This window comes from Kitasatospora sp. NPDC098652 (genome assembly GCF_044760155.1).
Lineage (GTDB): Bacteria > Actinomycetota > Actinomycetes > Streptomycetales > Streptomycetaceae > Kitasatospora.
Genome location: NZ_JBIWAQ010000015.1, coordinates 1 through 57,671, shown reverse-complemented (window position 1 = coordinate 57,671; position 57,671 = coordinate 1). Strand labels below are relative to the sequence as shown.

The 57,671-nt window shown below is 73.1% G+C and carries 42 protein-coding genes and 1 tRNA gene (1 of these 43 running past the window's edge); 29 read left to right on the top strand and 14 right to left on the bottom strand.

The window, feature by feature from the left end:
* Both hrpA and ACIQWA_RS27900 read left to right on the top strand, forming a co-directional pair.
* Positions 1 to 3,391: the 3' portion of an ATP-dependent RNA helicase HrpA gene (gene hrpA / locus ACIQWA_RS27905; protein WP_402487199.1), read on the top strand. The gene continues 590 nt to the left of window position 1, outside the view; only the last 3,391 of its 3,981 coding nucleotides appear in the window; its start codon lies beyond the left edge, outside the window; the stop codon is at positions 3,389 to 3,391.
* A gap of 132 nt (positions 3,392 to 3,523) precedes the next feature.
* A tRNA-Asp gene (locus ACIQWA_RS27900) sits at positions 3,524 to 3,597 on the top strand.
* Positions 3,598 to 3,945: 348 nt separating this feature from the next.
* On the opposite strand, the gene bldC is transcribed toward ACIQWA_RS27900, so the two are convergent.
* Positions 3,946 to 4,152, bottom strand: coding sequence for a developmental transcriptional regulator BldC (bldC, locus tag ACIQWA_RS27895; protein WP_014137253.1), 207 nt, complete (start codon positions 4,150 to 4,152; stop codon positions 3,946 to 3,948).
* Between the two features lie 487 nt (positions 4,153 to 4,639).
* On the bottom strand, positions 4,640 to 5,545 hold the full coding sequence (locus tag ACIQWA_RS27890; RefSeq protein ID WP_402487198.1) for a hypothetical protein: 906 nt from the start codon (positions 5,543 to 5,545) through the stop codon (positions 4,640 to 4,642).
* A gap of 199 nt (positions 5,546 to 5,744) precedes the next feature.
* On the opposite strand from ACIQWA_RS27890, the gene ACIQWA_RS27885 reads away from it, so the two are divergent.
* Positions 5,745 to 6,902, top strand: coding sequence for a Glu/Leu/Phe/Val dehydrogenase dimerization domain-containing protein (locus ACIQWA_RS27885; protein ID WP_360242444.1), 1,158 nt, complete (start codon positions 5,745 to 5,747; stop codon positions 6,900 to 6,902).
* A gap of 431 nt (positions 6,903 to 7,333) precedes the next feature.
* Positions 7,334 to 7,591: a DUF3073 domain-containing protein gene (locus ACIQWA_RS27880; protein ID WP_049654080.1), complete on the top strand. Its 258-nt coding sequence runs from the start codon at positions 7,334 to 7,336 to the stop codon at positions 7,589 to 7,591.
* Between the two features lie 398 nt (positions 7,592 to 7,989).
* On the opposite strand, the gene purM is transcribed toward ACIQWA_RS27880, so the two are convergent.
* From purM to ACIQWA_RS27865, 3 genes are all read right to left on the bottom strand, one after another.
* Positions 7,990 to 9,078, bottom strand: a complete 1,089-nt coding sequence (purM, locus tag ACIQWA_RS27875; protein WP_360242447.1) for a phosphoribosylformylglycinamidine cyclo-ligase — start codon at positions 9,076 to 9,078, stop codon at positions 7,990 to 7,992.
* Positions 9,079 to 9,156: 78 nt separating this feature from the next.
* Positions 9,157 to 10,740 (bottom strand): amidophosphoribosyltransferase, encoded by a 1,584-nt coding sequence (gene purF / locus ACIQWA_RS27870; protein WP_402487195.1) that lies wholly within the window; start codon positions 10,738 to 10,740, stop codon positions 9,157 to 9,159.
* Between the two features lie 240 nt (positions 10,741 to 10,980).
* Positions 10,981 to 11,820 (bottom strand): diacylglycerol kinase, encoded by an 840-nt coding sequence (locus tag ACIQWA_RS27865; protein WP_402487193.1) that lies wholly within the window; start codon positions 11,818 to 11,820, stop codon positions 10,981 to 10,983.
* 126 nt (positions 11,821 to 11,946) lie between these two features.
* Here ACIQWA_RS27865 and ACIQWA_RS27860 point away from each other — a divergent pair, with 126 nt between their 5' ends.
* The 5 genes from ACIQWA_RS27860 (at position 11,947) to metG (ending at position 17,396) form a co-directional block, all read left to right on the top strand.
* Positions 11,947 to 13,230, top strand: coding sequence for an adenylosuccinate synthase (locus ACIQWA_RS27860; protein ID WP_360242456.1), 1,284 nt, complete (start codon positions 11,947 to 11,949; stop codon positions 13,228 to 13,230).
* A 128-nt stretch (positions 13,231 to 13,358) separates the two neighbouring features.
* On the top strand, positions 13,359 to 13,961 hold the full coding sequence (locus ACIQWA_RS27855) for a GNAT family N-acetyltransferase (protein ID WP_402487190.1): 603 nt from the start codon (positions 13,359 to 13,361) through the stop codon (positions 13,959 to 13,961).
* Positions 13,962 to 14,495: 534 nt separating this feature from the next.
* On the top strand, positions 14,496 to 15,344 hold the full coding sequence (locus ACIQWA_RS27850; protein ID WP_402487188.1) for a helix-turn-helix domain-containing protein: 849 nt from the start codon (positions 14,496 to 14,498) through the stop codon (positions 15,342 to 15,344).
* Positions 15,341 to 15,541 carry a DUF397 domain-containing protein gene (locus ACIQWA_RS27845; RefSeq protein ID WP_402487186.1) on the top strand — a complete coding sequence of 67 codons (201 nt, stop codon included), beginning with the start codon at positions 15,341 to 15,343 and terminating at the stop codon, positions 15,539 to 15,541. Before ACIQWA_RS27850 ends, ACIQWA_RS27845 begins: the two co-directional genes overlap by 4 nt.
* Positions 15,542 to 15,674: 133 nt before the next feature.
* Positions 15,675 to 17,396 carry a methionine--tRNA ligase gene (gene metG, locus ACIQWA_RS27840; RefSeq protein WP_402487184.1) on the top strand — a complete coding sequence of 574 codons (1,722 nt, stop codon included), beginning with the start codon at positions 15,675 to 15,677 and terminating at the stop codon, positions 17,394 to 17,396.
* A gap of 151 nt (positions 17,397 to 17,547) precedes the next feature.
* Here the strand turns inward: metG and sbnB are convergent, their stop codons facing one another.
* Positions 17,548 to 18,555, bottom strand: a complete 1,008-nt coding sequence (sbnB, locus tag ACIQWA_RS27835) for a 2,3-diaminopropionate biosynthesis protein SbnB (protein ID WP_360242470.1) — start codon at positions 18,553 to 18,555, stop codon at positions 17,548 to 17,550.
* 106 nt (positions 18,556 to 18,661) lie between these two features.
* A complete protein-coding gene (locus ACIQWA_RS27830) occupies positions 18,662 to 20,893 on the bottom strand; it encodes an MMPL family transporter (RefSeq protein ID WP_402487182.1) in 2,232 nt (743 codons plus the stop codon).
* 462 nt (positions 20,894 to 21,355) lie between these two features.
* Between ACIQWA_RS27830 and ACIQWA_RS27825 the strand changes: the two genes are divergently transcribed.
* Positions 21,356 to 22,498 (top strand): ATP-binding cassette domain-containing protein, encoded by a 1,143-nt coding sequence (locus ACIQWA_RS27825; protein ID WP_402487391.1) that lies wholly within the window; start codon positions 21,356 to 21,358, stop codon positions 22,496 to 22,498.
* Positions 22,495 to 23,313 (top strand): ABC transporter permease, encoded by an 819-nt coding sequence (locus tag ACIQWA_RS27820; RefSeq protein WP_402487181.1) that lies wholly within the window; start codon positions 22,495 to 22,497, stop codon positions 23,311 to 23,313. Before ACIQWA_RS27825 ends, ACIQWA_RS27820 begins: the two co-directional genes overlap by 4 nt.
* Before the next feature lie 92 nt (positions 23,314 to 23,405).
* On the opposite strand, the gene ACIQWA_RS27815 is transcribed toward ACIQWA_RS27820, so the two are convergent.
* On the bottom strand, positions 23,406 to 24,410 hold the full coding sequence (locus ACIQWA_RS27815; RefSeq protein ID WP_402487179.1) for a LuxR family transcriptional regulator: 1,005 nt from the start codon (positions 24,408 to 24,410) through the stop codon (positions 23,406 to 23,408).
* A gap of 161 nt (positions 24,411 to 24,571) precedes the next feature.
* Between ACIQWA_RS27815 and ACIQWA_RS27810 the strand changes: the two genes are divergently transcribed.
* The 12 genes from ACIQWA_RS27810 to ACIQWA_RS27755 all read left to right on the top strand — a co-directional run bounded on the left by ACIQWA_RS27810 (position 24,572) and on the right by ACIQWA_RS27755 (position 46,905).
* Positions 24,572 to 24,874 carry a hypothetical protein gene (locus ACIQWA_RS27810; protein ID WP_360242485.1) on the top strand — a complete coding sequence of 101 codons (303 nt, stop codon included), beginning with the start codon at positions 24,572 to 24,574 and terminating at the stop codon, positions 24,872 to 24,874.
* Between the two features lie 256 nt (positions 24,875 to 25,130).
* Positions 25,131 to 25,421 (top strand): hypothetical protein, encoded by a 291-nt coding sequence (locus ACIQWA_RS27805; protein WP_402487176.1) that lies wholly within the window; start codon positions 25,131 to 25,133, stop codon positions 25,419 to 25,421.
* A 248-nt stretch (positions 25,422 to 25,669) separates the two neighbouring features.
* On the top strand, positions 25,670 to 26,674 hold the full coding sequence (gene sbnA, locus ACIQWA_RS27800; RefSeq protein WP_402487174.1) for a 2,3-diaminopropionate biosynthesis protein SbnA: 1,005 nt from the start codon (positions 25,670 to 25,672) through the stop codon (positions 26,672 to 26,674).
* A gap of 2 nt (positions 26,675 to 26,676) precedes the next feature.
* A complete protein-coding gene (locus tag ACIQWA_RS27795; protein ID WP_402487172.1) occupies positions 26,677 to 34,569 on the top strand; it encodes an amino acid adenylation domain-containing protein in 7,893 nt (2,630 codons plus the stop codon).
* A complete protein-coding gene (locus tag ACIQWA_RS27790; RefSeq protein WP_402487170.1) occupies positions 34,566 to 41,753 on the top strand; it encodes an amino acid adenylation domain-containing protein in 7,188 nt (2,395 codons plus the stop codon). The genes ACIQWA_RS27795 and ACIQWA_RS27790 overlap by 4 nt, the downstream gene beginning before the upstream one ends.
* Positions 41,754 to 41,857: 104 nt before the next feature.
* Positions 41,858 to 42,064, top strand: coding sequence for an MbtH family protein (locus ACIQWA_RS27785; RefSeq protein WP_402487168.1), 207 nt, complete (start codon positions 41,858 to 41,860; stop codon positions 42,062 to 42,064).
* Between the two features lie 87 nt (positions 42,065 to 42,151).
* Complete coding sequence (locus tag ACIQWA_RS27780) at positions 42,152 to 42,400, top strand: acyl carrier protein (RefSeq protein ID WP_360242500.1); 249 nt, start codon at positions 42,152 to 42,154, stop codon at positions 42,398 to 42,400.
* The gene (locus ACIQWA_RS27775) at positions 42,397 to 43,629 is read left to right on the top strand and encodes a beta-ketoacyl-[acyl-carrier-protein] synthase family protein (RefSeq protein WP_402487166.1); all 1,233 of its coding nucleotides are present in this window, start codon (positions 42,397 to 42,399) and stop codon (positions 43,627 to 43,629) included. Before ACIQWA_RS27780 ends, ACIQWA_RS27775 begins: the two co-directional genes overlap by 4 nt.
* The gene (locus ACIQWA_RS27770) at positions 43,626 to 44,666 is read left to right on the top strand and encodes a beta-ketoacyl synthase N-terminal-like domain-containing protein (RefSeq protein WP_402487164.1); all 1,041 of its coding nucleotides are present in this window, start codon (positions 43,626 to 43,628) and stop codon (positions 44,664 to 44,666) included. The genes ACIQWA_RS27775 and ACIQWA_RS27770 overlap by 4 nt, the downstream gene beginning before the upstream one ends.
* On the top strand, positions 44,663 to 45,403 hold the full coding sequence (gene fabG / locus ACIQWA_RS27765; protein ID WP_360242509.1) for a 3-oxoacyl-ACP reductase FabG: 741 nt from the start codon (positions 44,663 to 44,665) through the stop codon (positions 45,401 to 45,403). Before ACIQWA_RS27770 ends, fabG begins: the two co-directional genes overlap by 4 nt.
* Positions 45,404 to 45,458: 55 nt before the next feature.
* On the top strand, positions 45,459 to 46,568 hold the full coding sequence (locus ACIQWA_RS27760; RefSeq protein ID WP_402487162.1) for a methyltransferase: 1,110 nt from the start codon (positions 45,459 to 45,461) through the stop codon (positions 46,566 to 46,568).
* Positions 46,569 to 46,641: 73 nt separating this feature from the next.
* Entirely contained in the window at positions 46,642 to 46,905 is a 264-nt protein-coding gene (locus tag ACIQWA_RS27755; protein WP_402487160.1) for a hypothetical protein, read from the top strand.
* Positions 46,906 to 47,054: 149 nt separating this feature from the next.
* Here ACIQWA_RS27755 and ACIQWA_RS27750 read toward each other — a convergent pair whose 3' ends face one another.
* Positions 47,055 to 49,100 (bottom strand): serine hydrolase domain-containing protein, encoded by a 2,046-nt coding sequence (locus tag ACIQWA_RS27750; RefSeq protein WP_402487158.1) that lies wholly within the window; start codon positions 49,098 to 49,100, stop codon positions 47,055 to 47,057.
* Positions 49,101 to 49,363: 263 nt separating this feature from the next.
* Between ACIQWA_RS27750 and ACIQWA_RS27745 the strand changes: the two genes are divergently transcribed.
* Positions 49,364 to 50,728: a sensor histidine kinase gene (locus ACIQWA_RS27745; protein WP_402487156.1), complete on the top strand. Its 1,365-nt coding sequence runs from the start codon at positions 49,364 to 49,366 to the stop codon at positions 50,726 to 50,728.
* Positions 50,692 to 51,342: a response regulator transcription factor gene (locus ACIQWA_RS27740; protein WP_360242524.1), complete on the top strand. Its 651-nt coding sequence runs from the start codon at positions 50,692 to 50,694 to the stop codon at positions 51,340 to 51,342. Before ACIQWA_RS27745 ends, ACIQWA_RS27740 begins: the two co-directional genes overlap by 37 nt.
* A gap of 37 nt (positions 51,343 to 51,379) precedes the next feature.
* Here the strand turns inward: ACIQWA_RS27740 and ACIQWA_RS27735 are convergent, their stop codons facing one another.
* Complete coding sequence (locus ACIQWA_RS27735; protein ID WP_402487154.1) at positions 51,380 to 52,261, bottom strand: class I SAM-dependent methyltransferase; 882 nt, start codon at positions 52,259 to 52,261, stop codon at positions 51,380 to 51,382.
* Positions 52,262 to 52,389: 128 nt separating this feature from the next.
* Entirely contained in the window at positions 52,390 to 53,340 is a 951-nt protein-coding gene (locus ACIQWA_RS27730; RefSeq protein ID WP_402487152.1) for a hypothetical protein, read from the bottom strand.
* A gap of 105 nt (positions 53,341 to 53,445) precedes the next feature.
* On the opposite strand from ACIQWA_RS27730, the gene ACIQWA_RS27725 reads away from it, so the two are divergent.
* Positions 53,446 to 53,721: a type II toxin-antitoxin system Phd/YefM family antitoxin gene (locus ACIQWA_RS27725; RefSeq protein WP_402487150.1), complete on the top strand. Its 276-nt coding sequence runs from the start codon at positions 53,446 to 53,448 to the stop codon at positions 53,719 to 53,721.
* The gene (locus ACIQWA_RS27720) at positions 53,718 to 53,942 is read left to right on the top strand and encodes a hypothetical protein (protein WP_402487148.1); all 225 of its coding nucleotides are present in this window, start codon (positions 53,718 to 53,720) and stop codon (positions 53,940 to 53,942) included. Before ACIQWA_RS27725 ends, ACIQWA_RS27720 begins: the two co-directional genes overlap by 4 nt.
* Positions 53,943 to 54,006: 64 nt before the next feature.
* Here the strand turns inward: ACIQWA_RS27720 and ACIQWA_RS27715 are convergent, their stop codons facing one another.
* The 3 genes from ACIQWA_RS27715 to ACIQWA_RS27705 form a co-directional block, all read right to left on the bottom strand.
* Complete coding sequence (locus ACIQWA_RS27715; protein WP_402487146.1) at positions 54,007 to 54,576, bottom strand: GNAT family N-acetyltransferase; 570 nt, start codon at positions 54,574 to 54,576, stop codon at positions 54,007 to 54,009.
* A gap of 23 nt (positions 54,577 to 54,599) precedes the next feature.
* The gene (locus ACIQWA_RS27710) at positions 54,600 to 55,490 is read right to left on the bottom strand and encodes an NAD(P)-dependent oxidoreductase (RefSeq protein ID WP_402487145.1); all 891 of its coding nucleotides are present in this window, start codon (positions 55,488 to 55,490) and stop codon (positions 54,600 to 54,602) included.
* 113 nt (positions 55,491 to 55,603) lie between these two features.
* Positions 55,604 to 56,092: an LURP-one-related family protein gene (locus tag ACIQWA_RS27705; protein ID WP_360242544.1), complete on the bottom strand. Its 489-nt coding sequence runs from the start codon at positions 56,090 to 56,092 to the stop codon at positions 55,604 to 55,606.
* 173 nt (positions 56,093 to 56,265) lie between these two features.
* Here ACIQWA_RS27705 and ACIQWA_RS27700 point away from each other — a divergent pair, with 173 nt between their 5' ends.
* Entirely contained in the window at positions 56,266 to 56,769 is a 504-nt protein-coding gene (locus ACIQWA_RS27700) for a GNAT family N-acetyltransferase (protein ID WP_402487142.1), read from the top strand.
* Between the two features lie 40 nt (positions 56,770 to 56,809).
* A complete protein-coding gene (locus ACIQWA_RS27695) occupies positions 56,810 to 57,553 on the top strand; it encodes a hypothetical protein (protein ID WP_402487140.1) in 744 nt (247 codons plus the stop codon).
* Positions 57,554 to 57,671 lie beyond the last annotated feature (118 nt).

Sequence of the window (57,671 nt, the reverse complement as noted above, 5' to 3'; positions counted from 1 at the left end):
CCGGGACCTGCGCCAGTACGACACCCTGATCATCGACGAGGCGCACGAACGCAGCCTCAACATCGACTTCCTGCTCGGCTACCTCAAGCAGCTGCTCCCCCGCCGCCCCGACCTCAAGGTCGTGATCACCTCCGCGACCATCGACCCGGAGCGCTTCGCCCGGCACTTCGGCGACGCCCCGGTGATCGAGGTCTCCGGCCGCACCTACCCGGTCGAGGTCCGCTACCGTCCGATCATCGACGACGCCGACGACGAGACCGACGAGGCGGACCGCGACCGCGACCAGATCCAGGCGATCTGCGAGGCCGCCCAGGAGCTGCAGGACGAGGGCCCGGGCGACATCCTGGTCTTCCTCTCCGGCGAGCGCGAGATCCGCGACACCGCCGACGCCCTCACCAAGCTGAAACTGCGCAACACCGAGGTCCTCCCGCTGTACGCCCGGCTCAGTTCGGCCGAGCAGCACCGGGTGTTCCAGCGCTCCAACAGCCGCCGGATCGTGCTGGCCACCAACGTGGCCGAGACCTCGCTGACCGTCCCCGGCATCAAGTACGTGATCGACCCGGGCACCGCCCGGATCTCCCGCTACAGCCACCGCACCAAGGTGCAGCGGCTGCCGATCGAGGCGATCAGCCAGGCCAGCGCCAACCAGCGCAAGGGCCGCTGCGGCCGCACCTCGGACGGCATCTGCATCCGGCTCTACTCGGAGGAGGACTTCCTCTCCCGCCCGGAGTTCACCGACGCCGAGATCCTGCGCACCAACCTGGCCTCGGTGATCCTGCAGATGACCGCCGCCGGCCTGGGCGACATCTCCGCCTTCCCGTTCCTGGACCCGCCGGACTCGCGCAACATCAAGGACGGCGTCCACCTGCTGCACGAACTGGGCGCGCTGGACCCGGAGGAGAAGGACCCGCGCAAGCGGCTGACCGCGCTCGGCCGCAAGCTGGCCCAGCTCCCGGTGGACCCGCGGATGGCCCGCATGGTGCTGGAGGCGGACCGGAACGGCTGTGTCCGGGACGTCATGGTGATCGCCGCCGCGCTGTCCATCCAGGACCCGCGCGAGCGCCCGGCCGAGAAGCGCCAGGCCGCCGACGAGCGGCACCGCCGGTTCAACTCGGAGACCTCCGACTTCCTGTCCTACCTGGCGATGTGGCGCTACGTCCGGGAGCAGCAGAAGGAGCTGTCCTCCTCGGCCTTCCGCCGGATGTGCAAGTCCGAGTTCCTCAACTACCTGCGGATACGGGAGTGGCAGGACGTCTACACCCAGCTGCGCACCGTCGCCAAGCAGTTGGGCGTGACGATCGAGGAGCCCCATCCCGACGCCGAGCCGGACGCGGACCGGATCCACCAGTCGCTGCTGGCCGGGCTGCTCTCCCACATCGGCCTGTTCGACGTGGAGAAGCGCGAGTACGCCGGTGCCCGCGGCGCCCGTTTCGCGGTCTTCCCGGGCTCCGGCCTGTTCAAGAAGCCGCCGCGCTGGCTGATGTCGGCCGAGCTGGTGGAGACCTCCCGGCTGTGGGCCCGGATCAACGCGAAGATCGAGCCCGAGTGGGTCGAGCCGCTGGCCGCGCACCTGACCAAGCGCAGCTACAGCGAGCCGCACTGGGAGAAGAAGTCCGGCGCCGTGCTGGCCTACGAGAAGGTGACCCTCTACGGGGTGCCGATCGTCGCCCAGCGCAAGATCAACTACGGCCGGATCGACCCGGAGCTCTGTCGCGAGCTGTTCATCCGCAACGCGCTGGTCGAGGGCGACTGGGAGACCCACCACAAGTTCTTCGCCGAGAACCGCAAGCTGCTCGGCGAGGTCGAGGAGCTGGAGAACCGGGCCCGCCGCCGGGACATCCTGGTGGACGACCAGACCCTGTTCGACTTCTACGACGCCCGGCTGCCCGAGGAGGTCGTCTCCACCCGGCACTTCGACTCCTGGTGGAAGAAGGCCCGGCACGAGCAGCCGGACCTGCTGAACTTCGAGAAGTCGATGCTGATCAACGACGCCGCGGACGGCGTCACCGAGGCCGACTACCCGGACCACTGGCAGCAGGGCAAGCTCCGCTTCAAGCTGACCTACCAGTTCGAGCCGGGCAGCGACGCGGACGGCGTCACCGTCCACATCCCGCTGCCGGTGCTCAACCAGGTCACCGCGGAGGGCTTCGACTGGCAGATCCCCGGTCTGCGGGAGGAGCTGGTCACCGCGTACATCAAGTCGCTGCCGAAGGCGATCCGGCGCAACTTCGTGCCGGCCCCGGACTTCGCCCGGGCGGCGCTGCGCGCGGTGAAGGACCGCCAGGAGCCGCTGCTGCCGTCCCTGGAGCACGCCCTCAAGCGTCTGACGGCCATCACGGTGCCCCCGGAGGCCTGGGACGACGAGCGGGTCCCGGACCACCTCAAGGTGACCTTCCGGGTGGTGGACGGGAAGCGCCGGCTCGCCGAGTCCAAGGACCTGGAGGAACTGCGGATCGGGCTCAAGCCCAAGTTGAAGGAGACGCTCTCCTCGGCGGCCTCCGGCCGGGGCATCGAGCAGAGCGGGCTGACCGCCTGGCCGGCCGGGCTGCCGGTGCTCCAGCGCACCTTCGAGCAGCGCTCCCGCGGCCACTCGCTGCGCGCCTACCCGGCGCTGGTGGACGAGGGCGAGACGGTCGGCGTGAAGCTGTTCGACACCCCGCAGGCGCAGGCGCAGGCGATGTGGGAAGGCACCCGCCGGCTGCTGATGCTGACCACCACCTCCCCGGCCAAGTCGATCCAGGGCCGGCTGGGCAACCAGGCGAAGCTGGCGCTCTCGCACAGCCCGCACGGCTCGATCGCGGCCCTGTTCGAGGACGTCGTCGCCGCCGCGACGGACCGGCTGATGACGCTGGCCGGCGGCCCGGCCTGGGACGAGGCGGCCTTCGGCAAGCTGCACGACAAGGTGCGGGCGGACCTGTACGACCTCTCCGCGGACACCACGCTCAAGACGGCGACCGCGCTGATCGCCTTCCACAAAGCCTCGACCCGGTTGAAGTCGGTGAGCAGCCCGGTGCTGCTGAACGCGGTGAACGACGTCCGGCTGCACCTGGCCTCGCTGGTGCACCCGGGCTTCGTGACGGCCACCGGCTGGCAGCGGCTGCCCGACCTCAAGCGCTACCTGCTGGCGGTGGACCGCCGGCTGGAGGCGCTGCCCAACCACCCGCAGCGGGACGCCCAGCAGCTGCTGAAGGTCCAGCAGGTGCAGCAGGCGTACGGGGAGCTGCTGGCCGCCGTACCGGCCGGGCAGCAGCCCTCCGAGGAGGTGCGGGCGATCCGCTGGATGATCGAGGAGCTGCGGGTCAGCTTCTTCGCCCAGGGGCTGGGCACGCCGAGCCCGGTCTCGGAGAAGCGGATCACCAAGGCGATGGAGGCGGCCCGGGCCACGCTGTGACCCGGGCGGCACCGCTGAGCTGCGGGTGCGCGCCGGGGCCCTCAGGAGCCAGTTCGACCTGGGGGCCCACCATGGGCTACAGTCTGTCTTGTTCGCAGCGCGGCAAGCGAGTGAACGAGATCAGAACACTCTGGTCCCGTGGAGCAGTTGGTTAGCTCGCCACCCTGTCAAGGTGGAGGTCGCGGGTTCAAGTCCCGTCGGGATCGCCGCAGTGCGAGAGGCCCGGAACCGTCAAGGTTCCGGGCCTCTCGCGTTTGGCCGTACGGTCCATACTCCGAACTAGGTCTAGACCACAAGAGGTCAGGCGCGTGACGGTCGTCACTCGCACCCCCCGGAAACCGTCCCCGAAACGACCCGTTCCGGACTCCACTAATTTAATATGTAAAATTGCACTGTTATTCACTGTAAATCCCCCCCGCATCATGCGCACCGAATCGTTATCCGGAGTTCAGCATTCCGACCACCGGGGGGCCGTCGCCGGGTACGACAAAGGGGCCGCTTACCGGACCCGGCGGAGTCCGGTAAGCGGCCCCTTCGAAAGAGCCTTTGGCCTATCAGGCCTCAGTGCGCTGAGCGGGAATCCCCGCCAGCAGAGCGCGCACCTCCGCCTCACGGTAGCGGCGGTGACCACCGAGCGTGCGGATCGACGTGAGCTTGCCGGCCTTGGCCCAGCGGGTGACCGTCTTCGGGTCCACGCGGAACATGGTGGCAACCTCTGCCGGCGTCAGCAGCGGCTCAGCATCAGGGGTACGAGCGGTCATGAGCGGCCTCCTCGGGAGAACCGAACCAGGGCGGTTCTATCCTTCAAATTCTGCACCTTGGCCCGCGATGCCCGAAATGGCATAGACGGGCCGAGTCGGTTATAGGACGAACGGCTTGTCCTGGTGTCTACAACTACACCATCCGTCCAGCCCTATCGACCAAACCGCCAAAATTGACCCCTCACGGGTTCAAGGCCGACGGATGGCGATGGACCACCCCATAACGGACAGTCACACGGCTGTGACGTCCGGTTACGAGGGGACCAGACCCTCCGTTTCCCCGCAAAGCACGCATCGACTCCAGAACCACCCAAAAGTGGGCACGCTCACGTGAAGTTGGGCTGGTTGTCCCATTTTTGCACATAGGGGTAAGTTCGCGTCAACGGTGAGTAGTGTCACGTTCGACAGCTATTGACCCGAACCGGGACCTTGGTCCGCGCCGTTGCGGACCAAAGACCTCTCACAGTCATACACGGGCGGTCGGACCTCAGTTCGCGTGCCGCAGCGCCAGCACCCGCTGCCACCGCCCCGTCAGCTCCCCGTACGCCCGCAGCGCCTCGGCGGTGTCCCCCGCCCGCAGCGCGCGCAGCCCGTCCTCCAGCTCCCCCGCCGAACGGTCCGCCAACAACCGCTCCGGCCCCAGCAGATGCACCAGCCCCCCGTAGTCCAGTTCCACCAGCGAGCGCGGGTGGAACTCCTCCAGCCACCGCCCGACCAGCTCCGCCCCGCGCACCAGCTCCCCGGCCGGCACCGCCTCGCGCAGCGCCCGGTAGGCCCGCGCCACCCGGCGCCGCGCCTGGGCCATCGGCACCAGGTAGAACAGCGCCGCCGGCCTCCCCCGCTCCCCCTCCTCCGTGCCCGCTCCCCCCGGAACGAAGCACCGGTCCTCGTCCCCGAACGGCAGGAACCAGCGCACCGGGACCTCCCACCGGCTGGTGAGGATCCACGGCCGGGCGTCCGGGTGCCCGGCCAGCCAGCGCTCCCGGTCCGCCTCGGCGGCCGCCCGGGTCACCGGCGGCACCGCGGTGTCCACCAGCGCCACCGGGGCCCCCGCCCGCAGCTCCTCCAGGGCCTGCCAACTGCGCAGCCTGGTCGCCCACGGGCACACGTACAGTACGCCGTCCACCGTCCTCAGGTACGCCCGACCGCTCTCCTGCTCCGGCAGCGCCCGGGGCGTGCGGGCGGCCAGCTCCACCAGGGCGGCCCGCTGCTCCTCCAGCACCGCCGCCGCGACCGACTGCTCCGCCGCGGCGGCGTCCGGCCCGTGCTCCGCGGCGTAGGCCTGCCAGTGCGCCCGCTCGGGCTCCGGATAGGCCGCCAGCGGCTCGTAGACCCGCAGGTGGGCCGCGTAGGGCGGCAGTACGGAGGTGCGTACGACGGTCACGTCCTGCATGGTCGCACGCGTCGCCCGGCCCGGGGAGGGCGCGACCCCGAACCGTTCGCGCCCGCACCGCGGCACCCCTTCTGTCTCACTCCTCGGACAATGGGCACAAGCTCGGACAAGAGGGCTGATCGGCCCCGCGCGCGCGACTACGCTTTCGCCCCAGACGCCCGCACCACAGCAGCGGGCCCTCGATACTGGAGTCACCACAGTGACCGACGTACAGACCCCGGCCACGCACCCCGCACCCGGTGTGCTCAGCAGGATCTTCCGGACCGAGCAGGACGGCGCCCCCGGCGACGGCCACGAGCAGGTCGTCCTCTGCCACGACCGCAGCTCCGGCCTCAAGGCGATCATCGCCATCCACTCCACCGCGCTCGGCCCCGCCCTCGGCGGCACCCGCTTCTTCCCGTACGCCTCCGAGGAGGCGGCCCTGGAGGACGCGCTGAACCTGTCCCGCGGCATGTCCTACAAGAACGCGCTGGCCGGGCTCGACCTCGGCGGCGGCAAGGCCGTCATCATCGGCGACCCGAACAAGGACAAGAACGAGGCGATGCTCCGGGCCTACGGCCGCTTCGTCGAGTCGCTGCGCGGCCGCTACATCACCGCCTGCGACGTGGGCACCTACGTCCAGGACATGGACGTCATCGCGCGCGAGACCGAGTTCGTGACCGGCCGCTCGCCCGAGCACGGCGGCGCCGGCGACTCCTCCATCCTCACCGCCTTCGGCGTCTTCCAGGGCATGCGCGCCAGCGCCCAGGCCCGCTGGGGCCAGCCGACCCTGCGCGGCAAGCGGGTCGGTGTCGCGGGCGTCGGCAAGGTCGGCCACTACCTGGTCGGCCACCTGGTCGCGGACGGCGCCACCGTCGTCGTCACCGACCCCTTCGAGGCCGCCGTCAACCGGGTGCGCGCCGCCCACCCGGAGGTGGAGGTGGTCGCCGACACCACCGCCCTGCTCCAGGCCAAGCTGGACGTCTACGCCCCGTGCGCCCTCGGCGGTGCGCTGACCGACGCCTCGGTCGCCGCGCTCGGCGAGTTCGGCACCTCGATCGTCTGCGGCGCGGCCAACAACCAGCTGTCCCACCCGGGCGTCGAGAAGGACCTGGCCGACCGCGGCATCCTCTACGCCCCCGACTACCTGGTGAACTCCGGCGGCGTGATCCAGGTCGCCGACGAGATCGACGGCTTCAACTTCGAGCGGGCCAAGAACAAGGCCACCAAGATCTTCGACACCACCCTGGAGATCTTCACCCGGGCCGCCTCCGACGGCATCCCGCCGGCCGTCGCCGCGGACCGCCTGGCCGAGAAGCGGATGCGCGAGATCAGCGCACTGCGCACGGTCCTGCTGCCCGGCTCGCGCCGCAGCTGATCCGGCGGTCTGATCCGGCAGCCTGATCCGCCGACCTGATCCGGCTCCGCCCGGACCCTCCGGGCGCCGGACGCGCGGGGGGCCGACACCTTCGGCCCCCCGCGCATCACGATGTGGAACCGGATTCTCACTTCTCCGCCCGAACGGGTGATCCGAGGTCCCCCTAGGGGGGATAATCGGTCCTGGAACGACGGACCTCGAACACCTCCGGACAGCGCGCAAAACGCCGCAAAACCTCCCCTGACCTGGGAAGACCCGGTCGCGGGTGCAGCCGGTACGCGCCACGTCACAACCACGACGTACCGTCCAGCGGCGGAAACAGGTACCGTTAATGCTCCAAGGGACGGTCCTCCCATTCGGGCAGGCCGGTCCTGATCATGAACACGTGTCAGACTCGGGGCCGTGAGCCCCATCGTTGAGGGGGTCGACCCATGGGGCGCGGCCGGGCCAAGGCCAAGCAGACGAAGGTCGCCCGCGAGCTGAAGTACAACAGCGGCGGGTTCGACGCTAATCGTCTGTCCAACGAGCTGGGCGTATCGCCGTCCACCGCTTCGATCGAGCCGGAGCCGATCGAGGAGGAGGAGGACGACGACCCGTACGCGGAGTACGCCGCCCGCTACGCCGACCTCGACGACGACGGCGACACCGAGCCGGGCACCGGGCCGTCGCAGGCCTCCCGCCGCTCGTAACCGCAGCTTCGCCTGACCGGTCCTGACGCCCCTGGGCGCCGGACCGGTCTTCGGCGTTCTGTGTATTCGCCCGCTCGCCTCCGGGGCGCTCTGACCCGGTGCCGACGGTCGGCGCTCCGGCGCTCGTGCCTCGCTTGTCGCTTCTCCCTTTCGGCACCGGCGCGCCCCTTCGGCTCGGGGCGGGTTTGGCTCAGCGGGGCGGGTCTGGCTCAGCGCGGATCGGGTCGGGGCGGGTCTGGCTCAGCGCGGATCGGGTCGGGGCGGGTTTGGCTCAGCGCGGATCGGGTCGGGGCGGGTTTGGCTCAGCGCGGATCGGCTCGGGGCGGGCAGGGGGGCCGCCGGGACGTGGAGAGGGCCCCTCCGGTGCACCGGAGGGGCCCTCTTCGCGTCCGACGGGGTCAGCCCGTCGTGAAGCCCTCGTAGGCGTTGTACAGGGCCGCGCCGGCCCCGTGCTCGTCGGTGCGCTCGACCACGTCACCGAGCAGCCAGGCCTCGACGCCGCGGTCCTCCAGGATGGACAGCACCACGTCCACCGAGTGCGGCGGGACGACGGCGACCATGCCGACGCCCATGTTGAGCGTCTTCTCGATCTCCAGGGTGGCCACCTTGCCGACCTCGGCGACGGTCCGGAAGACCGGCAGCGGGGTCCAGGTGCCGCGGTCCAGGCGGGCGTGCAGGCCGTCCGGGATCACCCGGGCCAGGTTGGCCGCCAGGCCGCCGCCGGTGACGTGCGAGAAGGCGTGCACCTCGGTGGCGCGGGTGAGCGCCAGGCAGTCCAGCGAGTAGATCCGGGTCGGCTCCAGCAGCTCCTCGCCGAGGGTGCGGCCGAACTCCTCGACCTTGCGGTCCAGCTTCCAGCCGGCCTCGTTCAGCAGCACGTGGCGGACCAGCGAGTAGCCGTTGGAGTGCAGGCCGGAGGCGGCCATCGCGATCACCACGTCGCCGGCCCGGACCCGCTCCGGGCCCAGCAGCGCGTCGGCCTCGACCACGCCGGTGCCGGCGCCCGCGACGTCGTACTCGTCCGGGCCGAGCAGGCCCGGGTGCTCGGCGGTCTCGCCGCCCACCAGGGCGCAGCCGGCCAGCGCGCAGCCCTCGGCGATGCCCTTGACGATCGAGGCGACCCGCTCCGGGACGACCTTGCCGACGCAGATGTAGTCGGTCATGAACAGCGGCTCGGCGCCGCACACCACGATGTCGTCCACCACCATGCCGACCAGGTCGTGGCCGATGGTGTCGTGCTTGTCCATGGCGGCCGCGATGGCCACCTTGGTCCCCACGCCGTCGGTGGCCGAGGCCAGCAGCGGCCGCTCGTAGTCCTTGAAGGCGGACACGTCGAAGAGCCCGGCGAAGCCGCCGAGACCGCCGACCACCTCGGGGCGGTTGGCCTTCTTCACCCACTGCTTCATGAGCTCGACGGCGCGGTCGCCCGCCTCGATGTCGACACCGGCGGCGGCGTAGGTGGCGCCGTTCTGGTTGGAGCTGGTCACTGCGGCCCTCTCGGGTCAGGTGGGGGTGGTTCGGAAACAGCGGTGGGGCCCCGGTTCGCGGGACCCCACCGTGGGTCGTTACGGGCGGCGCAGCGCGTCGGCCGCGCCCGCCCCGCCGAGCAGCGACTGGACGCCGTCCAGGTCGCTGCCGCTGGTCGGCTTGCCGCGGACGGCCGGCTGCTGCTGGCCGCCCTTGATCTCGGCCTCCAGCAGGAGCTTGCCGAGCAGCGCCGGGTCGGGCAGCTCCATCGGGTACTCGCCGTCGAAGCAGGCCCGGCAGAGCTTGTCCTTGGGCTGCTTGGTGGCCTCGATCATGCCGTCGATCGAGATGTACGCGAGCGAGTCGGCGCCGAGCGTGCGGCCGATCTCCTCGATGGTCATGCCGTTGGCGATCAGCTCCGCGCGGGTGGCGAAGTCGATGCCGAAGAAGCAGGGCCACTTCACCGGCGGCGAGGAGATCCGGATGTGCACCTCGGCGGCGCCCGCCTCGCGCAGCATCTTCACCAGCGCGCGCTGGGTGTTGCCGCGGACGATCGAGTCGTCCACGACCACCAGGCGCTTGCCGGCGATGACCTCGCGCAGCGGGTTCAGCTTGAGCCGGATGCCGAGCTGGCGGATCGTCTGGCTGGGCTGGATGAAGGTGCGGCCCACGTAGGCGTTCTTCACCAGGCCGGAGCCGTACGGGATGCCGCTGGCCTCGGCGTAGCCGATCGCGGCGGGGGTGCCGGACTCGGGCGTCGCTATCACCAGGTCGGCCTCGACCGGGGCCTCCGCGGCCAGCCGACGGCCCATCTCCACCCGGGAGAGGTGCACGTTGCGGCCGGCGATGGAGGTGTCGGGGCGGGCCAGGTAGACGTACTCGAAGACGCAGCCCTTGGGCTTGGCCTCGGCGAAGCGCGAGGTGCGCATGCCGTTCTCGTCGATGGCGATGAGCTCGCCGGGCTCGACCTCGCGGATGAAGGAGGCGCCGCAGATGTCCAGCGCCGCCGTCTCGGAGGCGACCACCCAGCCGCGCTCCAGCCGGCCGAGCACCAGCGGGCGGATGCCCTGCGGGTCGCGGGCGGCGTAGAGGGTGTGCTCGTCCATGAAGACGAGCGAGAAGGCGCCCTTGACCTTCGGCAGCACGACCTTGGCCGTCTCCTCGATGGAGAGGTCCGGGTGGCCGGCCAGCAGGGCGGTCACCAGGTCGGTGTCGTTGGTCGCGGCGGTCCGGCCGGAGCGCGAGATGTGCTCCTCGCCGGGCAGTTCGGCGACCATCGCCGCCAGTTCGGCGGTGTTCACCAGGTTTCCGTTGTGCCCGAGGGCCAGCGAACCGTGGACGGTCGCGCGGAAGGTCGGCTGGGCGTTCTCCCAGACCGAGGACCCGGTGGTCGAGTAGCGGGCGTGTCCGACGGCGATATGCCCGTGCAACGACCCCAGCGAGGCCTCGTCGAAGACCTGGGAGACGAGTCCCATGTCCTTGAAGACGAGAATCTGGGAGCCGTTGCTCACTGCGATGCCCGCGGATTCCTGACCGCGGTGCTGCAGGGCGTAAAGGCCGAAGAACGTGAGCTTGGCGACCTCCTCGCCGGGAGCCCAGACACCGAAGACGCCACAAGCGTCCTGGGGGCCTTTCTCGCCGGGAAGAAGATCGTGGTTGAGTCTTCCGTCACCACGTGGCACGCCTTCGAGTCTAGGGCAGTTGACCAGGGCTTCCGGTACCCGGGACGTCCGCTCCGGGCGGCGATCGCGGAGTAACGCGCGTAGACAAAACCCCTTACGGAGCCGGGAATTCGGGTGGGGGAATTCCGGCGAGCGGCGGTTGGCCTTGCGGTTCGCGCCTGTTGGGGCTTTCCGTGTGCGCAGCGTCGGCCGCCGGGCGGCTCCGAACGTGAGCCTGCTCACCCGGGGTTCACCCGGAGGTCACGCCGCGGGCAGCAACAGGCCCCAGGCGCCCGGGTGCACCGTCCAGGTCCGGGCCCGGACCGGGCCGACCGGATGGCCGTCCGCCTCGTAGCCGAAGCCGCGCCCGACCACCGAGACGCTGGCCGCCCGCACCCGCACCAGCGCGCCGGGCGCGCGGACCACCACCTCCAGCACGCCGACGCCGTCCGCGCCGGTGAGGGTCAGCTCCACCAGCCGGACCGGGCGGTGCACGTCGGCCAGCAGCCGGCCGTCCGCCTCGACCCGGACCCGGGGGCTGTGGTCGACCGCGTCGGAGGTGAGTGCGTTCGCCTGCTCGGCCGCAGCCAGTTTCGCCCATAGCGAACGCCAACCACCCGGACGGCCCCCGGAGCGGCGCGCACCGACCCCGGTGATCCGCACCCCGCCGAGCGCCACCCCGCCGCCGTCGTCCACCAGCAGGTCGAAGGTGCGCGGCGACCCCGACAGCACCGCCCGCGCGGCCCGCACCGGCTCCTCCGGCACGCCCAGCGCGCGGGCCGCCGCCAGCTCCTCCGTCCGGCCCACCGGAACCATGCCCACCGGATCCGCGCCCAGCTCACGCTGGCGGTGCAGGGCCTGGAGCACCCGCTGCAGGGCGAGGTCGGAACCGATCACCACCGGTCGCCGCCGACCCCGGTGCGAAAGCATCCGGTCGAGCTCGGTCGGGTTGTCCGGATAGGCCACCTTGACGTCCGCACCCCCGCAGAGCACGTCCTTCGCGATCCGCACCGACTCCCCGTCGGTCTGCCGGGCCACCGGGTCGAGCAGCAGCAGAAGGGGCTCGGGACCGCCGGTTCCAGGCGTGGACAGGGACGACACGACCGGTCCTTCCTCAGGTAATCTCTCGGTGCAAGAGCCCCTTGCGCCATTGCGCCAGGGGCTTCGTCTATCTCGGGGCAGACTGCGGCCTACGCAGGATGCCCCAACCGGAAGGGGTGTACGCCTGTGCCGGCACTCGTGCTCGTTGGCGCTCAGTGGGGGGACGAGGGCAAGGGGAAGGCCACCGACCTCCTCGGCGGCTCCGTCGACTACGTCGTCCGCTACCAGGGCGGCAACAACGCCGGTCACACGGTGGTCATCGGCGACCAGAAGTACGCCCTGCACCTGCTCCCCTCCGGCATCCTCAGCCCGAACGTGACCCCGGTCATCGGCAACGGGGTCGTCATCGACCCGGGCGTGCTGCTCTCCGAGCTGGCCGGCCTGAACGAGCGCGGCATCGACACCTCCAAGCTGCTGATCTCGGGCAACGCCCACCTGATCACCCCGTACCACCGGACCATCGACAAGGTCGCCGAGCGCTTCCTCGGCAAGCGCCGGATCGGCACCACCGGCCGCGGCATCGGCCCGACCTACGCGGACAAGATCAACCGCGTCGGCATCCGCGTCCAGGACCTGTTCGACGAGTCGATCCTGCGCCAGAAGATCGAGGCGGCGCTGCACGACAAGAACCAGATCCTGGTCAAGCTCTACAACCGCCGCGCCATCCCGGCCGACCTGGTGGTCGAGGAGTACCTGGGCTACGCGGAGAAGATCCGGCCCTTCCTCGCCGACACCACCCTCGTGCTGGACGAGGCCCTCAAGGCCGACAAGGTCGTCCTGCTGGAGGGCGGCCAGGGCACCCTGCTCGACGTCGACCACGGCACGTACCCCTTCGTGACCTCGTCGAACCCGACCGCGGGCGGCGCCTGCACCGGCGCCGGCATCGGCCCCACCAAGATCGACCGGGTCATCGGCATCCTCAAGGCCTACACCACCCGCGTCGGCTCCGGCCCGTTCCCGACCGAGCTGCTCGACGAGGACGGCGAGGCGCTGCGCCGGATCGGCGGCGAGCGCGGTGTCACCACCGGCCGCGACCGCCGCTGCGGCTGGTTCGACGCCGTCATCGCGCGCTACGCGACCCGGGTCAACGGGCTCACCGACTTCTTCCTCACCAAGCTGGACGTGCTGACCGGCTGGGAGCAGATCCCGGTCTGCGTCGCGTACGAGATCGACGGCCGTCGGGTCGAGGAACTCCCCTACAACCAGTCGGACTTCCACCACGCCAAGCCGATCTACGAGACGCTGCCGGGCTGGACCGAGGACATCAGCAAGGCGAAGACCTTCGCCGAGCTGCCGAAGAACGCCCAGGCCTACGTGAAGGCGCTGGAGGAGATGTCCGGCGCGCCGATCTCCGCCATCGGCGTCGGCCCGGGCCGGGACGAGACGATCCAGATCAACTCGTTCATCTGAGCCTGCTGCTCCGGGAGGGCCCCGCGGGACGGTTTCCGTCCCGCGGGGCCCTTCCCTTTGCCCTCAAGCCATTGCACTAGTACATATGACCATTGCCTCTAGTGCAGAGGCACGCTACGTTCGGGGGCATGACCGCGAAGCCGCCCACCGCCACCACCCTCACCGGCCGCCACATCCGCCTGGAGCCGCTGGGGCGCCACCACCTCGCCGACCTCTGGGCCGCCGTCGGCTCCGACCCCGAGGTCTGGCGCTGGACCATGGACCTCCCGCCGGCCTCCGAGGAGGAGCTCGGCCGCATCCTCGACACCCGCATCGCCGGGGCCGAGCGGGGCGACTCGGTGTGGTTCGCCGCCGTCGACCTCGCGACCGGCACCGCCGTCGGCATCACCGGCTACCACGACATCAACCCCGTGGACGAGTCCGTCGAGATCGGCGGCACCCTGTACGCCCGCTCCGTCTGGCGCACCGCGGTCAACACCGAGGCCAAGCTGCTGCTGCTCACCCACGCCTTCGAGGACCTCGGCACCGGCCGCGTCTACTGGAAGACCGACGCCCTCAACGAGCGCTCCCGCAACGCCATCCTGCGCCTCGGCGCCCAGTTCGAGGGCGTCCTGCGCCGCCACCGCCTGCGCCCCACCGGCACCTGGCGCGACAGCGCCTACTTCTCGATGCTCGCCGACGAGTGGCCCCCCGCCAAGGCCCGCCTGACCGACCGCCTCGCCCGCGGCTGACGGCGGGCCCCGGCCCGGGTGTTATTCGTGCTCGGCGGGAGCGGAATGGCGGGGGATCAACTCCCTTTTCGTCGCGCGGAGTTCCCGGGGTTGCATGTTGACCAGCCAGACCAGCCAGCCGACGAAAAGGACGGCGAGGAGGAGGGCGGACAATCCGGCGACCAGAAGGGCATTCACCGGGGTGCGGAAATGCGCTGGGGAAGGTGGGGGCGGTGGGGGCGCAGGTGCGGGGGGCCGGGAGGGGGAGGAAGGGGCACGGCTGTCTCCGGTCGGTGATGCCGAACGCCCTGACCGTGCATCTGGGTGTATTTACGGCTGATTGGCAGGGCCGATAGGCGACTTGGCGACTGTTTAGGCGACAACAAGTCAGCGAGTGACACGGATGACCATAGGGTCAGGGTGCCAGAGTTGCTACCGAGGGACTGGACGTTCACTCCATCGTGGGGTATCCCCCAATTCGCTGGCTAGGGCCCGGTGTCCACGTCACACTTCACCGGAAGCATCGACCGAAGCCGCGATCCGGAGAAGAGAGTCATGCCACCCCGCTTGTCGCCGACCGTCCGCCAGCAGCGCCTGGGGATCGAGCTGCGCAAGATGCGCGAACGCGTGGGCGTGACGCCCAAGAGCCTGGCCGCCACGCTCGGCACCGACCTGCCGAAGATCTCCCAGATGGAGAACGGGAAGTCGGGGATCAGCGCCGACCGGCTCCGGACCTGGGCGCGCACCTGCGGCTGCCCCGACGGCCCGTACCTGGACGCGCTGCTCGCCATGACGCAGGACCGCCGGAAGTACTGGTGGGACGGCTACCGGGGGCGGATGCCCAGCGGCATCGTCGACATCGCGGAGATGGAGCACCACGCCGAGTCGCTCTCCATCCTCAACAGCACCTTCATCCCCGGACTGCTGCAGACCCCGGACTACGCGGCCGCGGTGTTCGAGCGGCTCCCCGCGCAGCACCGCCAGGAGGCGGAGGTCCGGAAGGCATTCCGGATCCGGCGCCAGCAGATCTTCGTCGACCGCCCGAAGCCGTACAGCGCGATCCTGCACGAGTCCGCGCTGCGGATGCAGTTCGGCGGCCCGGCCGTGCTGCGCGACCAGCTGCGGAGCCTGCTGGTGAATTCCGAGCGCCCGGGGCTGGAGATCAGGGTGATCCCGTTCAGCGTGCCCACCTACACCGGCTCCGGGGAGAGCCTGTATCTCGCCCGCGGGCCCGTCCCGGCGCTCGACACCGTCCAGATCGACCTGACGCACGGGCCGAAGTTCGTGCACTCCGAAGTGGAATTGGCCTCCTACCGACAGATCAAGGAGAAGACCGCGGCGATCGCGCTCGGGGTGGCCGACTCCCGGGACTTCATCCGGGTCATACTGAAAGATTTCGCATGAACGTGTGGCGCAAGGCGTCGGCCAGCGGCGAGAGCACCGACTGCGTGGAGGTCAGGGCGTCGGGCGGCATGGTGGAGATCCGCGAGTCGGACCTTCCCGAGGTGGTCGTGCGGACGACGCCGCGCAAGTGGGCGGCCTTCGTCCGCGGGGTCAAGGCCGGGGAGTTCGACCGGTTCGCCGACTTCACCCGTCCGTGAGGCCGCGCTGCCCCCGTCGCGGGCCCGGCGGCAGGACGGGCGGCGGTAGGCTTGGCAGCCCACAATGGACCCCTGCGCCTGGCACCGCACTCCGGGTGGGGTGCGCGTGCCGGAGAATTCGGAGCATCCGAGGATGGCTCGGCACCTGATCACCAGCGCCCTTCCGTACATCAACGGGATCAAGCACCTGGGCAACATGGTCGGGTCGATGCTCCCGGCGGACGTCCACGCCCGCTACCTGCGCCAACGCGGCCACGAGGTGCTGTACATCTGCGCCACCGACGAGCACGGCACGCCCGCCGAACTGGCCGCCCAGGAGGCCGGGTTGCCGGTCGCCGAGTTCTGCGCCCGGGCGCACGACGCCCAGAGGGCGGTGTACGACGGCTTCGGACTGTCCTTCGACCACTTCGGCCGCAGCTCCTCGCCGCAGAACCGGGAGATCACCCAGGAGATCGCCCGCGAGCTGCACCGCAACGGCTTCATCGAGGAGCGCTCGATCCGCCAGGTGTACTCCAACGCCGACGGCCGCTTCCTGCCGGACCGCTACATCGTCGGCACCTGCCCGCACTGCGGCTACGACAAGGCGCGCGGCGACCAGTGCGAGAACTGCACCCGGGTGCTGGACCCGACCGACCTGCTGGAGCCGCGCTCGGCGATCAGCGGCAGCGCCGACCTCGAGGTCCGGGAGACCAGGCACCTGTTCCTACTCCAGTCCAAGCTGACCGAGGAGGTCGAGGCCTGGATCGCCGCGCACGGCGACGACTGGCCGGTGCTGGCCTCCTCGATCGCCCGCAAGTGGCTGACCGAGGGCCTCCAGGACCGTTCGATCACCCGCGACCTGGAGTGGGGCGTCCCGGTGCCGGCCGACGTGTGGCCCGAACTGGCCGCCGAGGGCAAGGTGTTCTACGTCTGGTTCGACGCCCCGATCGAGTACATCGGCGCCACCAAGGAGTGGGCGGACGCCGCCCCGGCCGGGCAGCCACGGGACTGGAAGTCCTGGTGGTACGAGGCCGACGACACCGTCCGCTACACCGAGTTCATGGCCAAGGACAACGTCCCGTTCCACACCGTGATGTTCCCGGCGACGATCCTCGGCTCGCGCCGCCCGTGGAAGAAGGTCGACTACGTCAAGGCCTTCAACTGGCTGACGTACTACGGCGGGAAGTTCTCCACCAGCCAGAGGCGCGGCATCTTCACCGACGTCGCGCTGGAGCTGCTGCCCGCCGACTACTGGCGCTACTTCCTGATGGCGCACGCCCCCGAGTCGGACGACTCCAGCTTCACCTGGGACCTCTTCGCCTCGGTGGTCAACAAGGACCTCGCCGACACCCTCGGCAACTTCGTGAACCGGGTGCTCTCGTTCAGCCGCAAGCGCTTCGGCGACGAAGTCCCGGCCGGGGCCGCGCCGGGCGGGGCCGAGGAGCGGCTCGGCGAGCAGACCGCCGGCCTGCTGGCCGAGTACGAGGCCCAGCTGGAGGCGCTCAACTTCCGCAAGGCGGCGCAGGCGCTGCGCGCACTGTGGAGCGCTGGGAACGCCTACCTGGACGAGAAGGCGCCCTGGCTCCAGGTGAAGACCGACCCGGAGGCGGCGGCGCTGACCCTGCGGACGGCGATGAACCTGATCCACCTGTACGCGGTGGTGTCCGAGCCGTTCATCCCGACCGCGGCGGCCGCGATGCGCGGTGCCTTCGCGCTGGACGGGGACACCCGGACCTGGATCGACGGGGACGAGGCCCGGGCGCTGGACCTCGTCCCGGCCGGGACGCCGTTCACCGTGCCGCCGGTGCTGTTCGCGAAGATCACCGAGGAGGACCTGGCGGCCTGGACGGCGCGCTTCGGCGGCTCCGAGGGCTGAGGCCCGGCGCGGACGGAACACCGCGAGGGCCCCGACCGCCGTTGCGGCGGTCGGGGCCCTCGTCGGTGGTGCCGGGCCCTTCGTGGGGGGCGGGCCCGGGGTCTGCGGGTCCGGGGTCGGCGGGCCCGGTGGGGCGGGCCCGGGGCGGGGGTTACCAGCGGGTGGTCTCCGCGAAGAAGCCGGGGATCTCGGTCGCCCGGCCCGCGGCCACCGCCTCGTCGTGCACCAGCGCGCCGACCGCCAGGTCGAGCACGCCGAGGCCGAAGGGCGAGAAGACCACCGGGCGGTCGGTGCCGACGGCGACCTCGCCCTCGATCACCTGGGCCAGCGTGCCGGTGACGAACTCCCGGTTGCCGTAGAGCTGTTCGGCCAGGTGCGGAGAGGTGTTCGCCTTCATGCAGTGCTCCACGTCGTCGAGCACGTTGTACGCGCCGCCGATGATCTCCGGCGCGAGGTCGCGCAGCGAGATGTTGAGCACCAGCTGCCCGGGGGCGAAGGTCTCCGGGTCGAGGATGTACGGCTCGCCCGCGGTGGTGGCCAGCACCACCACGTCGGCGCCCTTGAGCGCCTCGTCCAGGCTCTCCACCACCCTGGCCGGGTAGCCGAGTTCGGCGTCGGCGTGGTCGACCAGCGCCCGGGCGTACTCGGCCTTGCGGTCGTGCACCACCAGCTCGTCGATCTCCCACTGCTGGGCGCCGAAGAACTCCAGGATGTTGCGGGCGATGATGCCGGCGCCCACCACCGCCAGCCGGCCCGCCGTACGGCCGCCGCTGAGCACCTCGGCGGCGAGCACGGCGGAGGCCGCGGTACGGGCCGCGCTGATCTGCGAGGCCTCCAGGACGGCGAACGGGTAGCCGGTCTCGTAGTCGTTCAGCAGCAGGGCGGCCGAGGCGCGCGGGAAGCCCCGCTCGATGTTGGCCGGGAAGCTGCTGATCCACTTGATCCCGGCCACTCCGACGCCGCCGCCGAGGTAGGCCGGCAGGGCGATGATCCGGGCGTCCGGCTTGGCCGGGAACCGCAGGAAGTAGCTGTCGGGGTTCACGGACTCGCCGGCGCCGTGGGTCAGGTAGGTCTCCCGGACCTCCTGGACGATCCGCGGGCGGGCTCCCGCGATGAGCTCGCGGGCGGTGGTGCCGTCGATGACTCTGAACTCGAACACGGTGGTGGCTCCAGTCGGGTCCGCCCGGTGCGGGCGGGGATCGGGCGGGACGGAGGGTCGGGCGGAGGGGCGGGCGGGGCGGAGGGGCGGGGCGGGCGCGGCCTGGTCAGCCGACGTAGGCGCTGTCGGCCGGCTCGGGCCGGCCGGCGGCGGGGTTCGCCCCGGCGGCGTGCGCGGCGCGGGTGGTGCGGCCGCCGCCCAGCCAGCGCGGCAGGTACCAGTTGCCGTCGCCGAGCAGGGCCATCACCGCCGGCAGCAGCACCGCGCGGACCAGGGTGGCGTCCAGCAGGACCGCGACCGCCAGGCCGATGCCGAGCTGCTTGAAGTCCTGCATGCCCAGGGTGCCGAAGACCGCGAACACCGCGACCATGATCAGACCGGCGCTGGTGACCACCCCGGCGGTGTTGCGGATGCCGAGGCCGACCGCCTCCCGGCTGGACTTGCCCGAGAGGTACGCCTCGCGGATCCGGGAGACCACGAACACGTGGTAGTCCATCGAGAGGCCGAAGAGCACCACGAAGACGAACAGCGGCATCCAGGACTCGATCGCCCCCGGCGCCTTGGTGCCCACCAGCGAGGCGCCCCAGCCGTGCTGGAACACCGCGGTCATCACGCCGTAGGCGGCCGCCACCGAGAGCAGGTTGAGCAGGATCGAGGTGATCGAGATGGTCAGCGAGCGGAAGGAGAACAGCATCAGCAGGAAGGTGACGCCCATGACGAAGGCGAACACCGGGACGATGCTGCGGTCCAGCTGGTCGTTGTAGTCGACCGAGAAGGCGAGGTCACCGGCGACCAGCGCGGTGGTGCCCGGAACGGTCTTCAGGGTCTGCGGGACGATCTGCCCGCGCAGCGCCGACAGGGCCGCCTTGGAGGTGGCGTCGGTGCCGCTGCCCGCCAGCGGAACGCTGATCTGGGCGATGTTCTTGTCCTTCCAGTACCGCACGTCGATCTGGTTGCCGGTCTTCCCGGAGGCCAGGGCGGCCTGCTTGAAGTCCTCGATGCTCTTGGCGACCTGCGGCGAGTCGATGTTGTCGGCCTTGACCACCACGGTGGCGGGCGAGGGCGACCCGGGGAACTCGCGGTCGATCCGCTGCGAGACCGAGACCAGTGGGTTGTCCGAGGGCAGCAGCTTGTCCATGCCGAGCTTCTCGGTCTTCATGCCGAGCGCCGGCAGGGCCAGCACCAGCAGCACGGCGGCGGACAGCAGCGCGAAGATCCCCGGGCGGGCCAGCACGCCGCGCAGCAGCGCGTTGGCGGGCTTCGGGCTCGCCGCGGCGGCCTGCCGGCGCTTGCTGATCCACGGGATCCGGCCCGACGCGACCTTGTCGCCGAGCATCGACATCAGGGCCGGCAGCACGGTCATCGAACCGACCACCGCGACCGCGACGACCTCGATGGTGGCCATCGCGAAGCCCTCGAAGACGGTCAGCCCGGAGAGGAACATGCCGGCCATCGCGATCATCACGGTGAGGCCGGAGACCATCACCGAGTGGCCCGAGGTGTGGGCCGCGATCCGCAGCGCGGTCGCCTTGTCCCGGCCGGCCGCCCGCTCCTCGCGCTCGCGGCGCAGGTAGAACAGGCAGTAGTCGACGCCGACGGCGAGGCCCATCAGGAACATCACCGAGTTGGTCATGCCGTCCACCGGCACCGCCTGGCTGCTCAGCGCGAGCAGCCCGAGCGCGCCGATGCAGGCGGTGACCGCCAGGGCGACCGGCAGCACGGCCGCCACGAAGGCGCCGAAGACCACCAGCAGGATGCCCAACGCGACCGGCAGGGCGGTCAGTTCGGCGCGGGTGAAGTCGTCGCCGAGGCTGTCGTTGATGCCCTTGAGGGCGGTCGCGCCGCCGAACTCGCCGAGGGTCACCTGGGGGTGGGCCTTGGCGGTGTCCTGGACGGCGGTGATCACCGGGTCGATCCGGTCGGCCGCGGTGTCCGGGTCGCCGGTGACGGCGAACATGATCAGCGCCGAGTGCTTGTCGGCCGAGAAGGCCTGGGTGGTGTACGGGTCCCGCAGGTTCTCCGCGAGACCGGTCTTGTTGACCGCGTCGGCGGCGGCCTGGACGGCGCCGCGGAACTCCGCGGAGTCCGCGGTCAGTGCGTCGCTGTGGACCAGGATCAGCTCGTTGACCGGGTCGTTGATCCCGGCGTCCTTGAGGACCTGGGCGGCCCTGCCGGACTCTCCGGTCCCGTAGTCGGCCTGGGTCAGGCTCTTCTGGCCGACCATGCCTCCGAGCACGGTGACCAGGATGACCAGGATGATCCAGCCGAAGACGGCGGTCTTGCGGTGCTGGGCACTCCACTCGCCCAGCCGGGCCGCGAAATTGCTCTGACGTGCCATTACCTCTCCTGCGATCGGCGGCAATGATCAAGCCGCGGTGGCGACAGACGGGTTGGATGTGTCCTCACCGGCTTGAGGGTGACCGGGGGAATACCCATGACCGTAGGCCCTCGCGAACGGCTTTGGAGCCCCTGGGAGTTGCAGCATCCTGCGGTGGCAAGCTGCTGCCAGCGGAGCCGGGCCGGAGCCCCTTACCGGCCCCGTTTCCCCGGTGCTACGGTCGGTCCCCGTTGAGGGACAACCATTCGAGCGGACCACATTCGAGTGACGCCGGGCCGATGATTCGGGAAAGTCGGCCGGCCGCCCCGTGCGACCGACCGGTCGTCGAGTGCGCGAGCACCCGACCGGGCCCGAGGGCCGGCTCCGAACGATTCCACTGAATTTCACGATTCCGCGCCGGAATGTGCTCCGGCGTCTGCTTTCCGAACGATCCACAGACCTCCGTGGAAGGGGGAATGAATGATGGACACCGCAATCAGGGCGACCGGACTCGGCAAGAGATACGGCGAGCACCACGCACTCAGGGGCGTGGACCTCGAGGTCGCGGCCGGCACCGTGCTCGGCCTGCTGGGCCCCAACGGCGCCGGCAAGACCACCACCGTCCGACTGCTGGCGACCCTGCTGGAACCGGACCAGGGGCGGGCCGAGGTGGCCGGCTTCGACGTCGTGCGCCAGCAGCGCCAGGTGCGCCGGCGGATCGGCCTGGCCGGTCAGTACGCCGCCGTCGACGGGCTGCTCACCGGTCGCGAGAACCTCGAACTCCTGGGCCGGCTCCTGCACCTGGGGCGCAAGGGTGCCCGGGACCGGGCGGCCGAGCTGCTCGCCCGGTTCGAGCTGGAGGACGCCGCCGAGAAGCCGGCCCAGACCTACTCCGGCGGCATGCGCCGCCGGCTGGACCTGGCCGCCGCGCTGATCGGCCGGCCCGAGGTGCTGTTCCTGGACGAGCCAACCACCGGGCTGGACCCGGCCAGCCGGCTGGTGCTCTGGGAGATGGTCCGCGAGCAGGTCGCCCAGGGGGTGACCGTACTGCTCACCACCCAGTACCTGGAGGAGGCCGACTTCCTGGCCGACCGGATCCTGGTCATCGACACCGGCACGGTGATCGCCGAGGGCACCCCGGACGAGCTCAAGCGCAAGGTCGGCGAGGAGTGGCTGGAGGTGGGCGTCGGCACCGACGCGGCCGTCGCCCAGGCGCTGGCCGTGCTCGCCCCGGTGGCCGCCGCCCAGCCCGAGGTGGACCGCACCGGGCGCCGGATCACCGTCCAACTGGCCGACGGCATCGGCACCATCGCCGCCGCCGCGGTCGCCCTGGAGACGGCCCGGGTGCCGGTGACGGACTTCGCGCTGCGCCGTCCCTCGCTGGACGACGTGTTCTTCCACCTGACCGGGCGCGGCACCCAGGTCGGCCGGGCCCCCGAGGCGGGCGCTCCGGCGCTCGCACCGGGCACACCGGGCACACCGGGCGCATCGGACGCACCGGAGCCGCGGGCCGGGCAGGACGAGCGGCCCGGGCAGGGCGAAGCGGGCAAGCAGGGTAAGCAGGGCGGGCAGGGCGAACGGGAACCGGTGGCGGCCGCCACCGGACGGACGGGAGACGAGCAGTGAGCGACATCGGCGCCTCGGCCGGCCTCGGCACGGCCCTCGGAGACACCGCCGCGCTGATCGGCCGCCACCTGCGGCACCTGCGGCGCACCCCGGAGAAGATCATCGCGATCACCCTGACCCCGGTGACCATGGTGGTCGTGCTCGGCTACCTGTTCGCCAGCGTGGTGACCGTGACCGGCTCCGGCGAGTACCACGACTACGTGATGGCCGGGGTGTTCGCCCAGGTCGGCCTGACCTGCGTCGGCGTGGCCGCGCTGGGCGTGGCCACCGACCTGCGCACCGGGCTGATCGACCGCTTCCGCTCGCTGCCGATGGGCCGCTCCGCCGTACTGGTCAGCCACACCGCGGCCGACCTGCTGACCGCCGCGGCCGCCACCTTCGCGGTCTCCCTGGCCGGCCTGGGCGTCGGCTGGCGGATCCACACGGATTTCGGCTCGGCCGCGCTGGGCTTCGTCCTGGTGCTGGCCTTCGCCTACGCGATGCTCTGGCTGGGCGCGCTGGTCGGCATGCTGATGCGCAACGCCGAGGCGATCAACGGCATCTCGGCGCTGTTCCTGGTCGTGCTGTCGTTCCTGTCCAACTCGTTCATGCCGCTGTCCGGGCTGCCCGCCTGGCTGCGCGCGGTGGCCGAGTGGAACCCGGTCAGCCTGGTGGCCTCGGCCTGCCGCGAGCTGTGGGGCAACGCCCCGACGGTGGTCGGCACCAGCCTGCCGGACCGGCACCCGGTGCTGCTCGCGGTGATCGTGGTGGCGGCCCTGCTCGCGGTGCTGGTCCCGGTCAACCTGCGGGTCTACCGCACCGCGGTGACGCGTTGACGCACCACCCGGCCGGCCGGGACGGACGGGACGGCAGTCGTCGTCCCGTCCGGTCCGGTCGGCCGCGTCCGCGCGCCGCCGGCGGGCTGCTCTCAGTCGCCCTCGCGCGGCGGCGCGCCGCCCTGGAGCAGGCCGCGCTCACCGGCGATCACCCCGGCCTGGAAGCGGCTCCGCCCGCCGAGCCAGGCCATCAGTTCCGCGGTGATCCGGCGCGAGGTGCGCACCGAGACCCCGAGCTTGCGGGCCACCACCTCGTCGGTGTGGCCCTGGGCGAGCAGGCTGAGCACCGCCATCGCCTGCGGGTTGAGGCCCTCGGCCCCCTTGGCCGGGGCCTTCCCGTACGGGGCGGCGTTCTCCCAGACGTACTCGAACAGCGCGCAGAGCGCGGAGACCAGTCCCGGACCGGACAGCACCAGGGCCCCCACGCTGGTGTCGTCCGGATCGGTGGGGACGACCGCGACCTTGCGATCGAAGATCACCAGGCGCATCGGGAGCGACGGGGCTATCCGCACCCGGGCGCCCCGCTCGGTGAGCCACTCCAGGTGGGCGATGGTGCCGCCGTCGTTGGCGGCGCTCTCCAGGTAGATGCTGCGCATCTGCACGCCCCGGTCGAAGACCTCCTGGTCGGCGACCTGTCCGGCTCTTCGGGCGGCCGGCGACTGTCCGCCGCCGGTCGCGAATCCCATGATCTCGCTGACGCACGAGTGCGACAGCTCCTCCAGTCGGAGCCGGATCTGGTCGACGCCCTCCAACTGTTCGACGCCCAGGCCCCGTTCGCCCTTGCGGCTCTCGGCGTACTGGGCGACCAGCTTGGCCGCTTCCAGCCTGCTGTGCGCTATCTGGCGCTGCCGCTCGGCGAGTTCGACCTCCTGGCGGCCGATCAGCATGGCGAGGCTGACCTCGGGGTTCACCAGCAGGAGGTGCCCGGGCTGCAGCTCGGAGTGCCTGATCAGGGTGAGCCGGGCCAGTCCGTCCAGGGCCTCCCGGACGCGCTGTTCGGGCCACTGGAGCTCCTGCGCCACTCCGGCGATGCCGAGTTCAGGCCTGGCCAGCACCGTCCGGTACACGGCCTCGGCGTCGGGATCCAGTCCTAACACTGACAGCACCGCCTGCCCCCCCGATGTTGCGAACCTGATGACGCCACGTCATTGCCGGATCTCGGGGGCATGTTACGACACCCGGCCCACAACCACCGCTGTTTGGGGCCCAGGCCCTTTCCTGCGGACTTCGAGCGGGTCCACCCACGAGAGGATTTGACATGTATATCACTGTCGGACGTCTGGTTCGGGGTATCGTCGAACCGGAACAGGTCACGCCCGACAAACTCGTCGAACTACTCCGGAACGCCGCCGAGCCGGCCGACGGACTGGAGCACGTTTACGTCGAGATCGACCCGCTCGGTGCCGATCTGGTCTTCTTTCTCGGCCCCGCGAAATCCGGAGAGCCGGATTCCGCAGCGCAACGGATCACCCGCCGTTGCCTGCGTGACGCGCCTGAACTGCGCGGATGGCGGCTGGCGGCCGAATTCAGCGACGACCGGCTGCCGTTGTTGGAGGAGTGAGCTCCGGGGCGGGCGCTGTGCAGGGTGCTGCCAGGGCAGGACCCTGACATGGAGAACTGTGGCACGGAACGTGTGTGCGAGACAGACTTGGTCACGCCGAAGGGGGCCGGAACCCCCTTCCGCAGGATTCGAGAGCCGGTCCCGCGCGGTCATTCACCGCGGGAATTGAACCAGGCACAGCACTCATCCGTTTCGTCTGTTTCTCGGCCGCCGCCGATTTCACGGCCCGCGGCCCTATTGCCACCGGGGGTTCACCATGAGCAGCATCACCATTGTCGCCGCCCGCACCGCCGCCGTCCTCGGCCTGCTGGTCGCCGGCGCCGCCCTCACCGCGCCGGTCGCCGGCGCCGCCACCGCCGTGGCCGCCCCGGCCGAGGCGCGCACCACCTCCGTCCACGGCGACGACATCATCTGGGACGGCCCGGTCACCAAGGCCCTCCCGGTCCGCGTGACGACCGCTTCCGTGCACGGCGACGACATCATCTGGGACGGCCCGGTCGCCAAGGGCACCGGCTCCGTGCACGGCGACGACATCATCTGGGACTGACCTCCCAGCGGCCCGGCACGGGGACCGGACCCAGCAGGGCACTCATCCGCCCGAAGTCGTTCCGCCGCCGCCGATTCCACGGCCCGCGGCTCCATTTGCCACCGGGGGTTCACCATGAGCAGCAGCACCGTCACCACCGCCCGCACCACCGTCGGTCCGGCCGGCCCGGGCGCCGGCTCCGTGCACGGCGACGACATCATCTGGGACTGACGTCCCGTCACTCTCCTGACACCGAAGGGGAACGGGCGATGCCCATCATCAGAACGCCGCAGGAGTTCAACGAGGACGAACTCTTCGTCGACCTCCGGGCGATGTTCGACTACCCGCTGTACCTCAAGTGCGAGGGCTTCAACTTCGCCGGCTCCGTCAAGCTCAAGGCGGCCCTCAGCATGGTCGACGCGGCCGAGCGGGACGGCCGGCTGAACCGGGACTCCGTCCTGGTCGAGTCCTCCTCGGGGAACCTGGGGATGGCGCTGAGCATGATCGCCTCCGTCCGGGGCTATCAGTTCATCTGCGTCGTCGACCCACGTACGAACTTGTCCACCCGACAGCTGATCGAAACACTCGGCGGCAAAGTCCACATGATCACCGAGCCGTCGCCGGAGACCGGCTTCCTCGGTGCCCGGCTGGACTTCGTCCGCGAGCTGTGCGCCTCCTCGCCGCGCTACGTCTGGCTCAACCAGCACGCCAACCCGGACAACTGGCGCGCCCACTACCGCACCACCGCGCCGTCGATCCACCGCCAGTTCCCGGACCTCGACCTGCTGTTCGTCGGCGCCGGGACCACCGGCACGCTGATGGGCTGCGCCCGCTACTTCAAGGAGCACCGGCCGGACACCCGGATCGTCGCGGTGGACAGCGTCGGCTCGGTCACCTTCGGCGGCGAGCCCGGCCCGCGGATGCTCCCCGGCCTGGGTGCCGGCGTCCGGCCGGCCCTGCTGGACGAGAGCTTCGTCGACGACGTGGTGCACGTGCCCGAACTGGATACCGTCCGCACCTGTCACCGACTGGCCCGCGGCGGCTTCCTGTTCGGCGGCTCCACCGGGACGGTGGTCAGCGGGGCCACGGCCTGGCTGGCGGAGCACCGGCTCGGCCAGGACGTGGTCGCCGTCGCCGTCTCGCCGGACCTGGGCGACCGCTACCTCGACACCATTTACCAGAGCGCCTGGGTGCGCGACATCTACGGCGTCGACGCGCTCGATGCCGTAGACCGCCGTACGCCGCCCAACGCCATTGCCACGGGGGTAAGATGACGATGCGTCATGCAGCGCTGTTTTCTGAATTTCCTGAACCGGGGCGGCCCGGAGAACTGCCGCTGTCCGACGCCCAGCGCGAGATGTGGTTCGCCCAGCAGCTGGACCCGGGCAACCCGGTGTTCACCATGGCGGACGTCCTGGAGCTGACCGGTCCGCTGGACCACGAGCGGCTGCGGGCCGCCTGGCAGCGCGTGCAGAACCGCACCGAGTGCCTGCGGGTGCGCTTCGCCGAGCGCGACGGCCTGCCGGTGCAGATCGTCGAACCGCCCCGCGAGCGTCCCCTCCCGGTGCTCAACCTGACCGGCGAGCCCGACCCGCTCGCCGCAGCCGAAACGTTTCTGGAGTCCGAGGGACGCCGTCCGTCCACCCTCGGCCCCGACGCCTTCGCCGCCACCCTCGTCCTGATCGGCCCCGAACTGGCCTGGCTGTACGTCCGGGCCAACCACATCCTGGTCGACGGGTTCAGCCGCGCCCTGGTCTACCGCCGGCTCGCCGCCGAGTACGACCTGCCCGACGCCGAGCCCGCCGCCGACCCGACCCTCGCCGAACTGCTCGCCGAGGAGCGCGACTACCTCGCCTCCCCCGCCCACCAGCGCGACCGCGCCTACTGGGCCGAGCGGCTGGCCGACGGCATCGAACCCACCGTGCTCTCCGGCCACCTCGGCCCGCCCGCCCGCCACACCCTGCGCAGCACCGGCCTGATCCCCGCCGCCACCGTCACCAGGCTGCAGGACGCCGCCTGGGCCGAGCGGGTCACCTGGCAGACCCTGCTGATCGGCGCCACCGCCGGCTGCCTCGCCCAACTCTGCGGCACCGACCGGGTCGTGCTCACCCTCCCGGTCGCAGCCCGCACCACCCCGCTCGCCCAGTCCGTCCCCGGCATGCGCGCCAACTTCCTGCCGCTGCCGCTCACCGCCCACCCCGCGCTCGGCCGCGACGGCCTGCTCACCCAGGTCGCCGCGGCTCTGCGCGGCACGCTGCGCCACCAGCGCCACCGGCACGACGCGATCCGCCGCGAGCTCGGGCTCACCGGCGACGCCGGCCGCACCTTCGGCCCCACCGTCAACGTGCTGCAGACCGGCGGCGAGTTCGCCCTCGGCGACTGCCGCGCCCTGGTCCGCAACCTGTCCACCGGCCCCGTCCCGGACCTCCAGATCCTCTTCCTGGACAGCGGCGAGGACGGCTGCGAGCTGCGCGTCGACGGCGACGCCGACCGCTACCCGCAGGAGCGGCTCGACCTCTTCCGGGACGCCCTGCTCGGCTACCTGGAGGAGTTCTCGACCGTCTCCACCGAGCTACCGGTCGGCCGGATCACCGCGCTGCCCGCCGCCGAGCGCGAGCGCGTCCTGGTCGAGTGGAACAGCTACGGGCAGCAGCCCGAGGCCTTCACCGACGTGGTGCCCCGGATCCGCGCGCTCGCCCAGGCCCGTCCCGGCGCCGTCGCCGTCCAGGACGACGCCGGCCGGCTCGACTACGCCGAGCTGGTCGCCCGGGCCAGCGCGCTCTCCCGCCGGCTGCTCGCCGCCGGCGCCGGGCCGGACCGGCTGGTGGCGATCGCCGCCGCCCCCGGCACCGGCTTCGTCACCGCCGTCCTCGGCGTGCTCGGCGCCGGAGCCGCCTGGCTGCCGCTGGACGTCCAGGCCCCGGCCGCCCGCGGCGCGGCGCTGGTCGAGGCCGCGGGCGCCGCCGTCCTGCTGCACGGCGAGGACCAACGGCCGTACGCCGACACCCTGCTCGGCGCCCTGCCGCAGCGCCCCGCCGTGCTCGCCCTCGACGACGCCCGCGACCAGGAGCTGCTGGCGCCCGCCGGCGGCCCCGCCGAACTCGCCTACGTCATCTACACCTCGGGCTCCACCGGCCGCCCCAAGGGCGCCATGGTGCACCGCGACGGCATGGTCAACCACCTGCTCGCCAAGCACGCCGACCTGGATCTGTCCGAGGCCGACACCGTGGTGCACAACGCCCCGGTCACCTTCGACATCTCGGTCTGGCAGATGCTCAGCCCGCTGGTCGCGGGCGGCCGGCTGCGGGTGGTCTCCCGCGAGCTCGCCGCCGACCCGGGCGCCCTGTTCGCGCTCGCCGACGCCGAGGGCGTCACCGTGCTGGAGGTCGTCCCCTCGCTGCTGCGCGCCGCCCTGGACTCCTGGGAGGCCGGCGCCCCGCTGCCCGCGCTGTCCGCGCTGCGCCGGCTGGTGGTCACCGGCGAGGCGCTGCCCGCCGACCTGGCCCGCCGCTGGTTCGCGCTGCGCCCCGGCATCCCGCTGGTCAACGCCTTCGGGCCGACCGAGTGCTCGGACGACGTCACCCACGCCCTGATCGGCTCCCCCGCGGAGCTGGACTCGGTGCGCGCCCCGATCGGCCGCCCGGTCCGCGACACCCGGCTCTACGTCCTCGGCGACTCGCTCCAGCCCGTCCCGGCCGGCCAGCCCGGCGAACTGTACGTGGGCGGGCGCGGCGTCGGCCGCGGCTACCTGAACGACCCGCGGCGCACCGCCGGCGCCTTCGTCGCCGACCCGTACGCGGCCGCGCCCGGCTCCCGGATGTACCGCACCGGCGACCGGGTGGTGCACCGCGGCGACGGCCAACTGGAGTTCCTGGAGCGGGTCGACCACCAGGTCAAGATCCGCGGCCACCGGATCGAGCCCGGCGAGGTCGAGGCCGCGCTGCGCGCCGTCCCCGGCGTCGCCGACGCGGTGGTCACCGTCGCCCGCGACCCCTCCGGCGGCGCCCGGCTGGTCGCCCACCTGACCGGCGGCGCCGACCCGGCCGCCGTCCGCACCGAACTCGCCCGGGTGCTGCCCGACTACATGGTCCCGGCCGTGCTGGTGCCGCTGGCGGCGCTGCCCCTGACCCCCAACGGCAAGGTCGACCGCAAGGCCCTGCCCGTCCCGGACTTCGGCGCGCTGCGCGGCGAGCGGCGGGCCCCGGCCACCGAGCGCGAGGCGCTGCTGTGCGCGCTGTTCGCCGAGGTGCTGGAGCTGGACGGGGTCGGCGCCGACGACGACTTCTTCGCGCTCGGCGGGCACTCGCTGCTGGCCGGCCGGGTGGTCACCGGGCTGCGTGCCCGGCTCGGCGTCGAACTGCCGATCCGCACCCTGTTCGAGGCGCCCACCCCGGCCGCGCTGGCCCTCGCCCTGGACGGCGCCGCGCCGGCCCGGGAGGAGCTCACCGCCGGCCCGCGGCCGGAGCGCATCCCGCTCTCCCCCGGGCAGCAACGGCTCTGGTTCCTCAGCCAGTTGGACGCGGCCGGGGCCACCTACCACCTGTCCCACGCGGTCCGGCTGACCGGCCCGCTGGAGCGGGCGGCGCTCGCCGAGGCCCTGGCCGACGTGGTCGCCCGGCACGAGAGCCTGCGCACCGTCTTCCCCGCCGAGGACGGGCGCCCGCACCAGCTGGTGCTGCCGGTCGGCGAGGCCTGCCCCGAGCTGCCCGTGGTGCCGTTCACCGGCCGCCCGGCCGAGGAGCTGGACGCCGAACTGGCCGCCCGGGCCGGTGCCCCCTTCGACCTGGCCGTCGAACCGCCGCTGCGCGCGGTGCTGTTCGAGACCGGTGTCGAGGAGCACGTGCTGCTGCTGGTGCAGCACCACATCGCGGCCGACGGCTGGTCGGTGCGCCCGCTGGTCGACGGCCTGCAGACCGCCTACCGCGCCCGGCTGGCCGGGCGGGCCCCGGCCTGGGCCGAACTGCCCGTCCAGTACGCCGACTACACCCTCTGGCAGCGCCGCCTGCTCGGCGAGCCGGACGACCCGACCAGCCTGATGAACCGTCAGCTCGACTACTGGGCAGCCCAGTTGGATGGGCTTCCGGAGGAACTGGCACTGCCGGTGGACTTCCCGCGCCCGGCCGTCCCCAGCTACCGGGGCGCCACCGTGCCGCTGCGGCTGGACGCCGGGGCGCACCGCGCCCTGGCCGAGCTGGCCCGGTCCACCGGCGCCAGCCCGTTCATGGTGGTGCAGGCGGCGCTGGCCGTGCTGCTCGGCAAGCTCGGCGCCGGCACCGACATCCCGCTCGGCACCCCGGTCGCCGGACGCACCGACGGCGCCCTGGACGACCTGGTCGGCTTCTTCGTCAACACCCTGGTGCTGCGCACCGACCTGTCCGGCGACCCGACCTTCCGCGAACTGGTCGGCCGGGCCCGGGAGACCGTGCTGGCCGCCCTGGCCCACCAGGACGTGCCCTTCGAGAAGCTGGTCGACCGGCTCGGCGCCGGGCGCTCGCTGGCCCGCCAGCCGCTGTTCCAGGTGATGCTCGCCTTCCAGAACAACGCCGGGGCCCGCCCCGAGCTGCCCGGGATCACCGCCGAGGTCAGCCCGGTCGGCAACGGAACGGCCAAGTTCGACCTGGCCTTCGAACTGGTCGAGCGGTACGGCGGTACCGGCGAGCCGGACGGCCTCACCGGCACCCTGGAGTACAGCACCGACCTGTTCACCGAGCGGACGGCCCAGGGCCTGGCGGACCGCCTGACCCACCTGCTCGGCCTGTTGGCCGGCGAGCCCGACCGGCCGCTCAGCGGCCTGGACGCCCTGCTGCCCGAGGAGCGCGAGCGGCTGCTCGGCTCCTGGAGCGGGGCCGCCACCCCGACCACCGTCGGCGCGGTCCAGCTGCCGGCGCTGTTCCAGGAGCGGGCGCACCGCGCACCCGAGCGGCCCGCACTGCGCTGGTTCGAGGACGGCGCCGTGCGCGCCGAGGTCGGCTACGGCGAGCTCAACGAGCGCGCCAACCGGCTCGCCCACCACCTGATCGCCCTGGGCGCGGGCCCCGGACGGATCGTCGCCCTGGCGCTGCCGCGCACGGTCGACGCGGTCGTCGCGGTGCTCGCGGTCCTCAAGACGGGCGCGGCCTACCTGCCGGTCGACCCGGCGTACCCGCGCGAGCGGATCGCCTACCTGCTGACCGACTCCGCCCCGCTGGCCGTGCTCGGCCACGGCTCGGTGGCCGGGCGGCTGCCGGAGCAGCAGGACGCACCGGTGCTGCTGCTGGACGACCCGGCGACCGCCGCCGCGATCGCCGCCGCCCCCGCGCACGACCCGACGGACGCCGAACGGACCGCCCCGCTGGGGCCGGACCACCCGGCGTACGTGATCTACACCTCCGGCTCCACCGGCCGCCCCAAGGGCGTGCTGGTGCCGCACCGGGCGGTGGCCGCGCTGGCCGCCGAGCACGACCGCTTCGGCGTCGGCGAGGGCACCCGGCTGCTCCAGTTCGCCTCGTTCAGCTTCGACGCCGCCGCCTGGGAGCTGCTCACCGCGCTGCTGAGCGGCGCCGTCCTGGTGCTGGCCGCGGAGGCCGACCGGGCGCCCGGCGAGCCGCTCGCCGAGCTGGTCGCGACGGCCGGCATCGAGGTGGTCTGCCTGCCGCCGACGGTGCTCGCCGCCTGGCCCGCCCGGTTGCCGATGCCCGAGGGTCTGACCCTGATCACGGCCGGCGAGGCCTGCCCGCCCGAGCTGGTCGAGCGCTGGTCCGCGGGCCGGCGGATGCTCAACGCGTACGGCCCGACCGAGACCACGGTCTGCGCCACGGTCAGCGAGCCACTGGCCGGAGCGGTCAAGCCGCCGATCGGCCGACCGCTGGCCGGCGCCCGGGTGTACGTGCTGGACGAGGCCCTGCGGCCGGTCCCGCCGGGCGTGATCGGCGAGCTGTACGTGGCCGGCGCCGGGGTGGCCCTGGGCTACCTGCACCGGCCGGAGCTCACCGCCCAGCGCTTCACCGCCGACCCGTACGCCGACTCGTACGGCGACTCGTACGGCGGCTCGAACGGCGGCTCGAACGGCGGCCCGGACGACCGGATGTACCGCACCGGGGACCTGGTGCGCTGGACGGCCGACGGCCAGCTGGACTACGTCGGCCGGGTCGACGAGCAGGTCAAGCTGCGCGGCTTCCGGATCGAGCTCGGCGAGATCGAGACCGCGCTGCTCGCGCAGCCGGGCGTCGAGCAGGCCGCCGCGATCGTCCGCGAGGACCGCCCCGGCGACAAGCGGCTGGTCGCCTACGTGACCCCGGCCGGCCTGCCGGTCGGCGAGCTGCGCGCCGCACTCGCCGCGGAGCTGCCCGACTACCTGGTGCCCTCCGCGTTCGTCCCGCTGGAGACCCTGCCGCTGACCGGCAACGGCAAGCTGGACCGCCGGGCGCTGCCCGCGCCCGACTACGCCGCCGCCTCCACCGGCCGGGCCCCGGCCGACGCCCGGGAGGCCGCGTTCTGCGCGGTCTTCGCCGAGGTGCTCGGACTGCCCGGGGTCGGCGCCGACGACGGGTTCTTCGACCTGGGCGGCGACAGCATCGTCTCCATCCAGCTGGTCAGCCGGGCCCGCGCGGCCGGGCTGGTGGTCACCGCGCAGGACGTCTTCACCCACCGGACCCCGGCGGCGCTGGCCGTGGTGGCCCGCGACGCCGAGGGGCCGGAGGCGGTCGCCACGGTCGGCACCGAGGACGGCGTCGGCCCGCTGGGCCAGCTGCCGATCGGGCACTGGCTGCGCGAACTCGGCGGGCCGGTGGACGGCTTCCACCAGGCCGTGCTGGTCCGCACCCCGGCCGACGCCACCCGGGAGTCGCTCACCGCGGCCCTCCAGGCCCTGCTGGACCACCACGACGGGCTGCGGCTGCGGCTGCTGCCGGACTGGTCGCTGCTGATCGGCGAGCCCGGCACGGTCGACGCGGGCGCGCTGCTCTCCGTCCTGGACGGCCCGGCGGCCGACTGGCCCGCCGAGGCGGTCGCCAACCGCGAGCGGCTGGCGCCGTACCAGGGCGGGATGGTCCGGGCACTCTGGCACCCGGCCGGCCGCGAGCTGCTGCTCACCCTGCACCACCTGGTGGTCGACGGGGTGTCCTGGCGGGTGCTGCTGCCCGACCTGGCCCGCGCCCACGCGGCCGTACGGGCCGGCGAGCCGGTCCGGCTGCAGCCGGTCGGCACCTCGCTGCGGCACTGGTCCGGGCTGCTGGAGCGGACCGCGGGCACGCCCGAGGTGCGCGCCCAACTCGACTGGTGGCGCGCCGAGTCGGCCGGCGGGCAGGCCCCGCTCGGCCACCGGGCCGCCGACCCGGCGGTGGACACCGCGGCCACCGCCCGGACGCTGCACCGCGTCCTGGACACCGACACCACGGCGGCGCTGCTCACCGAGGTCACCGGGGCGTTCCACGCCGAGGTGAACGACGTGCTGCTGACCGCCCTGGCGCTGGCCGTCGCCGACTGGCGGCGGCGCACCGGGCGGCCCGAGGGCGCCGTCCCGGTGGAGCTGGAGGGCCACGGGCGCGAGGAGTTCGCCCCCGGCGTGGACCTGTCCCGCACGGTCGGCTGGTTCACCACCGCCTACCCGCTGCGGCTCGACCCGGGCCCGGTGGACCTGGCGGAGGCGCTGGCCGGCGGCCCGGCCGCCGGGCACAGCCTCAAGCTGGTCAAGGAGCACCTGCGGATGGTGCCCGGACACGGGCTCGGCTGGGGCCTGCTGCGGTACCTGGACAAGCCCGGCCCGGACGGGCACGGCACCGGTGCACTGTCCGGCGCCGCCCGGCCGCAGCTCGGCTTCAACTACCTGGGCCGGCTGCCCGCGCCCACCGGCGAGGACTGGTCGCTGACCGAGCAGTCCGCCGCGCTGGCCGCCGGATCCGACCCGGGGATGCCGCTGCCGCACGTCCTGGACGTCAACGCGGTGACCGAGGACGGCCCGGACGGACCGCGACTGAGCGCCCGCTGGACCTGGGCCGGCCAGGCCCTGGCGCAGGCCGACGCCGAGGCCGTGGCCGACGGCTGGTTCACCGCCCTGCGGGCCCTGGTGAAGCACACCCGGGAGCCCGGCGCCGGCGGCTGGACACCGTCCGACCTCGACCTGGTGGCACTCAGCCAGGACGAGATCGACGAATTCGAGGACGAGATGAACGACTGGGGGGACGAGCTGTGACCACGGCCTCGGCCGAGCCCCGCACCGGGCGACGCCCCGGACGGAGCTCCAATCTGAGCGACATCCTGCCGGTGGCACCGCTGCAGGAAGGACTGATGTTCCACGCGCAGTACCACCGCGAGGAACTTGACGTCTACACCGTGCAGTTGGTGCTGGACCTGGCCGGCGGCCTGGACCCGGCCCGGCTCCGCGGGGCGGTCACCGCCCTGCTGGAGCGGCACCCCAACCTGCGGGCCGCGTTCCGCTACCGCAAGAACGGCGACCCGGTGCAGATCGTGCCGCGCGAGGTCGCGCTGGACTGGCGCGAGGTCGACCTGCGGGACGTCCCCTCCTCGGCCGAGGAGGCCGACGAGCTGGCCGAAGCCGACCGGCTGCGCCCCTTCGACCTGGCCCGCCCGCCGCTGCTGCGGTTCAGCCTGCTGCGGCTGGGCGACCGGGAGCACCGGCTGGTGCTGACCTCCCACCAGATCCTGTTCGACGGCTGGTCCATGCCCGTCGTGGTGCGCGAACTGTTCGCCTGCTACGCCGACGGCGGCGCCTCGCTGCCCCGCCCCGCCCCGTACAAGTCCTACCTGGCCCACCTGGCCCGGCAGGACCGGGCGGCGGCCGAGGCGGCCTGGACGGCCGCGCTGGACGGCTTCACCGAGCCCACCCGGCTGTCCGGCACGGCCGCCGCCGAACCCGGCCGGCGCGACATGCCCGCCGAACCCGGCCGGCGCGGCATGCCCGGCGAGCACGCCGTCGAGCTGGACGCGCGGGAGTTCGCCGCGCTCACCGGCTGGGCCCGCACCCGCGGGCTGACCGTCAACACCGTGGTGCAGGGCGCCTGGGCGACCGTGCTGGGCACGCTCACCGGGCTGCGCGACATCGTCTTCGGCGGCACCGTCTCCGGCCGCCCGCCGGAGCTGCCCGGCGTCGAGGGCATGGTCGGCCTGTTCATCAACACCCTGCCGGTCCGGGTCGACCTGGACCCCGCGCAGAGCTTCACCGAGCTGCTGTCCGCGCTCCAGGACCGCCAGTCCCTGCTGCTCCCGCACCAGCACCTCGGCCTCGACACCATCCAGCGCAACGCCGGGGTCGGCGACCTCTTCGACACCGTGCTGGTCTTCGAGAACTACCCGCTCGACCCGCAGGCGCTGGCCGGCGAGGTCGCCGGACTACGGCTGACCGGCCTCAGGGCCGGCGACGCCAACCACTACCCGCTCAGCCTGATGGCGCTGCCCGGCGAGCGGCTGCGCCTCCAGATCGGCTACGACACCGCCCGGTTCACCCCGGCCGAGGCCGCCGTCGTCGCCGAGCGGCTGCTGCACGTTCTGCGCACCGCCCAGGCCGAGCCGGACCGCCCGCTCGGGCAGCTGGACCTGCTGCTGCCCGGCGAGCGCGCCCGGCTGGCCGTCCCCGCCCCGGAGCCGGCCGAGACCGACCCGTGGACGGACGTGGTGGCGCGGGTCCAGGAGTTCGCCCGGACCACCCCGGACGCCGTCGCCGTCTCCGACGGCACCGAACGGCTCGGCTACCGCGAACTGGCCGCCCGGGCCGGCGCCGTGTCCCGGGCCCTGACCCGGGCGGGCGCCGGGACCGGCCCGGTCGGGGTGCTGGCCCCGCCCGGCTGCGGCTTCGTCACCGCCGTCCTCGGCGTGCTCGGCGCGGGCGCGGCCTGGCTGCCGCTGGACGTCACCGCGCCGGTCGCACGCGCCGCCGTACTGGCCGCCGAGGCCCGGATCAGCGCCCTGCTGGTCGGACCCGGCGAGCGCGCCCTGGCCGCCGAACTGCTGGCCGGGGCCGGCCTGGACGTCCCGGTGCTGGAACTCGGAACGGGCACCGCCAAGCGGCCGCCCGCCCCGCGCGGCACCGGCGACGACCTGGCGTACGTCATCTTCACCTCGGGCTCCACCGGCCGCCCCAAGGGCGCCATGGTGCACCGGGCGGGCATGGTCAACCACCTGCTCGCCAAGGTCGCCGACCTGGAACTGGACGGGCGCACCGTGCTGGTCCACAACGCCCCGGTCACCTTCGACATCTCGGTCTGGCAGATGCTCGCCGCGCTGGTCGTCGGCGGGCGGCTGCGGGTCACCGGCCGCGAGCTCGCCGCCGACCCGCAGGCCCTGTTCGGCCTGGTCGCCCCCGAGGGCGTCACCGTGCTGGAGGTCGTCCCCTCGCTGCTGCGCACCGCCCTGGACAGCTGGGACGACGGCGCCGAGCCGCCCCTCCTGGACGGGCTGCGCAAGCTGGTCGTCACCGGCGAGGCGCTGCCCGCCGACCTGGCGCACCGCTGGTTCGCCCGCTACCCGGCGATCCCGCTGGTCAACGCGTACGGGCCGACCGAGTGCTCGGACGACGTCACCCACGCGGTGATCGGCTCCCCGGCCGAGCTGGACTCGGTGCGCGCCCCGATCGGCCGGGCCGTGCGCGGCACCGGACTGTACGTCCTGGACGACGCGCTGCGCCCCGTCCCGGACGGCGTCCCCGGAGAGCTGTACGTGGGCGGGCGCGGCGTCGGCCGCGGCTACCTCGACCAGCCCGGCCGCACCGCCGCGGTGTTCGTCGCCGACCCGTTCAGCCCGCTGCCGGGCGCCCGGATGTACCGCACCGGCGACCGGGTGATCCGGCGGCCGGACGGGCAGCTGGAGTTCCTGGAGCGGGTCGACCACCAGGTCAAGATCCGCGGCCACCGGATCGAGCCCGGCGAGGTCGAGGCCGCGCTGCGCTCTATCGAGCAGGTCGGCGACGCCGTGGTGGTGGTCCGCCGCGGCGGGGCCGGCGACGCCCGGCTGGTCGGCTACCTGACCGGCCCGGTCGACCCGGCCCGCTGCCGGGCCGCGGCCGCCGCGCTGCTGCCCGAGTACATGGTGCCCTCCGCCCTGGTGGTGCTGGACGCCCTGCCGCTGACCCCCAACGGCAAGGTGGACCGCAAGGCGCTGCCCGAGGTCGACCTCACCGCCCCGACCGGCCGCGGCCCGCGCACCCCGCAGGAGGAGGTGCTCTGCGCCGCCTTCGCCGAGGTGCTCGACCGGCCCGCGGTCGGCATCGACGAGGACTTCTTCCAGCTCGGCGGCCACTCGCTGCTCGCCACCCGGCTGGTCAGCCGGGTACGCACGCTGCTCGGCGCCGAACTGGCGCTGCGCACCGTCTTCGAGGCGCCCACCGTGGCCGCCCTGGCCGGCCGGCTCACCCAGGACGCCGTCCGCCCCGCGCTGGCCGCCGGGGCCCGCCCGGGGCTGCTGCCGCTGTCGTACGCCCAGCAGCGGCTCTGGTTCCTGGACCGGCTGGAGGGCCCCTCCGCCACCTACAACCTGCCGTGGACGCTGCGGCTGCGCGGCCCGCTGGACCGCGCCGCGCTGGCCGCCGCGCTGACCGACGTGGTCGGGCGGCACGAGAGCCTGCGCACCGTCTTCCCGGACCGCGACGGCCTGCCGTACCAGCTGGTCCTCCCGGTCGAGCGGGCCGCCGTCGAGCTGCCCGTCCGCGAACTGCCCGAGGCGGAACTCGCCGGGGCCGCAGCGGAGTTCGCCGCCGTCGGCTTCGACCTGGCGAAGCTGCCGCCGATCCGCGCCACCCTGCTCGCGGCCGGCCCCGAGGACCACCTGCTGGTCGTGGTGATCCACCACATCGCCGGGGACGGCTGGTCCAACGGGCCGCTCGCCCGCGACCTCTCCACCGCCTACGCCGCCCGGCTGGCCGGCCGCGCGCCCGCCTGGACGCCGCTGCCGGTGCAGTACGCCGACTACGCGCTCTGGCAGCGCGAACTGCTCGGCGCCGAGGACGACGAGGAGTCCCTGCTCAACCGCCAGACCGCCTACTGGAAGGAGCAGTTGGCCGGACTGCCGGAGGAGCTCCAGCTCCCGGTGGAGGCCCCCCGGCGGGCCACCGCCGGCTACCGCGGCGCCGCCGTCCGCTTCACCGTCCCCGCCGAACTGCACCAGCGGGCGGTCGCCCTGGCCCGGCAGAGCGGGGCCAGCCTGTTCATGGTGCTCCAGGCCGCGCTGGCCACCCTGTACGGCAAGCTCGGCGCGGGCCAGGACATCCCGCTCGGCACCCCGATCGCGGGCCGCACCGACGACGCCCTGGACGACCTGGTCGGCATGTTCGTCAACACCCTGGTGCTGCGCACCGACCTGTCCGGCGACCCGACCTTCCGCGAACTGCTGGACCGGGTGAAGGCCGTCGACCTGGCCGCCTACGCCCACCAGGACCTGCCGTTCGAGAAGCTGGTCGACGCCCTCGGCCCGGAGCGCGCCCACGGGCGCAACCCGCTGTTCCAGACCCTGCTGGCCCTGCACAACAACGCCGCCGCCCGGCTGGAGCTGCCCGGCGTCACCGCCGAGGCGGGCGCGGCCGAGCTCGGGGTGGCCCGGCTCGACCTGTGCTTCGAACTCGCGGAGCTCACCGGCCCGGACGGCCCCGGCGGACTGACGGGCCGGCTGGAGTACAGCACCGACCTGTTCGGCGCGGCCGGCGCCCAGCGGCTGGCCGACCGGCTGGTGCACCTGCTGGGTGAGCTGGTCGACCGGCCGGACCAACCGATCGGCGCCGCCCCGGTGCTGCTGCCCGGCGAGCGGGAGGAGCTGCTGGCCCTCGGCGACGGCGCCGCCGCCCTCGGCGAGGGGCAGTCGCTGGCCGCCCTGCTGGAGGCCGTCGCGGACGCCCACCCGGACGCGATCGCGCTCGAATTCCCGGGCCTGCAGCTCGACTTCGCCGAGCTGCACCGGCGGGCCAACCGGCTCGCCCGCACGCTGGTCGCCCAGGGTGCGGAGCCGGACCGGCTGGTGGCGATCGCGCTGCCGCGCTCGGCCGACCTGGTGGTCGCCGCGCTGGCGGTGGTCAAGAGCGGCGCCGCCTACCTGCCGATCGACCCGACCTACCCGCCCGACCGGATCGCCGGGATGGTCAAGGACGCCCAGCCGGTGCTGACCGTCAGCACCGCCGCGGTGGCCGCCGCCGTCCCCGGCCTGGAGGCCGGCCGGCTCCTGCTGCTGGACGACCCGGCCACCCGCGCCCGGGTCGACGAGCAGCCCCCGGAGCACCTGCGCCCGGCCGAGCTGGCCGGCCCGGTGCGGCCCGAGCACGCCGCCTACGTCATCTACACCTCGGGCTCCACCGGGCGCCCCAAGGGCGTCGTGGTGCCGCGCGGCGCCCTGGTCAACCACCTGCTGGACTTCACCGAACGGATCGGTCTGGCCCCCGGGCGGACCCTGCTGGCGGTCACCACCTTCGGGTTCGACATCGCCAACCTGGAACTGTTCTGCCCACTGCTCGGCGGCGCCCGGCTGGTGGTCGCCCCGCACGACACCGTCCGCGACCCGGACCTGCTCGCCGACCTCGCCCTGGCCACCGGGGCGGACGTCATGCAGGCGACCCCGACGCTGTGGCACGCCCTGGTCACCGCCCGGCCCGAAGCGCTCTCCGGGATCCACGTGCTCACCGGCGGCGAGGCCCTCGACCCGGCCCTGGCCGCCGCGCTGACCGGCGCCGCGGCGAAGGTCAGCAACCTGTACGGCCCGACCGAGACCACGATCTGGTCGCTCGTCGCCGACCTGCCGCCCGACCACACCGGCACCCCGCCGATCGGCCGCGCCCTGGCCGGCAACCGGATCCGACTGCTGGACGCCGCACTGCGCCCGGTGCCACCGGGGGTGGTCGGCGAGCTGTACCTGGCCGGCACCGGCCTCGCCCGCGGCTACCTGGACCGCCCCGGCCTGACCGCCGAACGCTTCACCGCCGACCCGTACGGGCCGCCCGGCTCCCGGATGTACCGCACCGGGGACCTCGCCCGCTGGCGGCCGGACGGCACGGTCGACTACCTCGGCCGGGTCGACCACCAGGTGAAGATCCGCGGCTTCCGGATCGAACTCGGCGAGATCGAGGCCATCCTGACGGACCATCCGCTGGTCGAACGGGCCTCGGTGACCGACCGGGAGGACTCGCCCGGCGTCCGCCGACTGGTCGCCCATGTCGTCCCGGCCGGCCCGGAACGGCCCGAACCGGCCGCGCTGCGGGCCCACTTGGCCGCCGTACTGCCGGAGTACATGCTCCCGGCCGCCTACGTCCAGCTGGACGCCCTGCCGCTCACCCCGAACGGCAAGGTGGACCGCAAGGCGCTGCCCGCGCCCGCGGCCGACGACCGGGCGGTGGCCCGCTCGGACGGCCGCGCGCCCGACGGGCCGGTCGAACGCGCCCTCGCCCGGGTCTTCGCCGAGGTGCTCGGCCTGGACCGGGTCGGGGCCGAGGACGGCTTCTTCGAGCTGGGCGGCGACAGCCTGAAATCGATCCAACTGGTCAGCCGCGCCCGCGCGGCCGGGCTCTCGCTCACCCCCGCCGACGTCTTCGCCCACCGCACCGTGGCCGGCCTGGCCCTGGTGGCCGGCAGGGCCGACGGCACGGTCGACGGCACCGGTGCGCCCGAGGACCCGTTCGCGCCGGTCCTGGCGGTCCGGCCGACCGGCGGCAGCCGCCCGCTGTTCTGCGTGCACGGCGCGGTCGGCCTCGGCTGGCCCTTCCTGACGCTCGCCGCGGAAATTGACACGGACATTCCCGTGTACGCTTTCCAGACCGGCGCGCTACGCTCGCCGGAAAAGACCCCGGAGTCCGTCCGGGAAATCGCCGAAAAATATCTCGGCGAAATGCTGGAAATCCAGCCGGCCGGGCCCTATCGTATTCTCGGCTGGTCGTTCGGAGGGCTTGTCGCCCACGAGATCGCGGTCCAGCTGCAGGCCCGCGGCGAGCAGGTCGAACTGCTCGCCGACCTGGACGGCTACCCCGGGACCGGCGCGCCGGCCGAGGATCTGCCGGACGACCGGGCCGTCCTCGCCGAACTGCTCGAACGGGCCGGCCTCCCCGGCGACGGCCCGCTCGACCTCGGCACCGCACGTCGACGCCTGGCCGAGGCCGGCAACGCGCTCGCGGAGCTGGACGAGACCGAGCTGGTCCGACTGCTCGGGGTGATCCGCACCCACAGCGCACTGGGCGAGGCCCACCGCCCCGGCCGCTTCCAGGGGGACCTCCTCCTGTTCGCGGCCACCCGGGGCCGCGCCCCGGGTGACCCGGACGAGGAGTCCTGGCAGGCGCACGTGACCGGCCGGATCCTCCGGCACCCGGTCGACAGCGACCACGACTCGATGCTCGAACCGGCGCCGGCCCGATCCATCGGAAAGACCCTCTCCGCCGCCCTCCGCAACGAATCCTGAAAAACCGCACCGAAATACCGGTGGCCACCCCGGAAATTCCGCCCCGGGGGCACTGCGCCCGAGCACCGGACGATTTCCGGGATTTCCGAAAGGACCGAGAAATCATGAGCAATCCGTTCGACGACGAGCAGGGCACCTTCCTCGTCCTCGCCAACCACGAGAACCAGCACAGCCTCTGGCCCGCCTTCGCGGAGGTCCCGGCCGGCTGGCGAACCGTCAAGGAGGCGTGCACCCGGCAGGAGGCGCTGGACCACATCGAGCGCACCTGGACCGACCTGCGCCCGCAGAGCCTGATCGACGCCACCGCCTGACCGGGCCGGGCACCACGACCCGAACAGCACCGACCAGAGCACCACCGATCCGAGCACCACCGATCCGACACCACCTGAGGAGCACCCATGAGCGCCGTCGCCATCGACGAGTCCAAGGTCCGCGAGATCGTCGCCGACTGCCTCGACCTCGAGCTGGACGAACTGACCCTCACCGACCACTTCATCGACCACTACGGCGCCGACTCGCTGAACGCCATCGAGGTCCTCGCCCGCCTGGAGAAGGAGTTCCACGTCACCATCCCGCAGGAGGAGCTGCCCAACATGGTCAACCTGGGCGCCGTGCTGGAGGTCCTGTCCCGGGCGACCGCCCGATGACCGCGCCGCAGCGCGTGGTGGTGACCGGCATCGGCGTCCTGTCGAGCATCGGCAACGGGGTCGAGGACTTCACCTCGGCCCTGCGCGAGGGCCGCTGCGGCGCCGGTCCGATCACCAGCTTCGACACCACCGGGTTCCTGCGCACCTCCGGCCACGAGGTCGAGGGCTTCGAGCCGGAGCAGTGGATCCACCGCCTCCCGGTCGAGGAACTCGGCCGCGCCACCCAGTTCGCCGTCGCGGCGGCCCGGATGGCCGTCCGGGACGCCGGGCTCGACGAGCAGGAGCTCGCCGGGCTCCGCGCCCAGATCACCATCGGCACCACCGACGGCGAGGCGCCCGAGCTGGACAAGCTGATGGCGGAGTCGGTCGCCAACGGTCCGGAGCACCCGGCCGACCAGCTGGTGGCCGGCCGCCTGCCGGCCCACCAGCTGGCCCTGGCGATCGCCCGGGAGCTGCGGCTCCCCCGGGTCGTCCCGGCCGTCCTCGGCACCGCCTGCGCGGCCGGGAACTACGCGATCGGCGACGGCTTCGACGCCGTGCGCACCGGCGAGGCGGACATCGCCGTCGTCGGCGGCGCGGACGCGATCTGCCGCCGCACCTTCGCCGGGTTCAGCCGGCTCGGCCTGGTCTCCTCCGACGTCTGCCGTCCGTTCGACGAGCACCGCGAAGGGCTCCTCACGGCCGAGGGCGCGGGGGTCCTCGTCCTGGAGACGCTCGACTCCGCCCGGCGCCGCGGCGCCCGGATCTACGCCGAACTGCTCGGCTACGGGCTCAACTGCGACGCCCACCACCCCACCGCCCCCGACCAGTCGAGCGTCGCCCGCTGCATGGAGCTGGCGCTCGACGACGCCGGGGTCAAGGCGGCCGAGGTGGACCTGGTCTCCGCCCACGGCACCGGCACCCCCACCAACGACATCACCGAGACCCGCGCGATCCGCGAGGTCTTCGGCGACACCCCGCCGCGCACCGTCGCCCTCAAGGCGATGCTCGGCCACTCGATGGGCGCGGCGAGCGCGCTCGGCGCGGCCGCCTCGGCGCTCGCGCTGGCCCACGGCTTCGTCCCGCCCACCGTCAACCACCGCACCACCGACCCCCAGTGCCAGATCGACTGCGTGCCCAACCACTCCGTCCCCGCGGACCTCCGGGTGGTGGTCAACAACGGACTGGCCTTCGGCGGCAACAACGCCTCCGTCGTCCTGGGGCGCCACGAGGAGGAGCCCAGCCGATGAGCGAGCGCACCAGCTCGACCACGATCCATCGGGACCGGCCGCTGATCACCGCATGGTCCGCGGTCTCCCCCTTCGGCCTCGGCCGCGACGCGTTCGCGGCCGGGGTCGGCCGGGGGCAACCGGCCCACCAGGTACCCGACTTCGAGCCCCGCAAGGTGCTCGGCAAGGCCGGTACCCGTACCTTCGACCGGGCCACCGGCCTGGCCGTCACCGCCGTCCGCGAACTGCTCGGCGAGGCCGAGGCCGCGCAGAGCCCGATCGCCACCGGCGGCGGCACCGCCCTCGTCCTCGGCACCACCCTCGGCAGCGCCCAGAGCGCCGCCGGGTTCAGCCGGGCCTCCTTCGAGGGCGACAAGCCCTACGACGTGCCCGCCCAGCTGATGCCGAACGTGCTGATGAACGGCCCGGCCGCGGCCACCGCCATCCGCTTCGACCTCAAGGGCCCCAACACCACCCTGGCCGGCGGCGCCGCGGGCGGCCTGCTCGCCCTCGGCTACGCCCGCCGCCTACTGGCGGCCGGCCGCGCCGAACGCGCCCTGGTCGGCGCGGTGGAGGAGCAGTCCGAGACCCGCGAGTGGCTGGCCGGGGAGCGCGACCGGCCCGGCGGCGAGGGCAGCGCCGTCCTGCTGGTGGAGACCGCGCGGACCCTGCCGCCCGGCCGCCGGGTGCTGGCCGAACTGCTCGCCCTGGACGTCCGCCTGGACGTCGACGACGACCCGGAGGCGGCCCTGGCCGCCACCGTCCGGGACGCCCTCGGCCAGGCCGGCGCGACCCCCGAGCAGGTCTGGGCCGCGGCCGTCACCGGGCAGCCGGCCCGCGACCGACTCGCCGAGCTGGTCGGCGCCGAGGCCGTCGAGCGGGTCCCCGACCTGCTCGGCGACACCGGCTCCGCCGCGACCGTCTTCTCCCTCACCACCGTCCTGTCCCTGGCCGAGCACGACCCCGCGGCCGCCGGCCGCCTCGCCGTGATCGCCTCGCTCGACCACCAGGGCCTGGCCGCCTGCGCCGTCCTGCGCCTCACCGGCGGTGACCGATGAGCACTCCCGGCACCGTCCTGATCAGCGGCGGCTCCCGCGGCATCGGCAAGGCCGCCGCCCTGCGGCTCGCCGCCGAGGGGCACCCGGTCAGCTTCTGCTACCAGTCCGACCGGCAGGCCGCCGACCTCCTGGGCAAGGAGCTCGACGCCCTCGGCGCCGCCGTCCTGGCCGCGAAGGTCGACGTCACCGACGCCGCCGCCGTCCGCGCCTGGGTCACCCGTACCGAGGAGGAGCTCGGCCCGATCACCGTCGCCGTCGCGAGTGCCGGAATCACCCGCGACAAGCCGCTCCTCCTGATGTCCGACGACGACTGGCGGTCCGTCACCGACACCAACCTGACCGGCACCGCGAACCTCTGCCGCGCGGTGGCCTTCCCGATGGTCAAGCGCCGCGGCGGCTCGATCATCACCCTCAGCTCCGTCTCCGGCGTCTACGGCAACCCCGGCCAGAGCAACTACGCGGCCTCCAAGGCCGGCATCATCGCGCTCACCCGCGCCCTGGCCAAGGAGGTCGGCCGGTACGGGGTCCGGGTCAACGCGGTCGCCCCCGGCATGATCGAGACCGACATGACCTCGGTGCTCACCGACGCCCAACGCACCGACGCCCTCAAGCACATCCCGCTCGGCCGCTTCGGCACGGCGGACGAGGTGGCCGACTCGGTCGCCTTCCTGGCGGGCCCGCAGTCCGCCTACCTCACCGGCTCGGTCCTGCAGATCGACGGCGGAATCGTCCTGTGACCAGACGCACCGGACGCACCAGACGCACCGCCCACCTCGACTAGGAGAAACGACCATGACCATCCCCGCCGTGCGCAGCTTCGACAACCACACCCCGCTCGTCGACACCGAGCTGCTCCCCGGCCGTGGCAGCGGCGTCAACGCCGCCCACCGGATGTACGAGCACCTCATCGGCATCTGGGCCACCGGCGTCATCGAGGCCGCCCACGACCTCGGCGCCTTCACCGCCCTGATCGCCGCCCCGGCCACCGCCGGCGAGCTCTCCAGCCGGCTCGGCACCGACCTGCGCGCCACCCGCGTCCTGCTGGACGGCCTGGCCGCCTACGACGTGGTCGAGCGCAGCCGCGCGGCGGACGGCCAGGCCGTCTACACCCTGCCCCCGGAGATGCACGACGTCTTCGCCCCCGAGGGCCTGTACAGCCTGGTCGGCAAGATCCGGCACGACCGCAACGTCGCCTGGGGCGCCTGGCGCAACCTCGCCACCAACGTCCGCACCGGCGCCCGCAACTCCGAGGGCTCCCAGCAGCTCAACCAGATCTCCGAGGAGGACTACACCTCCCTCGTCCGCGGCATCAACTTCTGGGCCCCGCCGATCACCGCCACCCTCGCCGGCGCCCTCCGCGAGCAGGGCTGGACCGACGGCGCCGGCCGCACCCTGCTCGACGTCGGCTGCGGCACCGGCATCTACAGCCAGCTGCTGCTCCAGGAGTTCAGCGGCCTCAACGCCCGGGCCCTGGACGCCGAGCGGATCGTCCCGATCGCCAACGCCCAGGCCCACCGCCTCGGCGTCGCCGACCGCTTCAACCCGGAGATCGCCGACTTCTGGTCCGACGACTGGGGCACCGGCGTCGACGTCGCCCTCTTCGTCAACATCTTCCACCTCCAGACCCCCGAGTCGGCCCGCGAACTCCTCCTCCGCTCGGCCAAGGCCCTCACCGAGGACGGGGTCATCGCCATCGCCGACCACATCGTCGACGAGGACAGCACCGACGGGAACACCCAGAACCGCTTCTTCCGCCTCTTCGCCGCCTCCATGCTCGCCACCGGCGGCGGTGACGCCTTCACCGTCCACGACTACGACCAGTGGCTCGCCGACGCCGGCCTGCGCCGCGTCGCCCTGCTCGACACCCCCATGCACCGCCTCCTCCTGGTCAAGCACGCCTGACCCACCCATCCCCCCTCGACGGCCCCGACGCCCCGCGTCGGGGCCGTCGGGGTTCCCTCACCCGGAGACTCCCGTGACCGACCGCCCCGCCGCCCTCCGCCCCGCCCTCTGCCGCCCCGCCGCCCTCCGCACCGCCCCCTGCCGCCCCGTCCTCTTCCGCACCGACCAGGACCTCACCCCCGAGGAGATCGCCGCCACCCTCACCGTCCTCCTCCAGCACCGGACCGCCCTGACCGCGGCAGCCGCCACCGTCCCGCCCACCCGGCGCACCGTCCGCTGGCACGACGTCTCCCTCCGCCCGCCCGTCCCCACCACCTCCTGGCAGATCGTCGCCTGACGCCTGACACCCAACGCCTGACGGCCCCCGGCGCGCCGCCGGGGGCCGTGACCGTCCCCACCACCTCCTGACCACCTCCTGGCAGATCGTCGCCCGACGCCCGACGGCCCCCGGCGCGCCGCCGGGGGCCGTGACCGTCCGCTCCCACCTCACCCGATCAGATCCAAGGAGCCCGCCAAGTGCCCCGTCCCGATGAGGCCGTAGCCCCCGGCCAGCAGCAGGAACAGCACCGCCGCCACCGCCACCACCGTGTAGTGCAGCCGACCGAACACCCCCCACCAACCCCGCGTCCAGGCGAGGACCGCGCAGACCACCGTCAGCAGGGTCAGCCCCAGGGCCCCGAGGTACATCGCCGGCACCACCGTCAGCAGCGCCGAATCCCCCAGGAACAGCGTCTGGTTGAGGGCGTTGGAGTCCGAGGTCAGCAGCGCGAAGCACCCGGTCGCCACGACCAGCACCAGCCCCGTCACCCACCCCAGCAGTCGGGCCGCCGGCGCCCCGGCCCGCCCCTTGCCCCGCACCGACCGCACCACCGCGGCGACCAGCCACCCGATCACCGTGAGCCCCAGCACCACCAGGCTCCCGAGCGCCACCCGCTGGTGCAGTTCCGGCGCCTGGTACCAGGCCAGCGGCTGGTAGGCGACGGTCGGGTCGCCGTCCGTCAGCATCGAGACGACGTCCCCGTCCCCGTTCAGCTCGAACGCGATCCGGGCGCTGCCGCCCACCTGCTGGAACAGCCCCGGCTCCACCTGCTGCCACCGGGTCTCGCCCACCTGCGGATCCCGGCTCACCGGCCCGCTCACGACGAGCTCCGCGCCCTGCGCGGCCACGTGCACGGACCCCATCAGCGCCGAGGCCCTGGTCAGGTTGGACTGGCTGACCCGGGTCGACCGGTAGTCCCCGGTGAACTTCCCCAGGTCCCCGCCGACCACCGCGGGTGCGGCGGCGGCCGGCGCCGGGTAGAGCCGGTCCACGAAGGCGTTGAGCACCTGCTGCGTCATCCATCCCCCGGTGGAGTCCTCCCCGTCCCCGTTGACGGTCACGTACAGCCCGACGCCCCGCTCCGGCAGCAGCGCCAGGTTGCTGTGGAAACCGGGCACGTCACCGTCCTTGACCAGCAGCTGCTGTCCGTTGCGGTTGCGCTGTTCGAGCAGGTACGCCATCCCGGGCATCCGCTGGTCGGGCCCGAAGTGCCGGGCGAGCAGCTGTGCGGTGCCGTCCCGGTCCAGGACCGAACGCCCGTCCAGGGAGCCGCCGTTCAGCAGGGCGAGCATCAGCCGCCCCATGTCGGTGACGGTGGTGACGGCGGCCGCGCCGGTCGGGGTGAGCGGCCCGTACAGGCCCTTGGTCTCGGTCTGGCCGTCGCCCTCGGGGCGGTAGCCGTGGGCGAGTTCGGCGTCGACGGCGGCGGGGTGGGGCTGGGTGAAGGTGGTGCGCTCCATGCCGAGGGGCTGCAGCACGTGCTGGGCGACGTACTGGTCGAAGGGCTGTCCGGAGACCACCTCGACCAGGTAACCGGCGAGCGCCACACCGTAGTTGTCGTACGCGGCGACCACCCCGGGGGCCCGGACCCGGTCCGGCTGGTGGGCGGCCAGCGCGTCGCCCAGGCTCCCGACGTGCTGCGGCCCGGCCTCGGCCAGCCCCATGAAGGTGTCGTCGAAGCCGCCGGTGTGGGTGAGCAGGTTCTCGACGGTGACCGGGTGCCCCGGGTAGCTGTCCTCGATTTTGAACTTGGACAGGTAGGTGTTGACGTCCGCGTGCAGGTCCAACTTCCCGGCCCGGACCTGCTGGAGGACGGCGACGGCGGTGAACACCTTGGCGTCGGAGCCCATGAAGAACGCGGTCCGGTCGGGGTCGACGGCCTTGTGCCCGGGCACGTCGGAGACGCCGTAGCCACCGGCGAAGACCTGCCGGCCGCCGGCCACCACGCTGACCGCCGCACCGGGGATCCGGTGCTCGGCGAGCAGCTTCGGCACGAGCTCGTCGAACAGCCGCTTCACCGATCCGGGGTCGGGTGGCGCGGTCGAGCCGCCCGCCGCCGCCGAACTGCCGCTGCCCGCCGTCGCGGTGGCCGCGTGGGCCCGGTCCGGCGTGAGCCCGTACAGGAACAGACCGATCGCCGCGAAGACCAGGACCAGCCGCACCCAACCCCGCCGGACCAGCGGCCGGTTCCCCTCGACGCGTCGCACGCTCATGATGAACTCCCGTTCGATACAAGTGATTTGTGGAAGCTCCGGCGCCCTTGCGGCGGGTCGCTTCCCGACACCCGCAACACTAGGCCGGGCACCGTTTCCGGGACATGGCCTCTGGGCGTCGATCGGGGGGTGTACCCAGGTACCACCAACAGGGGTCCAGGGCCCAGTGATCGGAGCGGCGGCGGGCGGCAGTCTGGATGTCGTCAGCAAGCAACGGGTAGGGATACCGGCCGCGAGGCCGTCACGGAAAGGGCCGAGCGGTCATGACCAGCAGCATCACCACGGGAGTTGTGAACAACGTGCAGAACACCGACACCACGGGCGGCCGCAGCCGGCGCAATCCGCTCGGCATGCTGGGCCACGCCGTCCGGTCCCTGCTGCGGGGCCCCGCGCTGGCCGCGTTCGCCGTGCCGCAGCTGCTGCTGCTGGTCGCCGCCTCGGTCGCCGCCTCGCTGATGGGCCTCGCGGTCGGTGCGCTGCTGGTGCCGCCCACGATCCTCGCGGTCCGCGGCCTGGCCGGACTGCGGCGCCGGCTCGCCGCCCGCTGGACCGGCGTCGAGATCCGTGACCCCTACCAGCCGCTGCCGGAGACGGCGCCCGGCCTCCAGGGGGCCTGGAAGCGCTGCCAGGCGCTGCTGTCGGACCAGGCCACCTGGCGCGATCTGCTCTGGCTGCTGGTCGATCCGGTGATCGGCTTCACGGTGGCGCTGTTCCCGCTCCTGGTGGTCGGCTACGGCGTCCTCGGCCTGGTGCTGCCGCAGGTCTGGCAGTCGATCTCCGACCACGGCGGCAACACCTGGTACCTGTGGATCCACGTCACCGACTCGGCTGCCGCCGGCACCGCCGCCCTGTTCGGCGTCCCGGTGATCCTGGCCGGCCTGGCGCTCGCCCCGGCCGCCCTGCGCGGCCACACCACGCTCGCCAAGGCGCTGCTGGGCCCGACCGCCCGGGCCGAGGCGCTGGCCGCCGAGCGCAAGGTCGCCCACCTCACCGAGACCCGGCGCGACGCGCTGACCACCCAGGCCGCCGAACTGCGCCGGATCGAGCGGGACCTGCACGACGGTGCGCAGGCCCGGCTGGTGGCCATGGGCATGAACCTGGGCGTCGCCGAGCGGCTGGTCGAGCGTGACCCGGAGGCCGCCAAGCAGCTGCTCGCCGAGACCCGCCAGGCCTCCGCCTCCGCCCTGAACGAGCTGCGCGACCTGGTCCGCGGCATCCACCCGCCGGTGCTGGCCGACCGCGGCCTGGCCGACGCCGTCCGGGCCCTCGGCATGGACAGCCCGCTGAACGTGACGGTCTCCGCCGAACTGCCCGGCCGCCCCGAGGCCCCGGTCGAGTCCGCCGTCTACTTCGCCGTCTCCGAGGCACTCACCAACGCCGCCAAGCACTCCGGCGCGAGCCACGTCGACGTCCAACTCTGGTACGAGAACGGCACCCTGAAGGCCCAGGTCACGGACGACGGCACCGGCGGCGCCGACCCCTCGCGCGGCACCGGCCTGCGCGGCCTGGAGCGCCGGCTTGCTACCTTCGACGGAGTCCTGGCCGTCCGCAGCCCGCTCGGCGGCCCCACGACCCTGACGATGGAGCTGCCGTGCGAGTTGTACTCGCGGAGGACCTCTTCCTCCTGAGGGACGGTCTGGTCCGGATGCTGCAGGCCTACGACTTCGAGGTCGTGGCCGCGGTGGACACCGGACCGGACCTGTTGCAGGCCCTCCTCACCGAACGGCCGGACGTGGCAGTCGTCGACGTACGACTCCCCCCGACGTTCACCGACGAGGGCCTGCAGGCGGCTCTGGAAGCGCGCCGGCAGATCCCCGGTCTGCCGGTGCTCGTGCTTTCCCAGTACGTGGAGCAGCTCTACGCCAAGGAGTTGCTCGCCGACGGCAGCGGCGCGATCGGCTACCTGCTCAAGGACCGGGTCTTCGACCCCGACGAGTTCGTGGCGACGGTCCACCGGGTGGCGGCGGGCGGCACCGCGCTGGACCCGCAGGTGATCGCGATGCTGGTCAACAACACCGGCCGCAGCGGGCCGCTGGAGCGCCTGACGCCGCGTGAGCGCGAAGTCCTGGAGCTAATGGCGGAGGGACGCTCGAACGGGGCCATCGCCGAGCGGATGGTGATCACCGAGCGGGCCGTGAAGAAGCACACCGCGAACATCTTCCTCAAGCTGGACCTGCCCCCCTCCGAGGAGGACCACCGCCGGGTCCTGGCCGTACTGGCCTTCCTCCAGGTCGCCCCCTGACCCCAGCCGGGATCCCGGCCCCCGCGCGGCGACCCGCTCAGCCCCTGCGCCCGGTGTGCACCGTCATCGCCGACAGGTAGAAGGCGTCCGCCCGCCGCAGGATCCCGGTCGGCGCGTCCTCGTCGATCAGCGCCTCCAGGGTCGCCCGGTCCTGCGGGTCGATCGCCTCGGCCAGCTGGTCGTGGCGCCGGACCAGCTGGGTGTGCAGGTACTCGCGGACCGGGCGGGCCAGCGGCGCCGGGTGGTCGACCAGGAAGGTCCGGGTGCCGCTGGGCTTGAGTCCGGCCCGGCGGAGCATGGCCGGCCAGTCCTCGATCTCCTCGGTGGTGTCGGGCAGTTCGGCCCGCATGGCGGCGAAGCCGTCCTCGTGGGCGGCGTCCAGCCGGGCCTGGAAGCCGGGCCGGCCGAGGCCGAAGTCGCGGGGCAGGAAGCGCGGCGGCAGGCCGCTCTCCGCGACGGCGAGCAGACCGCCGGGGCGCAGCCGTCCGGCCAGCGCGGTGAGCGCGGCCTGCTGGTCGCCGAGGTGGTGGATGGCGTTGCCGGACCAGATCAGGTCGGCCTCGCCGAGCTTGTCGAACTCGGCGGGCAGGTCGGCCTGTTGGGTGCCCAGCCGGCCGCCGGAGCGGGTCCGGGCGCGCTCCAGCAGGGCGGCGGACCGGTCGACGGCGACCACCTCGGCGGCCGGGAAGACGGCCGCGAGCTGCTGGGCGATCACCCCGGGCCCGGCGCCGACGTCGAGGATCCGGCGGACGGTGCCGTCCCCGGCGAGGCCGGCGAGCCACTGCCCGGCCGCGGTGACGGCGTCGGCCCGCAGGTCGGCCTCCCGCTCCAGGTGGGCCGCGAGCGCGTCCCAGTCGAGGTCGGCGGCCGGGACCTGCCCGTGGCCGTGCCCGTGCTGCTGGTGCTGGTGTGCGGACATGGTGTTCCCTCTCCGGTGCATGGGTCGGTGGGTCGAAGGTAGCTTCCACCGCCAGGCTGCGACCGACCATCCCGTATCGGCAAGCTTTGTTGCCGCCTCAGCAAACACCCCTCCCTCCCCGGCCCCGCTCACGCCCCGGTCCGCCGCCAGTACGAGCGGGTGGCCACCGCCAGCGCCATGCCGTACCCGGCGAACGCGCACATCCCCACCCACCCGATCTGCATCGCCTGCTCCGGCGTCCCCAGCGCGCCCACCCGCATCTCGACCACCCCGGCCGCGCACAGCGACAGGTAGCCGATCCCGAGCAGCCCGTACGGCGCCAGCGTGACCGCGCCGATCAGCGCCGGGGTGAGCGGCAGCCAGCGCGGTACGGGCCGGCCGCGCAGCGGCAGGGTCCAGCGCGGGAACACCTGCCCCCACGGCCGCACCAGCCCCCACAGCAGGAACACCCCGACCGCCGCCAGCAGCACGGTGCCGTCCAGCCCCCAGCGCTCCAGGGTGAGCCAGAGCCCGGAGGAGCCGTTGCGCACGTAGTCGGCGTACATCCGGTCGCCGCTGATCCCCGCGAAGCTGCCGCCGAAGGCCCAGACCAGCTTCATCACCAGGTACGGCACGAAGGCCAAGGTCCCCGCCCAGGCCGCGAGTTGGACGGTGGCCGGGGCCGCCGAGGGCGCCGGCCGCAAGGCCGCCCGCGCCGGGACCGGCCCCCGGGCCCGCGCGGTGCGCGCCAGCAGCAGCGCCCCGGCCGCCGCCAGCACCTTGTGCACCGCGTCCGGGACGCTGTCCACGGCCTGCCCGAACAGCAGCGTCACCACGTCCATCAGCAGGCTCCAGGACGCCACCGCGGCCAGCCCGCACAGCAGCCACAACCCCCCGGTCAGCCACCGCCCCGGCCGCCCCCGGACCGTCGCCAGCCCGGCCCCGGCCGCCGCCACCCCGACCCCGGCGACCGCCCACCCGACCCAGCCGGTCCCCCACAGCGCCGTCCAGCTCAGCCCACAGCCCGCCCCGAACCCCGCGTACCCGAGGCCCCAGCCGACCACCGCCCGACCGTCCCGCACCCACTCCCTGTTCACCATGGCCCCAGGCTCACTCGCCCGCCCCGGCCCCGGCCTCCCCCGGCATGACCATCCCCCTCCCCCCGCCGGGGGATCCCCTTGCCTTCGCCGCAACACAATGGCTCCATGAAGACCATCACGCAGTGCGAACTCGCGGCGCGGTCCAAGGCCGTGCTCGACGACGTCGAAGCCGGAGAGATCTACCACATCACCCGAAACGGCACCGAGATCGCCGAGGTCCGGCCGATCAGCAGTCGCCGCCGGTTCGTCCCCGTCGAAGAGCTCCAACGGAAGTGGCAGAACGCACCCGTGATCGACGCAGCAGAGATGCGTGCCGAAGCCGATGCCTTCTACGGCGACGAGGACCGGGTCGGCGACGACGACCCGTGGGAGCAGGCGTGACCGGGCGACACCAACGCGGGCTGCTCGACACCTGCCTCAGATCGACCCACGGCTCCTGCCGGTTCACCACGCTCCCGTTCGACCGGGAGGCAGCTCGGAGATTCGGCACGCTGACCGCGCTCACCATCCAGGTCAAGCGCGATCCCCGGCCTCACCGCATGGATTTGATGATCGCGGCAACGGCGGCCGCCCACGGCTTGCCGCTCTACACCCGGAACTGACGTCCGGCGGCCCGATCGCCCGAGCCGCCCGATCGCCCGAGCCGCCGAGCCGCACCCGCCGGCCCTACCCCCGCGGCGCGGCGAAGCAGTGCACCTCGACCGTGCGCCCGGAGGCCCAGCGCTGTTCGCCGCTGCCGAGCAGGGTCCAGCCGAGGCGGCGGTAGAGGGCCAGGGCAGCGGTGTCGGTGGCGAGCACGTCGAGCACGGGGTGCAGCCCGAGGGTCCGGGCGTGCACCACGGCGTGGGCGAGCAGCCCGGTGCCGGCCCCGCGGCCGCGGGCGGCCGGGGCGACGTACAGGCGGCCGATCAGGGCGGTGAGTTCCGGTCTGCCGCCGGTGCGCAGGCTCCACAGCCCGGGGGCGAGGTCGCCGGGGCCGCTGCGGACCAGGCCGACGTGGCCGACGATCCGGCCGTCCGCCTCGGCGACCCAGGCGGCCAGCAGGCCGTCCGGACTGAGCCAGGCAGCGGGCCGCTCGGGCCACTCGGCGGGGTAGCCGTCGGTGGTGTGGACGTCGCCCAGGGCCCGTACGCAGTCGGCGAGATCGGCGGCGCGGCGTCGGCGGACGCCCACCCCCGCACCGGTCTGCCGGGGGCCGGACGCGACGACATTGGCGCGTTCTTCAAGGTCAGCCATGCCGGTACGTTACCGGCCGGCCCTCACCGCCGCAGCAGGTCGACCACTCCGGTGAGGTCCTCGGCGCCGCTGCCGAGCGCCAACCGGTGTTCCATCAACCGGAAGTACGGGGACAGCAGTTCGACGCTCACCCCCTGCTCCTCGGCGGTGCGCAGCAGCGTCCCCTTGCCCGCGACCTGCATCGCCAGGTTGGAGACCACGCCACTCGTGTAGTCCCCGCTCTCCAGCTGCGCCGCCGTCCGTTCGACCGATCCGGCCATCGCGGTGAGCCAGTCCCGCAGCAGCGGCGCCAGCTCGCCCGGCGCCACCGCCTCACCCCGGACCAGCGCGAAGGCGTGGGCGATCCCGGCGAACATCCCGTACATCGCGCTGAGCAGCGCCACGTCGTGCAGCGCCGCGTACCCGGCGTCCGCGCCGACGTACCGGGCCCCGGCCGGCACGCCCAGCACCTCCCGGTACTCCTCGAAGACCGCCGCCGAACCGCTGTAGAAGACATACGCCCCGGCCTCCGGGACGCCGATCATCGGCGGCACGGCCATGATCCCGCCGTCCAGGTAGCGGGCCCCGCGAGCCTCGGCCCAGGCCGCCCGGGCCCGGGCCTGCTCGGGGGTGCTGGTGACCACGTCGACCAGGTCCTTCCCGGCCAGCTCCACCCCGTCCAGCGCCTGCTCGACGGAGTCGTCGTCGAGCAGGCAGACCACCACCAGCCGCCCGGCGGCGACGGCCTCGGCGGCGGTGGCCGCCACCACGGCGCCCTCGACGGCGAGCGGTTCGGCACGGGCGGCGGTGCGGTTCCAGACGGTGAGCGGGTGCCCGGCGGCGAGCCAGGTGCGGGCCAGCGCGGTGCCCATCGCGCCGAGGCCGAGCAGGGTGACGGGGGTCTTGGACGAGGTCTCAACTGTGTTCTGTGCCATGCCGATCAGCCTCGGCCCAGCCGCGTCCATGATCAAGTACGCACTTCGGAGTGGGTGGTTACCCCGAGGTGAGCGACGAGGTCGGAAGGGGTGGGGGCATGGCGACCGATGACTCAGTGCTCCTCCGCCACCAGGTGGTCGACGCAGGCCGCGATCGCGAGCAGCAGCCCGGTGTCCGCCCCGTCGGCGACCTCCACCCCGTAGGTGTCGCGGACCCGGAACCACTTGCGGGAGATCCGGGCGAGCTGGTCGCCGTGGTGGTTCTCCACCCGGTAGTCCTTGTCGATCAGGTTGCCGTGGATCCTGAGCTCGCCGCCGGAGGCCAGCTCCACCAGGTACTTGTCGCGGAACGGGGTGAACAGCTTCTCCCGTACGGTCGCGACCACTTCGCCGTCGGCGTCCTCGATCTTCATCGCATCGCGGACGGTGAGCATCTTCTCCTTCACCACCGCGACCACGCGCCCGTGCACGTCCTTGAGCTCGAAGGTGTGCCGCAGCCGCAACACCTTGCCGTCCACCAGGTAGGCCTTGTGCCCCCGGTCGTCCTCGATCCAGTAGTCGTCACCGACCGCGAACAGCTTCTCCCTGACCAGATACCGCACGTGGGCCTCCTCCGTCGTCGAACTCGAACCACCCATTCGACCTTCCCCCACCCCCACCGCAAAGCACCGCCGCGCGCAGGACGCCACCCCCTCGCCTCCGCCCGCATCGCCTCCACCCCCTCCCCCCACCCGTCTCGCCTCCACCCCCTCCCCCACCCGCTTCAATAACCACCATGCTGATCACCCTCCACAGCGAGCGCCTCGACCTCCTCCCCCTCGCCCCCGCGCACGCCGACGAACTCGCCGCCGCCCTCGCCGACCCGGCCCTGCACACCTTCACCGGCGGCAGCCCCGCCACCCCCGCGCTGTGGCACGCCCGCTGCACCCGGCTCGCCGCCGGCTCCCCCGACCCGGCCGAGGTCTGGGGCAACTGGGTGCTGCGGCTACGCGCCGAAGGCGCCATCACCGGCTACATCCAGGCCACCGTCCACCCCGCGGCCGCCGAGGCCGAACTCGCCTGGGTGGTCGGCACCCCCTGGCAAGGCTGCGGCCTGGCCACCGAGGCCGCCCGCACCCTGCTCACCCACCTCACCGCCGCCGGCCTCACCACCGCCGTCGCCCACATCCACCCCGACCACCACGCCTCCGCCCGCATCGCCCGCACCCTCGGCCTGCACCCCACCCCGCACACCGTGGACGGCGAAATCCGCTGGCAGGCCGATCTTCCGCACCCGTAGCATCCGAGCGGACCCCGCCCGGCAGCCCCAGGAGCACCCCGTGTCCGTCGACGCCGACCTCCACCTGCGCTGGCCCGCGGGCCTCGCCCCCACCACCGGCGAACTGGCCACCCTGCTCGGCCTCCGGTACGGGGCGGACGGCGGGCCCTGGGGCGAGACCCCCGCCCCGGACGGCGGCAGCACCATGCGGGTCCGCATCTCCACCGACCCCGCCGACCTCCTCGGCCCCCGCCCCGGCCGGGCCACCGAGCACCGCTACGACCACTGGCTGGTCCTCACCCCCGCCCGACGCGAGCCGTACCCCCTGGACACCTACGCAGTGCTCCGCGCCCACGCCCGCGAGACCATCGCCCTGCTGCGCCGCCACGGCCTGGTGGAGGCCACCTTCGGCATCGACGCCTCCGGCGCCGACGGCTACTGGACGGCCGCCCACACCCTGCTCGGCCCAGAGCCCGCAGACGTCGACCTGACCCTCTGGTGGGGCACCCAAACGCCCACCACCCCCAGCACCCCCAGCACCCCCAGCACCCCCACCCCACCCCCGGGCCCCGACGACATCACCCGCGCCCTCGCCGCCCGCGCCGCCGAACTCCCCACCCAACACACCACCCGCTACACCGCCCGCCAGGTCACCCCCGACCAACTCGACGCCTTCGCCGACCACCTCACCGCCACCCTCACCCGCCCCGGCGAACAGCTCGACCTCGCCCTCTGGCTCGGCCCCCACCTCCTCCGCCACCAGACCGCCACCCACCCCACCACCGACCTCCGTCTCCTCTCCTAACCCCGCCCCCACACCAACCCCCAACCCGCACCAACCCACCCACCCCCACCACCCCCCTCCCCCCACCCGACCAAGGCGAGAGGGACGCGCTGCGGGAGGGGGCGGTGGAGGGGGTGGG

Bases quoted from the DNA above. Each gene is read 5' to 3' on its own strand.
- bldC (WP_014137253.1), bottom strand. From the start codon at position 4,152: ATGACCGCTCGTACCCCTGATGCTGAGCCGCTGCTGACGCCGGCAGAG.
- ACIQWA_RS27890 (WP_402487198.1), bottom strand. From the start codon at position 5,545: ATGCAGGACGTGACCGTCGTACGCACCTCCGTACTGCCGCCCTACGCG.
- ACIQWA_RS27880 (WP_049654080.1), top strand. From the start codon at position 7,334: ATGGGGCGCGGCCGGGCCAAGGCCAAGCAGACGAAGGTCGCCCGCGAG.
- ACIQWA_RS27855 (WP_402487190.1), top strand. From the start codon at position 13,359: ATGACCGCGAAGCCGCCCACCGCCACCACCCTCACCGGCCGCCACATC.
- ACIQWA_RS27850 (WP_402487188.1), top strand. From the start codon at position 14,496: ATGCCACCCCGCTTGTCGCCGACCGTCCGCCAGCAGCGCCTGGGGATC.
- ACIQWA_RS27845 (WP_402487186.1), top strand. From the start codon at position 15,341: ATGAACGTGTGGCGCAAGGCGTCGGCCAGCGGCGAGAGCACCGACTGC.
- metG (WP_402487184.1), top strand. From the start codon at position 15,675: ATGGCTCGGCACCTGATCACCAGCGCCCTTCCGTACATCAACGGGATC.
- ACIQWA_RS27830 (WP_402487182.1), bottom strand. From the start codon at position 20,893: ATGGCACGTCAGAGCAATTTCGCGGCCCGGCTGGGCGAGTGGAGTGCC.
- ACIQWA_RS27825 (WP_402487391.1), top strand. From the start codon at position 21,356: ATGGACACCGCAATCAGGGCGACCGGACTCGGCAAGAGATACGGCGAG.
- ACIQWA_RS27810 (WP_360242485.1), top strand. From the start codon at position 24,572: ATGTATATCACTGTCGGACGTCTGGTTCGGGGTATCGTCGAACCGGAA.
- ACIQWA_RS27805 (WP_402487176.1), top strand. From the start codon at position 25,131: ATGAGCAGCATCACCATTGTCGCCGCCCGCACCGCCGCCGTCCTCGGC.
- sbnA (WP_402487174.1), top strand. From the start codon at position 25,670: ATGCCCATCATCAGAACGCCGCAGGAGTTCAACGAGGACGAACTCTTC.
- ACIQWA_RS27795 (WP_402487172.1), top strand. From the start codon at position 26,677: ATGCGTCATGCAGCGCTGTTTTCTGAATTTCCTGAACCGGGGCGGCCC.
- ACIQWA_RS27785 (WP_402487168.1), top strand. From the start codon at position 41,858: ATGAGCAATCCGTTCGACGACGAGCAGGGCACCTTCCTCGTCCTCGCC.
- ACIQWA_RS27780 (WP_360242500.1), top strand. From the start codon at position 42,152: ATGAGCGCCGTCGCCATCGACGAGTCCAAGGTCCGCGAGATCGTCGCC.
- ACIQWA_RS27775 (WP_402487166.1), top strand. From the start codon at position 42,397: ATGACCGCGCCGCAGCGCGTGGTGGTGACCGGCATCGGCGTCCTGTCG.
- ACIQWA_RS27770 (WP_402487164.1), top strand. From the start codon at position 43,626: ATGAGCGAGCGCACCAGCTCGACCACGATCCATCGGGACCGGCCGCTG.
- fabG (WP_360242509.1), top strand. From the start codon at position 44,663: ATGAGCACTCCCGGCACCGTCCTGATCAGCGGCGGCTCCCGCGGCATC.
- ACIQWA_RS27760 (WP_402487162.1), top strand. From the start codon at position 45,459: ATGACCATCCCCGCCGTGCGCAGCTTCGACAACCACACCCCGCTCGTC.
- ACIQWA_RS27750 (WP_402487158.1), bottom strand. From the start codon at position 49,100: ATGAGCGTGCGACGCGTCGAGGGGAACCGGCCGCTGGTCCGGCGGGGT.
- ACIQWA_RS27745 (WP_402487156.1), top strand. From the start codon at position 49,364: ATGACCAGCAGCATCACCACGGGAGTTGTGAACAACGTGCAGAACACC.
- ACIQWA_RS27735 (WP_402487154.1), bottom strand. From the start codon at position 52,261: ATGTCCGCACACCAGCACCAGCAGCACGGGCACGGCCACGGGCAGGTC.
- ACIQWA_RS27730 (WP_402487152.1), bottom strand. From the start codon at position 53,340: ATGGTGAACAGGGAGTGGGTGCGGGACGGTCGGGCGGTGGTCGGCTGG.
- ACIQWA_RS27725 (WP_402487150.1), top strand. From the start codon at position 53,446: ATGAAGACCATCACGCAGTGCGAACTCGCGGCGCGGTCCAAGGCCGTG.
- ACIQWA_RS27715 (WP_402487146.1), bottom strand. From the start codon at position 54,576: ATGGCTGACCTTGAAGAACGCGCCAATGTCGTCGCGTCCGGCCCCCGG.
- ACIQWA_RS27710 (WP_402487145.1), bottom strand. From the start codon at position 55,490: ATGGCACAGAACACAGTTGAGACCTCGTCCAAGACCCCCGTCACCCTG.
- ACIQWA_RS27700 (WP_402487142.1), top strand. From the start codon at position 56,266: ATGCTGATCACCCTCCACAGCGAGCGCCTCGACCTCCTCCCCCTCGCC.